Origin of the sequence: Pseudomonas sp. Irchel 3A7, from assembly GCF_900187565.1 — a bacterium.
Classification (GTDB): Bacteria; Pseudomonadota; Gammaproteobacteria; order Pseudomonadales; family Pseudomonadaceae; genus Aquipseudomonas.
Genome location: NZ_FYED01000004.1, coordinates 284,249 through 341,919, shown reverse-complemented (window position 1 = coordinate 341,919; position 57,671 = coordinate 284,249). Strand labels below are relative to the sequence as shown.

The 57,671-nt window shown below is 59.8% G+C and carries 53 protein-coding genes and 2 pseudogenes (2 of these 55 running past the window's edge); 22 read left to right on the top strand and 33 right to left on the bottom strand.

Translation table 11 applies throughout. From position 1 onward, the window contains the following. Positions 1–581, top strand: partial view of a DUF3772 domain-containing protein gene (locus CKW21_RS08810; RefSeq protein ID WP_095193581.1) — the final stretch only. Its footprint begins 1,807 nt before the window's first position; only the last 581 of its 2,388 coding nucleotides appear in the window; its start codon lies beyond the left edge, outside the window; it ends in the stop codon at positions 579–581. A gap of 886 nt (positions 582–1,467) precedes the next feature. Here CKW21_RS08810 and CKW21_RS08800 read toward each other — a convergent pair. The 7 genes from CKW21_RS08800 to CKW21_RS08770 all read right to left on the bottom strand — a co-directional run bounded on the left by CKW21_RS08800 (position 1,468) and on the right by CKW21_RS08770 (position 7,970). Further along, a complete protein-coding gene (locus CKW21_RS08800; RefSeq protein WP_095193580.1) occupies positions 1,468–2,958 on the bottom strand; it encodes an aldehyde dehydrogenase family protein in 1,491 nt (496 codons plus the stop codon). A 116-nt stretch (positions 2,959–3,074) separates the two neighbouring features. Then, entirely contained in the window at positions 3,075–3,464 is a 390-nt protein-coding gene (locus CKW21_RS08795) for a cytochrome c family protein (protein WP_095193579.1), read from the bottom strand. Positions 3,465–3,640: 176 nt separating this feature from the next. Beyond that, positions 3,641–4,369 carry an AAA family ATPase gene (locus tag CKW21_RS08790; protein WP_095193578.1) on the bottom strand — a complete coding sequence of 243 codons (729 nt, stop codon included), beginning with the start codon at positions 4,367–4,369 and terminating at the stop codon, positions 3,641–3,643. Next, positions 4,369–5,097 (bottom strand): ABC transporter permease, encoded by a 729-nt coding sequence (locus CKW21_RS08785; RefSeq protein WP_256590157.1) that lies wholly within the window; start codon positions 5,095–5,097, stop codon positions 4,369–4,371. Before CKW21_RS08785 ends, CKW21_RS08790 begins: the two co-directional genes overlap by 1 nt. A 26-nt stretch (positions 5,098–5,123) precedes the next feature. After that, positions 5,124–6,323: a YcaO-like family protein gene (locus CKW21_RS08780; protein WP_095193576.1), complete on the bottom strand. Its 1,200-nt coding sequence runs from the start codon at positions 6,321–6,323 to the stop codon at positions 5,124–5,126. Then, entirely contained in the window at positions 6,310–7,113 is an 804-nt protein-coding gene (locus CKW21_RS08775) for a SagB/ThcOx family dehydrogenase (protein ID WP_095193575.1), read from the bottom strand. Before CKW21_RS08775 ends, CKW21_RS08780 begins: the two co-directional genes overlap by 14 nt. Beyond that, on the bottom strand, positions 7,110–7,970 hold the full coding sequence (locus CKW21_RS08770) for an McbB family protein (RefSeq protein WP_095193574.1): 861 nt from the start codon (positions 7,968–7,970) through the stop codon (positions 7,110–7,112). Before CKW21_RS08770 ends, CKW21_RS08775 begins: the two co-directional genes overlap by 4 nt. Positions 7,971–8,975: 1,005 nt before the next feature. On the opposite strand from CKW21_RS08770, the gene CKW21_RS08760 reads away from it, so the two are divergent. The 6 genes and pseudogenes from CKW21_RS08760 (at position 8,976) to CKW21_RS08735 (ending at position 16,622) form a co-directional block, all read left to right on the top strand. After that, a complete protein-coding gene (locus tag CKW21_RS08760; RefSeq protein ID WP_095193573.1) occupies positions 8,976–10,298 on the top strand; it encodes a hypothetical protein in 1,323 nt (440 codons plus the stop codon). Positions 10,299–10,336: 38 nt separating this feature from the next. Next, a pseudogene (locus CKW21_RS32250) lies at positions 10,337–11,722 on the top strand (HAMP domain-containing protein); the annotation flags it as partial. 24 nt (positions 11,723–11,746) lie between these two features. Then, complete coding sequence (locus CKW21_RS32245) at positions 11,747–12,577, top strand: methyl-accepting chemotaxis protein (RefSeq protein ID WP_371917514.1); 831 nt, start codon at positions 11,747–11,749, stop codon at positions 12,575–12,577. A 438-nt stretch (positions 12,578–13,015) separates the two neighbouring features. After that, complete coding sequence (locus CKW21_RS08745; protein ID WP_095193570.1) at positions 13,016–14,329, top strand: amino acid permease; 1,314 nt, start codon at positions 13,016–13,018, stop codon at positions 14,327–14,329. Then, positions 14,322–15,599 carry an aspartate aminotransferase family protein gene (locus tag CKW21_RS08740; protein ID WP_095193569.1) on the top strand — a complete coding sequence of 426 codons (1,278 nt, stop codon included), beginning with the start codon at positions 14,322–14,324 and terminating at the stop codon, positions 15,597–15,599. The genes CKW21_RS08745 and CKW21_RS08740 overlap by 8 nt, the downstream gene beginning before the upstream one ends. Positions 15,600–15,608: 9 nt before the next feature. Then, entirely contained in the window at positions 15,609–16,622 is a 1,014-nt protein-coding gene (locus tag CKW21_RS08735) for a phosphotransferase enzyme family protein (RefSeq protein ID WP_095193568.1), read from the top strand. A 154-nt stretch (positions 16,623–16,776) separates the two neighbouring features. On the opposite strand, the gene hpaC is transcribed toward CKW21_RS08735, so the two are convergent. After that, positions 16,777–17,289, bottom strand: a complete 513-nt coding sequence (gene hpaC, locus CKW21_RS08730) for a 4-hydroxyphenylacetate 3-monooxygenase, reductase component (RefSeq protein WP_095193567.1) — start codon at positions 17,287–17,289, stop codon at positions 16,777–16,779. Positions 17,290–17,550: 261 nt separating this feature from the next. On the opposite strand from hpaC, the gene CKW21_RS08725 reads away from it, so the two are divergent. Next, on the top strand, positions 17,551–18,180 hold the full coding sequence (locus tag CKW21_RS08725; RefSeq protein ID WP_095193566.1) for a response regulator transcription factor: 630 nt from the start codon (positions 17,551–17,553) through the stop codon (positions 18,178–18,180). Positions 18,181–18,326: 146 nt separating this feature from the next. Here the strand turns inward: CKW21_RS08725 and feaR are convergent, their stop codons facing one another. The 9 genes from feaR to CKW21_RS08680 form a co-directional block, all read right to left on the bottom strand. Further along, positions 18,327–19,247 carry a transcriptional regulator FeaR gene (gene feaR / locus CKW21_RS08720; RefSeq protein ID WP_095193565.1) on the bottom strand — a complete coding sequence of 307 codons (921 nt, stop codon included), beginning with the start codon at positions 19,245–19,247 and terminating at the stop codon, positions 18,327–18,329. A gap of 153 nt (positions 19,248–19,400) precedes the next feature. Then, positions 19,401–20,351, bottom strand: a complete 951-nt coding sequence (locus CKW21_RS08715) for a PDR/VanB family oxidoreductase (protein WP_095193564.1) — start codon at positions 20,349–20,351, stop codon at positions 19,401–19,403. A gap of 160 nt (positions 20,352–20,511) precedes the next feature. Continuing rightward, positions 20,512–21,252: an SDR family NAD(P)-dependent oxidoreductase gene (locus CKW21_RS08710; protein WP_095193563.1), complete on the bottom strand. Its 741-nt coding sequence runs from the start codon at positions 21,250–21,252 to the stop codon at positions 20,512–20,514. A gap of 10 nt (positions 21,253–21,262) precedes the next feature. Then, the gene (locus CKW21_RS08705) at positions 21,263–21,763 is read right to left on the bottom strand and encodes an aromatic-ring-hydroxylating dioxygenase subunit beta (protein ID WP_095193562.1); all 501 of its coding nucleotides are present in this window, start codon (positions 21,761–21,763) and stop codon (positions 21,263–21,265) included. Then, complete coding sequence (locus tag CKW21_RS08700) at positions 21,760–23,043, bottom strand: Rieske 2Fe-2S domain-containing protein (RefSeq protein ID WP_095193561.1); 1,284 nt, start codon at positions 23,041–23,043, stop codon at positions 21,760–21,762. Before CKW21_RS08700 ends, CKW21_RS08705 begins: the two co-directional genes overlap by 4 nt. Positions 23,044–23,096: 53 nt before the next feature. Continuing rightward, a complete protein-coding gene (locus CKW21_RS08695) occupies positions 23,097–24,218 on the bottom strand; it encodes an amidase (RefSeq protein WP_095193560.1) in 1,122 nt (373 codons plus the stop codon). Next, positions 24,215–24,685, bottom strand: a complete 471-nt coding sequence (locus tag CKW21_RS08690) for a nuclear transport factor 2 family protein (RefSeq protein ID WP_095193559.1) — start codon at positions 24,683–24,685, stop codon at positions 24,215–24,217. The genes CKW21_RS08695 and CKW21_RS08690 overlap by 4 nt, the downstream gene beginning before the upstream one ends. Before the next feature lie 3 nt (positions 24,686–24,688). After that, positions 24,689–25,060: a hypothetical protein gene (locus CKW21_RS08685; RefSeq protein WP_095193558.1), complete on the bottom strand. Its 372-nt coding sequence runs from the start codon at positions 25,058–25,060 to the stop codon at positions 24,689–24,691. Between the two features lie 42 nt (positions 25,061–25,102). After that, positions 25,103–26,266: an acyl-CoA dehydrogenase family protein gene (locus tag CKW21_RS08680; protein ID WP_095193557.1), complete on the bottom strand. Its 1,164-nt coding sequence runs from the start codon at positions 26,264–26,266 to the stop codon at positions 25,103–25,105. A 355-nt stretch (positions 26,267–26,621) separates the two neighbouring features. Between CKW21_RS08680 and CKW21_RS08670 the strand changes: the two genes are divergently transcribed. From CKW21_RS08670 to CKW21_RS08645, 6 genes are all read left to right on the top strand, one after another. After that, a complete protein-coding gene (locus tag CKW21_RS08670; protein WP_095193555.1) occupies positions 26,622–28,112 on the top strand; it encodes a sensor histidine kinase in 1,491 nt (496 codons plus the stop codon). A 257-nt stretch (positions 28,113–28,369) separates the two neighbouring features. After that, positions 28,370–29,521 carry an amine dehydrogenase large subunit gene (locus CKW21_RS08665; protein ID WP_095193554.1) on the top strand — a complete coding sequence of 384 codons (1,152 nt, stop codon included), beginning with the start codon at positions 28,370–28,372 and terminating at the stop codon, positions 29,519–29,521. 13 nt (positions 29,522–29,534) lie between these two features. After that, positions 29,535–30,074, top strand: coding sequence for a MauE/DoxX family redox-associated membrane protein (locus tag CKW21_RS08660; RefSeq protein WP_095193553.1), 540 nt, complete (start codon positions 29,535–29,537; stop codon positions 30,072–30,074). Positions 30,075–30,079: 5 nt separating this feature from the next. Continuing rightward, complete coding sequence (gene mauD / locus CKW21_RS08655) at positions 30,080–30,700, top strand: methylamine dehydrogenase accessory protein MauD (protein WP_095193552.1); 621 nt, start codon at positions 30,080–30,082, stop codon at positions 30,698–30,700. 18 nt (positions 30,701–30,718) lie between these two features. Continuing rightward, a complete protein-coding gene (locus CKW21_RS08650) occupies positions 30,719–31,240 on the top strand; it encodes a methylamine dehydrogenase light chain (RefSeq protein ID WP_008062110.1) in 522 nt (173 codons plus the stop codon). A gap of 171 nt (positions 31,241–31,411) precedes the next feature. Further along, positions 31,412–31,933 carry a cytochrome C gene (locus CKW21_RS08645; RefSeq protein ID WP_095193704.1) on the top strand — a complete coding sequence of 174 codons (522 nt, stop codon included), beginning with the start codon at positions 31,412–31,414 and terminating at the stop codon, positions 31,931–31,933. Here the strand turns inward: CKW21_RS08645 and mug are convergent. Both mug and CKW21_RS08635 read right to left on the bottom strand, forming a co-directional pair. Next, positions 31,927–32,436 carry a G/U mismatch-specific DNA glycosylase gene (gene mug, locus CKW21_RS08640; protein WP_095193551.1) on the bottom strand — a complete coding sequence of 170 codons (510 nt, stop codon included), beginning with the start codon at positions 32,434–32,436 and terminating at the stop codon, positions 31,927–31,929. The two genes, CKW21_RS08645 and mug, sit on opposite strands and share 7 nt — an antisense overlap. A gap of 7 nt (positions 32,437–32,443) precedes the next feature. Further along, on the bottom strand, positions 32,444–33,070 hold the full coding sequence (locus CKW21_RS08635) for a TetR/AcrR family transcriptional regulator (RefSeq protein ID WP_095193550.1): 627 nt from the start codon (positions 33,068–33,070) through the stop codon (positions 32,444–32,446). 209 nt (positions 33,071–33,279) lie between these two features. On the opposite strand from CKW21_RS08635, the gene CKW21_RS08630 reads away from it, so the two are divergent. From CKW21_RS08630 to CKW21_RS08610, 5 genes are all read left to right on the top strand, one after another. Beyond that, the gene (locus CKW21_RS08630; RefSeq protein ID WP_095193549.1) at positions 33,280–34,398 is read left to right on the top strand and encodes an HlyD family secretion protein; all 1,119 of its coding nucleotides are present in this window, start codon (positions 33,280–33,282) and stop codon (positions 34,396–34,398) included. After that, the gene (locus CKW21_RS08625) at positions 34,398–35,882 is read left to right on the top strand and encodes a DHA2 family efflux MFS transporter permease subunit (protein WP_095193548.1); all 1,485 of its coding nucleotides are present in this window, start codon (positions 34,398–34,400) and stop codon (positions 35,880–35,882) included. The genes CKW21_RS08630 and CKW21_RS08625 overlap by 1 nt, the downstream gene beginning before the upstream one ends. Before the next feature lie 18 nt (positions 35,883–35,900). Continuing rightward, entirely contained in the window at positions 35,901–37,373 is a 1,473-nt protein-coding gene (locus CKW21_RS08620; protein WP_095193547.1) for an efflux transporter outer membrane subunit, read from the top strand. Positions 37,374–37,600: 227 nt separating this feature from the next. Next, on the top strand, positions 37,601–38,551 hold the full coding sequence (locus CKW21_RS08615; RefSeq protein WP_095193546.1) for an aldo/keto reductase: 951 nt from the start codon (positions 37,601–37,603) through the stop codon (positions 38,549–38,551). 105 nt (positions 38,552–38,656) lie between these two features. Next, on the top strand, positions 38,657–39,604 hold the full coding sequence (locus tag CKW21_RS08610; RefSeq protein ID WP_095193545.1) for a LysR family transcriptional regulator: 948 nt from the start codon (positions 38,657–38,659) through the stop codon (positions 39,602–39,604). A 40-nt stretch (positions 39,605–39,644) separates the two neighbouring features. On the opposite strand, the gene CKW21_RS08605 is transcribed toward CKW21_RS08610, so the two are convergent. From CKW21_RS08605 to CKW21_RS08550, 12 genes and pseudogenes are all read right to left on the bottom strand, one after another. Continuing rightward, positions 39,645–39,917: a DUF2790 domain-containing protein gene (locus CKW21_RS08605; protein ID WP_170948649.1), complete on the bottom strand. Its 273-nt coding sequence runs from the start codon at positions 39,915–39,917 to the stop codon at positions 39,645–39,647. A 706-nt stretch (positions 39,918–40,623) separates the two neighbouring features. Beyond that, the gene (locus tag CKW21_RS08600) at positions 40,624–42,306 is read right to left on the bottom strand and encodes a BCCT family transporter (protein WP_256590156.1); all 1,683 of its coding nucleotides are present in this window, start codon (positions 42,304–42,306) and stop codon (positions 40,624–40,626) included. Positions 42,307–42,598: 292 nt separating this feature from the next. After that, positions 42,599–43,864: an MFS transporter gene (locus CKW21_RS08595; RefSeq protein ID WP_095193702.1), complete on the bottom strand. Its 1,266-nt coding sequence runs from the start codon at positions 43,862–43,864 to the stop codon at positions 42,599–42,601. 77 nt (positions 43,865–43,941) lie between these two features. Then, positions 43,942–44,313 (bottom strand): ethanolamine utilization protein EutQ, encoded by a 372-nt coding sequence (locus CKW21_RS08590; protein ID WP_095193544.1) that lies wholly within the window; start codon positions 44,311–44,313, stop codon positions 43,942–43,944. Then, complete coding sequence (locus tag CKW21_RS08585; RefSeq protein WP_095193543.1) at positions 44,310–45,638, bottom strand: FAD-binding oxidoreductase; 1,329 nt, start codon at positions 45,636–45,638, stop codon at positions 44,310–44,312. The genes CKW21_RS08590 and CKW21_RS08585 overlap by 4 nt, the downstream gene beginning before the upstream one ends. Before the next feature lie 10 nt (positions 45,639–45,648). Then, positions 45,649–46,899, bottom strand: a complete 1,251-nt coding sequence (locus CKW21_RS08580) for an FAD-dependent oxidoreductase (protein WP_256590168.1) — start codon at positions 46,897–46,899, stop codon at positions 45,649–45,651. Beyond that, a pseudogene (locus CKW21_RS31730) lies at positions 46,888–47,052 on the bottom strand (rubredoxin); the annotation flags it as partial. The gene CKW21_RS08580 and the pseudogene CKW21_RS31730, both read right to left, overlap by 12 nt. 5 nt (positions 47,053–47,057) lie before the next feature. After that, positions 47,058–48,503, bottom strand: coding sequence for an aldehyde dehydrogenase family protein (locus tag CKW21_RS08575; protein ID WP_095193542.1), 1,446 nt, complete (start codon positions 48,501–48,503; stop codon positions 47,058–47,060). A gap of 12 nt (positions 48,504–48,515) precedes the next feature. Beyond that, positions 48,516–49,703 carry an aromatic ring-hydroxylating dioxygenase subunit alpha gene (locus CKW21_RS08570; RefSeq protein WP_170948647.1) on the bottom strand — a complete coding sequence of 396 codons (1,188 nt, stop codon included), beginning with the start codon at positions 49,701–49,703 and terminating at the stop codon, positions 48,516–48,518. A gap of 292 nt (positions 49,704–49,995) precedes the next feature. Next, positions 49,996–50,904, bottom strand: coding sequence for a LysR substrate-binding domain-containing protein (locus CKW21_RS08565; protein ID WP_095193541.1), 909 nt, complete (start codon positions 50,902–50,904; stop codon positions 49,996–49,998). A gap of 613 nt (positions 50,905–51,517) precedes the next feature. After that, on the bottom strand, positions 51,518–52,861 hold the full coding sequence (locus CKW21_RS08555; RefSeq protein ID WP_095193539.1) for a dicarboxylate/amino acid:cation symporter: 1,344 nt from the start codon (positions 52,859–52,861) through the stop codon (positions 51,518–51,520). Between the two features lie 107 nt (positions 52,862–52,968). After that, a complete protein-coding gene (locus tag CKW21_RS08550; protein WP_095193538.1) occupies positions 52,969–54,024 on the bottom strand; it encodes a tartrate dehydrogenase in 1,056 nt (351 codons plus the stop codon). A 137-nt stretch (positions 54,025–54,161) separates the two neighbouring features. Between CKW21_RS08550 and CKW21_RS08545 the strand changes: the two genes are divergently transcribed. Further along, complete coding sequence (locus CKW21_RS08545; protein WP_095193537.1) at positions 54,162–55,070, top strand: LysR family transcriptional regulator; 909 nt, start codon at positions 54,162–54,164, stop codon at positions 55,068–55,070. On the opposite strand, the gene CKW21_RS08540 is transcribed toward CKW21_RS08545, so the two are convergent. After that, positions 55,067–55,387, bottom strand: coding sequence for a multidrug efflux SMR transporter (locus CKW21_RS08540; protein ID WP_095193536.1), 321 nt, complete (start codon positions 55,385–55,387; stop codon positions 55,067–55,069). The two genes, CKW21_RS08545 and CKW21_RS08540, sit on opposite strands and share 4 nt — an antisense overlap. Before the next feature lie 165 nt (positions 55,388–55,552). Beyond that, a complete protein-coding gene (locus CKW21_RS08535) occupies positions 55,553–56,008 on the bottom strand; it encodes a carboxymuconolactone decarboxylase family protein (protein ID WP_095193699.1) in 456 nt (151 codons plus the stop codon). Between the two features lie 119 nt (positions 56,009–56,127). Between CKW21_RS08535 and CKW21_RS08530 the strand changes: the two genes are divergently transcribed. After that, positions 56,128–57,549, top strand: a complete 1,422-nt coding sequence (locus CKW21_RS08530; protein WP_095193535.1) for a PLP-dependent aminotransferase family protein — start codon at positions 56,128–56,130, stop codon at positions 57,547–57,549. Positions 57,550–57,661: 112 nt separating this feature from the next. Continuing rightward, positions 57,662–57,671 carry the 5' portion of an FMN-dependent NADH-azoreductase gene (locus tag CKW21_RS08525; protein ID WP_095193534.1) on the top strand. 623 nt of this gene lie beyond the right edge of the window, so 10 of the gene's 633 nt are visible here — the first part of the coding sequence; the start codon lies at positions 57,662–57,664; the stop codon falls past the right edge of the window.

Genomic DNA, 57,671 nt, shown 5'->3' with positions numbered 1-57,671 from the left:
TGTCATCGCTGGGGGTCAAGTGGACCAATCTGGCGTGGATCGTCAGCGCCTTGTCGGTGGGGATCGGCTTCGGTTTGCAGGAGATCGTCAAGAACTTCGTCTCAGGCCTGATCCTGCTGACCGAACGCCCGGTGAAAGTCGGCGACCTGATCAGCATCAGTGGCGTCGAGGGCGACATCCGCCGGATCAACGTACGCGCCACCGAAATCCAGCTGGCCGACCGCTCGATCGTCATCGTGCCCAACTCGCAGCTGATTTCGCAGAACCTGCGCAACGTCACCCTCGGCGGCAATGCCCAGGGGGTGGCGATACTGGAACTGATGTTCCCGCTGGACATCGACCCGGAGCAAGTGCGCAACCTGCTGTACGACACCTACACCGAGCACGAATCCATCCTCGACAAACCGGCGCCGTTCGTGCGCTTCAGCCAACTGAAGCCCGAAGGCATCACCCTCACCATCACCGGTTACGTCAGCAGCCCGCGCAATGTCGGGGCGATCAAGAGCGAGCTGCTGTTTGAAATTCTCAAGCGGTTGGGGGCGGCCGGGATAGAGCTGGCGAAACCGCCGCCGGTGGCGTGATTTGGGATGGTGTACATATCCGTTGTTGCGGTAACGGCCGCTATTGGTTTCGCCCTTACGGCGACTCCCTTTGGAAAAGCCCCAAAGGAAGCAAAGGGCTCTTGCCCCACCACTCGGTGCCTCGCCTAGGCTCGGCATGCCCTCTCTCCGACATTGCTCCGTGGGTCGCCGCTATGGGCCGTCCCTGGCCCAGAGCGGCTAAACCGGCGTCCTGCCGGTTTACCCACGGAGCAATGCCTGCGTTCGGCCAGCGTGGTTTAACGGGGCGCCTAGATCAAAAGCCAAGCGAGGCGGCCTAATAGCCGACCTGTTTGCAGGTTTGTACGCGATCCTCTGTGGGAGCGAGCCTGCTCGCGAAGGACGTCAACGATAACGCGCCCTGTCTGGAGAATCGCGTTGCCTGGGCGTCTATCTTCGGAACGCCGCCCGGAGACAAGCTTCGCTCCTACAGGAGAATGAGTACATCCGCGAAATCAGGTTGGCTGTCAGGCCGTCTTCGCGAGCAGGCTCGCTCCCACATTTGGGTCGCGGACAGACCTGCAAACAGGTCGGCTTTAAGGCCGCCTCGCTTTGGCTTTGGCTTTTGATTTTCTTGCCCCCTCGAGAGGCCGAGTGGAGGTTCTGCGCAGTGGGCAAACCGGCATGGATGCCGGTTTAGCCGCGCACGGCCAAGGATGGCCGATCGCGGCGGGCCCACGGAGCAGGACCGGAGCGAGGGAATGCCGAGCCTGGGCGAGGCACCGAACGACAGGGGCAAAAGCCCTTGGTTACTTGGGGCTTTTCCAAGTGACTCGCCGTAAGGGCGAAACCATAAGTCGCCGCTACCGAAACAACGGATATGTACACTGGAGCGCGAAACCCACTCACGCCCCAAGTAACTCATCCATCAATGAGCGATACACACCGACTTCAACTCGGTATAAGCCTCAATCACCGCACGTCCAAACTCACGGCCCATGCCCGATTGCTTGACGCCACCGAACGGCATCGCCGGGTCGAGCAACACGTGGGCGTTGACCCACACCGTGCCGGCTTCGATGCGCGGCACCAGGTTCATCGCCTTGCCCAGGTCGTTGGTCCACAGGCTGGCAGCCAGGCCGTAGCGGTTGTCATTGGCCAGTGCGATCACTGTGTCTTCATCATCGAACGGCATTACACCCAGCACCGGACCGAACACTTCTTCCCGGGCCACGGCCATGCTGTGGTCGATGTCGGCGAGGATCGTTGGCTGCACGAAGAAGCCCTCACCTTCCAGCAACTCGCCACCGGCCACCACCCGCGCGCCTTCACGACGAGCCAGTTCGATGTGCTTGAGCACACTTTGTTGCTGCTTGCGCGACACCAGCGGGTTGATCGCCGCGTCGCAGTTCATGCCGGCGCCAATCGGCATGGCTGATACCGCTGCCGCCAGGGCTTCGACGAACTGATCGTGGATCGAGCGATGCACATAGAAGCGCGACGCCGCGGCACACACCTGACCGTTGTTCAGCAGGCCGCCGAGAATTGCGCCTTGCACAGCCTTTTCGATGTCGGCATCGGCAAGCACGATCATCGGGTTCTTGCCGCCCAGTTCCAGGGAGAAGCGCGTCATGTTTTCCATGCACGCCACGCCGACGCTCTTGCCCACGGCAGTGGAACCGGTGAAGGACACTTTGCTCACCAGCGGATGCGAAGTCAGCACGCCACCGACCGAAGCACCGCCACCGGTGACCACGTTGAACACGCCCGCCGGAATGCCCGCTTCCAGTGCCAGTTCTGCCAGGCGCATGGCGGTCAGCGGGGTTTCCATCGCCGGCTTGATGATCACCGTGCAACCGGTGGCCAGCGCCGGCATCAGCTTCCAGGCAGCGATCAGCAGCGGGAAGTTCCACGGCACGATGCCGACCACAACGCCAACCGGCTCACGCTTGGTGAACGCGGTGAACTTGGCACCCGGCGGCAGCGGGATCGACACATCGAAGGTCTGGCCTTCGATCTTGGTCGCCCAGCCGGACATGTAGCGCATGAACTCCACGGTGGCGTTCAAATCCAGTGCGCGAGCCATGTTGATCGACTTGCCCTGGCTCAGGGTTTCCAATTGCGCCAGCTCTTCGGCGTGCTCCTCCACCAGACGGGTGAAGTTGAGCAGGATGCGTTCACGGTCGGCCGGACGCAGCGCCGACCACACGCCGGACTTGAAGGCCTTGTGCGACGACTGCACGGCGCGCTCGACGATCTCCAGCGGCGCATCCAGGGTTTCGCACAGGGTTTGCCCGGTGGCCGGGTTGACCACGGCAATGGTCTCGCCTTCGGCAAACACCCACTGGCCATCGATAAAGCAGCCATGACGGCGGTCGAGGAATGCAGCCACCTGCGGCAGGATTTCAACGTTGCTCATAAATCACCTTCATTCAAATGTGGGAGCGAGCCTGCTCGCGAAAGCGCCCTTAAAGGCGGTGCAAGATTCAAGGCAAGCCAGCTCCTGCGGGGTTCGATAGCCAGGTAACCGGCCGCTTAGTGTTGTTCTTTGAGGTAGCACACCACCGCCTGACGATCGTCGGCGGAGGCCAGGCCCATGTAGGGCATGTAAGTACCCGGCATATAGGCCTGGGGTTGGGTGATGAGTTGCTCTATGTTCTCGGCTTGCCAGTCGATGTTTTTGCTGCGCATCGCCTGGGAGTAGTTGAAGCCCTCCAGCGAACCGGACTTGCGCCCCACCACACCCGCCAGATTCGGTCCCATCATCCCGGCCATGCCTTTGCTCACCGAATGGCAGACCCCGCATTCATTGGCGAACACCTCGGCGCCACGCTTCTGCACCGGCGCGCAATCGGCAGCGACCGCGGCTTGAGCCAGGGTGAAGGTCAACAAACCAAAGAGGGAAAAACGCAGGGCGGTAAACATAAGAAACGACCTTGAAAATCCACGCGCTCGTCACGCAGACGAACGCCAACACAGAAAGCGCCAGGGCAACGGAGCCCCGGCAGGTTGAAAAGGATTGTCGGTGGTCGGCGACGCACAGGTTTTGCCCTGCGTGCCAGTTGTGTTGGCGGGGCTGCCAAAACGCTCATTCACGTTTCTTAAGTAGATATAGCTGTGGGGACGGGTTCAGCCGATGCGCGGATAAAGGCTTCATCCAGAGTGCTTGCGTCGTAGCGACTCATGAATTCTTCACCTGACTTGAAAGGCTTAAATTGTTGCTGGCTGATCATGTAGAAACTGTCGCAGTTGCCCGCTACTTCCTCGATGCTATGTGATGAAACCAGAATCGCCGCTCCCTCATTAGCAGCTCCACGGAGGCATTTCCAAATATAGTGCCTGAACTCAGGATCAACTCCCGCAGTTGGCTCATCAAGTATTACTAAATCCGCACCTACGGCCAGCAACGACAGAGTAAAGAACCAACGTTTTTCACCGTAACTACAAACAGACGATTTCTTAGTCCAGACTTCCTTATAACGCTCAATTATTTCCGGACTCCAGCGAGCAAGCTTCCTCAATGCCTGCTTTTGCGATACAGGTCGAGAAGAACAAAGCAGTGTAGTCATCTTAAAGATATCAAACATACGCAACACAGGCGGAGTCATGACCGTCTGCGAAAGATAAATCTGGGCATCATAACTATTGGAAAGCTGTCCCTTACCTGCTACTTTTAACCCACAAACAATATCAAAAAAACTAGTTTTACCAGAGCCATTTGGCCCCAATAGGCCAGTGATAGCACCTGGAGCGACACTCATACTTGCACCATTGAATATCAATTTTTCAGAATACCCGAAACAAAGAGACCTAGCTTTCAGAATACTCATCAATAACGGCTCCACACAGGATTAATACGTAAAAAGCGTAGCGACAGCAAAAAAACCGCAACAAACAACACAAAAATCCCGAACACTATAAGGTAATAATTTTCGACCCCGCCAACCATAATGCTATTGGCAACACACAACGGATTAAACACATTAACAAAATCAATTACAGAGGACTCGCCTCGAATACTGAGAATCCCTAAAACCAGCATGACAAACGAAGTTACTGAAAAAACGGTATTGGCATTTTGAAAGCTCAATGGCAACAAACTTAACAAAATACCAAACACACTAAACAGCATGTAACACACATAAAAACGCCAAAGAATATTCAAAAACTCAAACACCTCAAACTGACCGAAAGAAAAGCATGTCAACCCAAAAAAAACAGCACAGTAAATCAATGCAATTAGCGAGTACGCCAGGTACTGTGCCAGCATAAAAACTAATTTTGCATCCAATGTATAAACGAACGACCTGATAAACCCGCTTTCCCTTCTTCCTATGATATAAAAAGAAAACCCAAAAAAAGCGACACTCGAAGAAACATACACATAAAACCACGAAGTATTTTCTAAATAGCTGCTTGTAGAATGAGAAAAACCTCCCCTATAGTAAACAAGCAGGTAGTAAGTAGCGGCGGGGGAAATTATCATCCAAAAAAGTGAAACAGGTTCCTTTAGCTGTTCCTTTACAAACAACCACGTGAGCGCAAGAGATCTTTTCATGGTAAGTATCGGCATAGAACACCCTTCTACGGAAATGGGACCATAGTATTTTTTCGATCAGTTAATATCTGATCAATAAAACTCTCAGAATATTTATTACAGATGTTTATGTTTTTAGAATTATTCATGTGCAAAAACAGATCAGGAGACACAAATTTACAAAAATAATACAAGCCATCGTTTATGGCGACTGTATTAGCATAGAGATAGCCGTCAATCCTCTGCTCTTCGAGCTTCAACAGAAAACCGGACAAGCTAAAGTCAAGCATTGATTTCTGTGTCGCACCTTGCCAAACCTCTATCGAAGTCACCTCTTTAAATGTTTCATATGTGTTACAACTCAGAAAGTAACTCAAATAAGGATCCTCAACCTCATCCTCATCACTTTCAATCGCCTTAAACAAATCAATAAACCTATAAGTTTGCCACAACTCATAGATTGATTTTTCTAGCGAGTCACTGAGGGTTCCTGCATATGACATTCCAGCGCAGTATTGAACATGGCGTTTTTTATTCTCTTGACCATAAACCGTTAACAAGCACACCCCCGGATACCCTGGATCAGAAATATCGATAACAGCGAGCTCACCCGACTTACTAAGTGCATCGTACAACGCTTTAGCACGGTTTCCATCCAAGGCTGTTTTGACATCATTATCTGAAATTAGCCCAGAGCATTTTTTGGTCATCCAGAATTTTGTCAGAAACTGCCTCTCCAAACTTTCCTTTATCGATCCAAAAGCGGCCTTCTCAAAACTCCAGTGAAAACTGCAACCACACGTATCTCGCAGTGGGTATATTGCAATTTCACTTTCGACCCCACGATAATTAAGAGAAATACATGCAGTAGGTATGTAACAGCTAGAAAAATCCGATGCCCGATACACCTTTGTTAAATTAAACAAATGACTGGAAAGTTGTGCCGAAGTTAGATTATTGTCATTAGTTTGAGAGAAAGCATACAAAAATCGATCAGCCTCTTCTTTCCTCAAGGAAAAATTGATATCCCCGACTGTGCCTGACTTCACCTCCATATAAAAATGCCGTCTTTCGAAATATTCTCCCAAGGCCGATTTTATAGAGGAGGAACCGTTTCCTATTCCAGAACCACCATTCAACCAAGAGTCTTCAACTTCAACAGAAAACGGAAAAGATAGTAGGCAAGCCGGCTGACAAATCAGAGCACCGGGCAATGTTGGGAAGTGAGGAGGATTATAAAGAATCATGTTTCTCACCAATGAAGTGGACACACATCGGAAAAAAAAGCGCTGGGTTAAGGCCTATAGCCTTATTTAGCATTGTGTCGGTGTAAGCTGACCATAATCGACATTGCAACCCCAACTGTTTGGCTTGCAACTCGACGAGCATGTATATAGATCCAATTTCCATCAAGGCAAGCCGGTATCCACGATACCTGTACTTAAAAAGTGTTTTAGGTATATAGACCGCGTAAACCACTGCAATACTTGGCGCACCAATACCTCCTGGAGCAGACAATATCGCCTGTTTCAACTTTGCTATTTCTTGAGTGCCCTGCACCACCTCAAAACTTCTTGACTGTGGTAACAAATGTAGGATCTTCTCCGGACAAGGCCAGCTTTCATTGTTTTCCATAAGCGAGCAAATAAATATCTCAGCTGGGTACAGCGCGCCGCCGCTCGGATATCCTCTTTTGTAGCTCATCATATTTGAGGACAGAATAGGAGATATTAATTTTTCAATTATAGAAAAATCAATGTTTGCACTTGAGAAAGTCTCACAAGACTCATTACGACAGATAGTCGTATCCGGATAAATTTCGGGACAGATCGGAAACGTCAAGTCCATGTCTGGATAAAGCCTCAACTCATTCCCAGTAAGCTGTGAAAGTTGTTGATCACTGAAGCCATGCAGTTGAGTAGCATGTTTGAATGCATCATGGATCGTGTAATTCCCCTTAGCATGAAAATCCAGGGTCTCGGCATGAACAACGGGATCCATAAATTTTAGATAATAATCATGAGGAATATATTTCATCTTTCCAACCTCAGGCAGTCACACATATGCCAGTGAGAAGCCGAAACATCTCTCACAAAGGCATTCTTGAAATCGACATGAGTCTCTTGGAGTATATTATCTTGAAAGCGACGCTCAGCATCGGGACTTGTCAGAAGTTTTATTTTCCTGATTAGCGCCCCTACTACTAATGATCGCTGAAGAATACTTAATGGATCTGTTGGCACCGCAATATGTTTGCTTTTACAAAATTTCAGGAGCTTTGACCAATGACTTTTACTTGACTTATATTCCTCATAATCAATCAATCTGTCTACATTGCAAAAATGACACGGATTCCCAATCCTCGGCAAGTACGGCTGACTAATGCAGTAAGAACCACCCGTGCGATAACCAATACTAATGGCGCTTCCAGGCGCCACATCAGCCAATTTGAAGTATATTTTCCTAACACGATCATAATCATAATTCTTGCAAAGAATAACAATATAGCATCTGTTATTTAATACACTATCTGATAGCGAGTCCAGATCTTCGCGAACTTCAAGAGGGGTAGTGATCTCACTTTTCAACAATTGCTCCAGATCGGAGTGTTCACCCCAATCATGTGCAACGATAGCTTTTTCAAAATAGAGATCACCTATGGCCTCCTTGATGGAAATTGCCTGTTCAAGAAACTTATATGCTGCTTCTGGATTCAGGCCATGTTCCGACAACACATCGTTAAGCTCAGCCTTAGAAATACTTGTATAACTTTGCAATTTACTTAACGCCGCCAATAACGACAAAGAGTTTATTTTCGACACCCCCCTTTTGGACACCAGCAGGTTTCCAGAAGGAAAATTTAGTATTTCGTAACTTTGTATACTTAGCTTCATGGAGTTTCTTTCCAAGGCTTTTCTAGTCAAGACTAGAAAAGCCTTATTCATTGAAATATTAGTCGTTGTCGGACGACGTCGGGGTTATATTGTTCCCCCCACATCCGCCACTTCCGCCACTCCCACCTTTACAACCGCCTCCGCCCCCACAGCCGCCGCTACCGCCACACCCACCCGCACTACCAGAACCTCCAGCTATATGTGGGCAGGAGCCAAAATCAAATTCATCGCCAAAATAGAGAACTTCACCAAGATTTTCACTTTTCATAATTTAGTTACTCACTATTAGAGGAAGTGCCACCTGCACTAGGTGACACCTATATATTTATTATCTTTTTCAGCGGGTAGCAAGGCACCGCTCTGTTCACTTGTAGGAAACTTCACTCAACCTCACCGGAGAGTTCATACAGAAATCCGGGACTGCCTTTTCGCTCACTAATAGCTTGAACAAACACCGAAAAACACAATCCTGTTACCCCCCTCAAATCAACTACATTTTCATCAAGACACCAATTAAACAAAACGAATAACGCCATACCAAATTATCTGTAGGACGGAGTAGGAAGTTTCTTTCATTTTCAAGTTACCACTCCTTGAATCAGCCCATATTTAAATCAATAAAGCGACGAACGGCATATTGGTTAATGAGTACCATGATCGGAGCTAGAGTGGGCTTGGTCTTAAAGTGATGAATTGGGTCAATGCGTAGTTCGCGTTAGCGACCTTGGATGTGGGACGTCGTGCCTCTGCTCCAGAAGGATCGCTCTCGTAGGAGCCGCCAAAAGATCGCAGCCTTCGGCAGCTCCTACAGAGCGATGCAATTCGACGCGGCACAGGAGCCCATCAATAGAAGCAGCAAAAAACCTCCGTGCCATCACCCTGCCATGCAATCTGGCATGCACAACCAACTAATTGGCAAACAGGCAAAAGGCCAAAAAAAACGCGGCCCTTAGTATCTAAAAAGACCGCAACCCTGCGCCTAAGAACAAGAACGGATGTCATGCCATGCTCAAGTCTCCCTTGCTTCGACTTTCCACGCTCGCGCTGATGATCAGTGCCGGGCAGGCCGGAGCTTATGAACTCTACGCCGATGACGACAGTCACCTGAACGCCACCCTGGAAGCGGTTTTCGGCATTTTCCACAGCCAGGAAAACTACGCCCTGTCGGGTCGTCTCGACGAAGGTTCGTCCTCGTGGCGCGAGGGTTATATCAAGTACGGCCTGGCGTTCGACCAGGGCCTGGGCGGTGTCGGCACCGCTTACGGTGCGGCGAACATGCTCAGCTCCGGCACTTGGGGCGACGGCGATGCCGCCGGTTTCAGCGACGGTTCGGAACGCACCACCAAGTTCGAAGATGCCTACCTCGGCTGGCGTTCGGCCGATCTGTTCCCGGTGCTGGGCAGCGACGGGATCGACCTGTCCTTTGGCCGCCAGAACATCTTGATCGGCGACGGTTTCCTGATTAATGGCGACGCGCTGAACCTGGGCAAAGGCATTGCCGACGGTGAGTTCAACCGTGGCGGCGCCTACTGGCTGGCGGCACGCAAGGCGTTCGACGAGACCGCCGTGTTGCGTATCGGCGGCAAGGAAGGCTGGCGCAGCGACCTGATGTGGCTCAAATCCAACAACCGCTCCCAGGCCAAGACCGAAATGTACGTCGGCACCCTGGAGCACGTATCCGAAGCCGGCACCGTCGGCCTGACCTACATCGACACCACCGACATCGACGAGCAATACGCCTCACCGATTCAACTTGAACGCGACGGCATGAAGACCTACAGCCTGCGCGCCACCGGCAATGCCGGGGTCAAAGACCTGTTCCTGTCCGGCGAATACGCCAAGCAGGACAAACCCCACTCCTCCGACGAAGACGGCTGGTACCTGGAAGCCGGCTGGACCTTCTCCGACGTGAACTGGGCGCCCTATGTCAGCTACCGCTACAGCCGTTTCTCGGAAAACTACGACACGCTGTTCTACGGTTTCAGCCGCGGTTTCGGCACCTGGTTCCAGGGTGAAGTGGCGGGCAACTATGCCGGGCCGTTCAACAGCAACTCGCGCATCCAGCAAGTGAAGTTCAGTGTCTCGCCGCTGGAGAACCTGAGCGTGGGCGTGATGCATTTCAACTTCGACACCATCGACCGCAACCTGGGCAATACCGATGGCCGCGAAACGGACCTGTATGCCGAATGGCACGTCAACGACCACCTGAGCATCATGCCGCTGATCGGCCTGTTCCAGCCGGACAAGAGCGCTGACCAAGGCGGCACGCAGCTGGGCAACAACGACAAGAACCTCTACAGCCAGGTGATTTTCGCCACGACGTTCTAAGCCACCACGCGCCCCCTGTAGGAGCGAGCTCGCTCGCGATGAACGCCCAGGCAACGCGGGCATCCAGGCAGCCCGCGTTATCGTTGACGTCCATCGCGAGCATGCTCGCTCCTACAGGGATCGGGTTCACTTCAAGGAAAAAGGCCTTTCCAATGCAGAAAAAATTCCTGACGATCCAGAGCAAGATCGCCCTGCTCGCCGGCCTCTGCCTGTTGTTGGTGGTGGGTTTGCTGATGGGCCTGTCGCTTTACCAGACCCACAAAAGCAGCCGGCAAGTCGCCGAGGCCAGCAGCGAAATGCTCGCCGATGCGGCCAAGGAACACATGCAGGCCCTGGGCAAAGTGCAGGCCATGCAGGTGCAGCGCACCTTCATGCAGACCCATGAATTCGGCCAGGGGCTGTCGCGATACTTACTCTATCTGCGGCAACTCCAGCACCAGGGGACGCTGACCCGCCCACAACTGCGCCAGGCGCTGAGTACCCAGCTTCACCAGGCCCTCATCGACAAGCCCGACCTGCTCGGGCTTTACGTCATTTTTGAACCCGACGCCCTGGACGGTGCCGACGCCGGTTTCGTCGACAAGGCGGATCTGGGCAGCAACGAAACCGGGCGTTTCTCGCTGTACTGGGTGCAGAGCAAGCCCGGCGAGCTGCAAGCGGTGATCGGTGACGAAGAACTGCTCGCCAACACCGAGCCGGGGCCGAGCGGCGCGCCCTACAACGCCTTCTACACTTGCGCCCGCGACACCCGTCAGGCCTGCGTGCTGGAGCCCTACTTCGACGAGGCGTCCGGCAGTCGCAAACTGGTGACCAGCGTCGCCTTTCCGCTGCTGGAAAGCGGCAAAGTCATTGCCGTGGTCGGCCTCGACATCAACCTCGCCGCGCTGCAAAAGAACAGCGAAGCCAGCGCCCTGCAACTGTTCGATGGCCATGGCCAGATCAGCATCGTCAGCCCTCGCGGCGTCATCTCCGCCAACAGCCAGGACGTCAGTCGCCTGGGTCAACCGATGGACAATGCCGAGGTGATGGACGTCTTGCGCCAGGGCCAGCCAAAAGTCTTTGTCGACCCGCAGCAGATCAAGGTCCTCGAACCGCTGGCACCGATTGCCGGTGCAGCCCCTTGGGGCGTGCTGGTGGGCGTTCCGCAGGACGTGCTGCTGGCACCGGTCACCTCCCTGCAAAAGCAACTCGACGCCCAAGGCGTGCAAAGCACCGCACTGGAACTGCTGCTCGGCGGCGGCTCGGCCCTGCTCGGCCTGCTGTTGATCTGGTACACCGCGCAGCGCATCACCCGACCGCTGCAAGTGCTGACGCGGGTCATGGAGGATATTTCCCTCGGCGAAGGCGACTTGACCCGGCGTCTGCAGGTGCAATCGCGGGATGAGATCGGTCAGCTGGCGACGGCGTTCAACCGGTTTGTCGAGCGTATCCATCAGTCGATTCGCGAAGTGTCGTCGGCGGCGCTCGGCGTCAACGAAGGGGCTCGTCGCGTGCTGGAAGCGTCCAATTCATCGCTGAGCAACTTCGACGATCAATCGACCCGCACCAACAGCGTGGCGGCAGCAATCAATCAATTGGGCGCCGCTGCCCAGGAGATTGCACATAACGCCAGCGATGCCTCGCACCAGGCATCCAATGCCCGGCAACAGGCGGAAGACGGGCGTCAGGTGGTGCAGCGCACGATCGAGGTGATGAACGAGCTGTCCGGGAAAATCAGGGCATCGTGCGCCAACATCGAAGTGCTCAACGACAAGACCGTGAACATCGGACAGATCCTCGAAGTGATCAAGGGTATCTCCCAGCAGACCAACCTGCTGGCGCTCAACGCCGCCATCGAAGCGGCCCGCGCCGGTGAAGCCGGACGCGGTTTTGCCGTGGTGGCCGATGAAGTGCGCAGCCTGGCCGGACGCACCCAGACCTCGGCGCTGGAGATCCAGCAGATGATCGAGGAACTGCAAGTGGGCGCCCGGGACTCGGTCACCACCATGACCGAGAGCCAGCAACACAGCGAGGAAAGCGTCAATATCGCCAACCTCGCCGGCACCCGCCTGGGCAGCGTGACCCAGCGCATCGGCGAGATCGACAACGTCAACCAGTCCGTCGCCGCCGCCACCGAGGAACAGACCGCCGTGGTCGAGGCGCTGAACGTCGACATCACGCAAATCAACACCCTCAACCAGCAAGGCGTGGAAAACCTGCAATCGACCCTGCGCGCCTGTACCGAGCTGGAACAACAGGCGGCGCGGTTGAATCAGTTGGTGGGGAGTTTTCGGATCTGACCATGGCAGTGCCTGGTACACCGCCTTCGCGAGCAGGCTCGCTCCCACAATGGATCTGTGTCGTACACCCATTCCGTGTTCACTGGAGATCCCCTGTGGGAGCGAGCCTGCTCGCGAAGGAGCCGGCACACTCAACATCCTCGGCGCCTGACACGCCGCCTTCGCGAGCAGGCTCGCTCCCACAGTTGGTCATCGTCGTACACAAACTCTGCATCCACTGAAGATCCATTGTGGGAGCGAGCCTGCTCGCGAAGAACGATAACGCGGTGGGCCTGCTCTCCTCCATAGCCCAATCTGGCACCCACAACCAACCACCTGGCATGCACGCAAACATGCCGCACCGCACCCCGCGCGTAGTATCGAAGCGCAAAGCAACGCTCCACCCCCTCCATTTCTCACAAAAACAATAAATCGGCCTCAGGGCTGCGGGAGACTTCTGTGCTCAAGAAAAGTGCGTTGGGCTGGCCAAAGATTGCCGGCCTTGGAATTGCGTTGGTGGTGGCCGGGCAGTTTTCCGGCTGGAACTTTGGGTTGGCGGCTGGTGGCTGGCTGAACATGTTGATCGCCACGCTGTTGATGGTGCTGCTGTGCGGCGGCCTTGCCCTGTGTGTGGCGGAATTGTCCACGGCACTGCCCAGCGCTGGTGGCGTGTTCGTCTATGCGCAAAGTGCTTTCGGACCGTTCGTGGGATACCTCGTCGGCGTGGCTTGTGCGCTGGCGCTGACCATCGGTACCGGTGCGGCGGCGACCTTCATCTGCGCCTACACCGAATCGATTTTCGGTCTCGGCGGCTGGCCGGTGAAAATCGCTTTGTTCGTGGTGATTGTCGGCATTCACCTGCGCGGTGTCGGTGAGGCCATGGGCCTGACGTTCATTGCCGGAGTGATCGCCGTCGTCGCCCTGCTGACCTTCGGCGTGGCCATGGCGCCTCATGTCGAACTGAGCAACTTGCTGGCCCTGCCGGCTAACGTCGCCACCCCCGTCAGCCTCGCCGGCATTTTCGCCTGCGTGCCGTTCGCCATCTGGCTGTTCATCACCATCGAACAAACCGGCTCGGCGGCAGAAGAAGCTGACAACCCCGGCCGCACGATGCCCCGCGGCATACTCGCGGCCATCGGCACGTTGCTGGTCACCGCGCTGGTAGTGCTGGTGTGCGCACCGGGTGCCGGCGGCGTTGAACTGGTGGGCTCGGCGGGTGATCCGTTGTACGCGGCGATGTCCAGCAACAGTGCCTTCGGTGAAGGCTCGTGGCTGGCCAAGGTGATTGGTTGCGGCGGAGTGTTCGGCCTGATCGCCACCTTCTTTTCCCTGGTTTACGCCGCCTCCCGGCAACTGTTCGCCATGGCCCGCGATGGCCTGTTCCCGCAATGGCTGGGCAAGACCGGCAAGCGCGGCACACCGTACCCGGCGCTGCTGCTGATCGGCGCCATCGGCCTGCCATTGTCCGCTGTCGACCCGGCCACGGTGATGCTCGCGGTCGTGCTGCTGCTCAACGTTGGCTACCTGTTCATCTTCGGCGCGTACCTGCGCATCAAACGCAGCCAGCCGGATCTGCCCCGTCCTTTCCGGCTGATCGGCGGCAAGCTGGTTGCCTGGCTGGGCCTGGCCCTGACGCTGGTGGTGATCGCCGCCTGCTTCCAGCTCGACCTGACGATGCTGATCGCCCTCGGGGTGACCTTCGCCCTGTGCATATTCAACTTCGTGCTGCGCACTCGCCGCACCAACCCAACCGAGGTTCCTGACCATGCCTGACACCCTTCTGCAACGCCGCCATCGCGTACTCGGCAGCGCCTCGCCGCTGTTCTACGACAAGCCTCTGCACCTGGTACGCAGTGAGGGCGTCTGGCTGTTCGACGTCGACGGTCGCCGCTATCTGGACGTTTACAACAACGTCCCTTGCGTCGGCCACTGCAACCCGCAGGTGGTCGAGGCGATGCACCGCCAGGCGACCACCCTGAACATCCACACCCGCTACCTCGATGAGCAAGTGGTGCGCTATGCCGAGCGCCTGACGGCCACCTTTGCCCAGCCCCTGGACACCGCGATGTTCACCTGTACCGGCAGCGAGGCTAACGAACTGGCGCTGCGCCTGGCGCGTTTCGCCAGCGGCGGCACCGGGATTATCGTCAGCGATTACAACTACCACGGTAACTCGGCTTCGCTGGCTGAGGTGACCACTGCCCTGCCCTCGCCGGAACCCTTCGCCGCCCATGCCCGCGCCGTGCCGATTCCATGCTTGTACCGCGCACCCGCTGGTACCAGCGAAGCGCAACTGGCGGATGAGTACGCCGCCAATATCGCCGCGGCGATTGCCTCAATGCAGGCCCAGGGGATTCGCCCGGCGGCGTTGTTGATCGACACCCTGTTCGCCAACGAAGGTTTGCCTCGGGTGCCGGCCAGTTTCGTCGCCAAAGCTGCGGAGTTGATCCGCGCGGCGGGCGGCTTGTTCATCGCCGACGAGGTGCAGTCCGGCTTCGGCCGTACCGGCGATCACCTGTGGGGGCATCAGGCCCACGGCGTGACGCCGGACATCGCCACCCTCGGCAAGCCCATGGGCAACGGTTACCCGCTGGCGGGGCTGATCACCCACAAGGCGCTGGTGGAATCGTTCGGCCGCAACGCCATGTACTTCAACACCTTCGGTGGCTCGCCGGTGGCCGCTGCCGTGGGCATGGCAGTGCTGGACGAAATTGAACAGAAGCAGTTGCTGCAGAACGCGCAAAACGTCGGCGCTTATGTGCAGCGGCGTCTGCAAGCACTGGCCGACAAACATTCGATCATCGGAGATGTGCGCGGCAAGGGCCTGTTCTTCGCCATGGAACTGGTGCGCGACCGTGCCAGCAAGGAACCCGCCGGGCTGGAAGCACGCAAGGTGGTCAACGACATGCGCGAGAACGGTGTGCTGATCAGCAAGATCGGCGCCGGCGACAACATTCTCAAGCTGCGCCCGCCGCTGGTGTTCAGCCGCGAACACGCCGACCTGTTCGTCGACACCCTGGACCATGCGCTGAGTGCGATTTGAGGATCTGCCATGACTGAATTTCATACTTTGAACCACGACCAGCAAGTCGCCAGATTGCACGATCTGGCACGCCACGCCTTGCAAAATTGGGACGGTGATTTTGCCGATATCGAACTGGTGAAATACCGCGAAAACGCGGTGTTCTCGGCCCGCCGCCACGACGGCCAGCGCGTAGCCCTGCGCATTCATCGCAATGGCTATCACTGCGAAGCGGCGCTGCGTTCCGAGCTGCAATGGATGGAAGCCCTGGAAAGCGCCGGCATTACTGTGCCGCAGATCATTCGCGCTCAGGATCAACGCCATTTGATCGAGGTGAGCCATGCCGATATCGGTCAACGTCATGTCGACATGCTCGCCTGGCTGCCGGGGGCGACCGCCGGCACCTCCGAGGCCGGGGTGCAGGCCGATACCGAGATCGACTTTCTGTTTGCCGAAGCCGGCGCGCTTGCCGCGCGCATTCATGTGCATTCGGCTCATTGGCAGCAGCCGGACGAATTCGTCCGGCATGCCTGGGATGAAGAGGGTTTGATCGGCGCCACCCCGTTCTGGGGGCGTTTCTGGGAGCTGGAGCAGCTCAGCGACGAGCAACGGGACCTGCTGCAACAGGCCCGGCGCACGGCGCGTCGGGACTTGCGCCAATACGGCCGGCACCTGGGCAACTTCGGCATGATCCACGCCGACCTGGTGCCTGAAAACCTGCTGATCGAAGGCCCGCGCCTGCGCCTGATCGACTTCGACGACGCGGGTTTCGGCTGGCACATGTTCGAGCTGGCCACGGCGCTGTACTTCTGCCTGGATGACCCGCGCTATGAGCAGATCAAGGCGGCGCTGCTAGAGGGGTATCACGCGGTGAAGCCGCTGACCGAAGCGGACCGCCAGACACTGGCACTGTTTCTGATGCTGCGCGGCACCACGTACCTGGGCTGGATTCATACCCGCCAGGGTACGCAGACTGCGATCGAAATGGCGCCGATGCTGATTGAGCGGGCTTGCAGGTTGGCTCGGGGATATTTACAGCAGTAATTGTTGAACATTTGTGGCGAGGGGATTTATCCCCGTTCGACTGCGAAGCAGTCGTGAACCCGGACCACTCAATTTGTCTGGACGGGTGCTGGGGGCCGCTTCGCAGCCCAACGGGGATAAATCCCCTCGCCACAGATAAATCCCCTCGCCACAATCAGCAATGCGCCCCAGCATGTTCAAGCCGATGAAACAACCGGTTGAAGTACACCAGGCTATCGCCCTGCTCCCGCACGCCAACCTTTTCCAGTTCCACGAACATCACCGAATGCGACCCCACTTCCTTGCACTCGCTGATCCGTCCCTCCAACTGCACCAGAGCGTCACGCAACACCGGCACGTCGGCGGCGCCGTCGTCCCACAGATCCCAGGCGAAGCGCTCGGCCATCGGCACCTTGGTCATGCCGGCGAAGTGGCGGGCCAGTTCTTCCTGCTCGCCGCACAGCACGTTGACGCACAGCCGGCCGTTGGTGCGGAACACGTCGTGGGTGGCGCTGTTGCGGTTGACGCAGACCAGCACGGTGGGCGGCGAATCGGTCACCGAGCACACGGCGCTGGCGGTGATGCCGCAACGACCGCCAGGGCCGTTGGTGGTGATGATGTTCACCGCCGCAGGCAGCTGCGCCATGGCGTTGCGAAAGTCGATTTGCTGCTGGCTCAGGTCGGCCATGTCGATGCCCCTTCCTTCAGGAGGACCGCTTTGAGGCGGCCCGTAGGTGATGGAACAAGACTAAGGCCGGGCGCTGCGCCCAACCATTCTGACGATCCCCACGTAGAGGTAGGCTTTCCGCTAGTCGACTAGGTGGTTTCTTTATCGCATGGGCCGGCCACAGTGGGTATCCTGCTACTTGGCTCCAAAAAGATGAGCCAATGTCCGCCGCGCGTGCACGCGAGCGATAACAATAAATAGAAAATTTCGTGGCAGCCCCTGATGCAAACCCGCAAACCGATTGTTTACATCGTTGACGACGACAAGGACCTGCGCACCTCGCTGGCCTGGTTGCTGGAGTCGGTCAGCGTGCAGGCGCAGTGCTTTGCCGGCGCCGAAGAATTCCTCAGCCAGTACGACCCCAAGCAACCGGCCTGCCTGGTGCTGGACGTGCGCATGCCGGAAACCAGCGGTTTCCAGTTGCAGGAAATCCTCAACCAGCGCGGCAGCACCTTGCCGACCATTTTCGTCTCGGCCCATGGCGATATTCCGATGTCGGTGACGGCGATGAAGAACGGCGCGCTGGACTTCGTCGAGAAACCCTACAACCCGCAGCAGATGATCGACCGCATCCAGGCCGCGCTGAAGACCGCCGTACACGCCCAGGCCGACCAGGAGCAGCGCCAGAACCTGCAAGGCAAACTGGCACTGTTGACCAGCCGCGAGCGCGAGGTGCTGATGCTGGTGATCGATGGCAAGGCCAGCAAGGTGATTGCCCGGGAGCTGAACATCAGCGTGAAAACCGTTGATGTTCACCGCACCAAGATCAAGGAAAAGATGGGCGTGACCAGCATCGCGATGCTGGTGCGCGAGGTGCTGCACTTGCCGGCGGAGGAGCCGGCGCGGCATTGATGACCCTGAGACCGGATGCGGCCGTCAGACCGCTTTCGCGAGCAGGCTCGCTCCCACAGTGGATCTGCGGTGAACACATATTATGTGTCCGACAGTGATCACCTGTGGGAGCGAGCCTGCTCGCGAAGGGGCCGGCAGATACAACCTCAATTCTGGCTATAGCGCTTGCGATAGGCACCCGGCGACACACCAAAACGCGATTTGAACGCCGAGGAAAAGTAGCTGGAATCGGAAAAGCCCCAGGCGTAACACAGTGCCGACAGCTTCTGCTCGACATCACTGCGGCGCAGGTTTTCCGCGCAGAAGTCCAGGCGTCGGTGCTTGATGTATTGCGCCACCACCAGCCCGCGCTTGGAGAACATCCGGTACAACCCGCGCACCGACACCCCCACCTCCCGGGCAATCAGTTCGGGGCAGAGCGCTTCGTCGCTGATGTGTTCGTCAATGAAGGCGATGATCTTGCGGAACTGCCGCTCATGAATATCGCCATTGCTGTCGCGGGCGCTGACGCCCGGTAGCAGCAGGCTGACCAGGGCGTCGAGCACGGCCTCGCTTTCCTGCATGTCCAGCCCTTCCTGCTGGCGAGTCTCCAGCACCAGGCGGTTGGCCATGGCCGCCAGAGGATTATTGGCCGCGATGCGCGTGGCGCAATTGACCGCCGTGAAGTGCGAGCCGCGCTCGACCACCTGGCGCGGCAGGATCAGCGACAACTGTCGGGAATCGTCGTTGTAGGTCATGTCGCTCGGGCGGCTGGCGTCGATCAGGGCGATGTCGCCACACCCCAGTTGCGCACGGTTGTCGCCCTGCTCGAGGTACGAACTGCCGCGCATCTGGAACACCGCGTAGTAGTGCCCGTCGCTGCTGGTGCTGACATCCTTGCTGCTGCGGTACAGGTGCACGTGCGCCATGTCGACCACGCTGAGCTTGATCGCGCCGCTGCGAAATTCCGCCAGCTCGCCATAGAAATCGGTGTCCAACGCGCGGGCGTCGAAACGCCCGCAGGCCTGGTTAACCTGGCTCAGCCAACTTTCGAACGCCTCATTGCGCACCGCCGATGCTGTAATCATGTCCGCAAAGCCTCACGTTTTTGTTGTTATTTTTCGGCCGCTTCGTCGAGCGGCTCGCTAAAAATGTTTCGTACTCCGGCCATCGCCTCCCTCGATGGCCGCCGGGCGCCCATTCAACAGGCTCCGGCGTCGGCTTTCCAGCCTTGAAAGCGCTTAAATGTCCAGTACCAGACGAGCGGAAAGCGCCCGTGAAACGCAGGCGCAAATCTGCTTGTTGGACGCCTTTTCCTTGTTGGAAAGGCAGTTGTCACGGTGCTCCGGCACGCCGTCCAGCACCTCGACAATACAGGTGCCGCAGATGCCTTCGCGGCACTCGGTGTCGATGTCGCAACCGTGGGCCTGCAACACATCCACCAGACTGCTGTCAGCCGGTACATGCAGCACCACGCCGGAGCTGGCCAGTTCCACTTCGAAACCCCCGCTCGGGCCGCTGTTGGCTGCAGGATCGGCGGCGAAGTGTTCCAGGTGGATGGCATCGTCCGAACGGCTGCGCGCGGCCACTTCCACCACTTTATTCATGAACGGCGCGGGGCCGCAGGTGTAGACATGGGCATCGCTGCCGGCACGTTCCAGGCACGCGCTTAATGCGGCGTCCAGATCGCCCGGTTCGACGCCGTAGTGAAACTCGACGTGATCGGCAAAATTTGCCGCCAGCAGTTCGGTGAACGCCGCGTACTCTGCCGAGCGGGCGAAGTAATGCAGGCGATACGGCTGGCCGCTTTCCGCCAGTCGATAGGCCATGCTCAGCAGCGGCGTCACACCGATGCCGGCGGCGAACAGCACGTGTTCGCGGGCAGCCGGGTCCAGGCGGAACAGGTTGCGTGGCGCGCCCATTTCCAGCTCCATGCCCTCTTCCACCTGCTCATGCAACGCCAGCGAGCCACCGCGCGACTGCGGTTCTTTCTTCACCGCCACCAGGTAGGCGCGACGATCCTGGGGCGGGCTGCACAGGGAGTATTGGCGGGTTACACCGGTCGGGCCGGTAAGGTCGACGTGGGCACCCGGCTCATAGGTGTCGAGCGGCTGGCCGTCACTGCGCACGAGGCGAAAGGAACGGATATCCAGCGCTTCGTCGACGATCCTTTCGATCTTCACCTTCATCATTGCATCACCTGAATACACTTGTTTTAGTTACTTCACCTTGTGGGAGCGAGCCTGCTCGCGAAGGTGTGTCAGTCGACATTTATGTAGCTGATACACCTTCGCGAGCAGGCTCGCTCCCACAGGAGTCATTTTCCTGCCGATACGATGGGGTTGAGCATGCTCAGCGCATGAACAGCCCGCCGTTGATGTCCAGGCACGCCCCCGTCACGGAGGTCGCATGCTCGGCAATCAGCAGCAAAACGCTGTCGGCGATGAACCCAGGGTCACCCAGGGTGCCGGCCGGGATCATTTTCAGAATCTGTTCCAGACGCTCCGGGGCTACGGTTTCGCGTACCACCGGCAGCTCCAGCGGACCCGGCGAGATGCTGTTGACCGTCACGCCACGGGGCGCCAGTTCACGGGCAAAGACCTTGGTCAATGTCGCCACGCCGCCCTTGGCCGCCGCGTAATGCGCGCCCGTCGCAGTGCCGCCGTTCTGCCCGGCGAGCGAGGCGATATTGACGATGCGCCCGAAGCCACGCTCGGCAAAATGCGCACCGAACACCTGGCACGCTACGAAAGTGCCGCGCAGGTTGATCGCCATCGATTCGTCGAATTCTTCCGGCGTGATGTCCATCAACGCCGCGACTTTCGACACCCCGGCGTTGTTCACCAGAATGTCGGTGCCGCCCCAGTGCGCGGCGAGCAGGTCGCGGGCGCGCTGGAAATCGGCCTTGCTGCGCACATCCAGCTCGATGGCGACGGCCGTGGCGCCGCTGCCATCCAGCTCGGCGGCCAGTTGTCGCACGCCATCGAGACGCACATCCGCCAGGCCGACGCGATAACCCGCTGCGTGCAGACGGCGGGCGATGCACTCGCCCAGTCCGCGCGAAGCACCTGTTACCAGGGCTACTCGACTCATGATGTTGCCCTCACAGAAGGAAGCCGAGCGCGCTCAGGCTGTCGGTGGAATTGATCAGGCGCACCACTTTGCGCTCCAGGGTCGGTACGCCGTCGGTGAAGCGGATGCGGTGATTGAGGTCGGCCACGAACGGCGTGTGCACGCCGCGCTTGTAGGCGTACAACAACTGCGCCGAGTTGACTTCGATAATGTCGCCGGCCGCTTCCACCAGACGGAAACGCGAGACCGTGCGGATGGTTTTCGCCGCGTCCACCGCCGATGGCGAGTAGCCAGCAGTCAGGCGTTCGATGCGCAGGTCACGCATGCGCGCGTCGTCGTAGGCGTAGTTCAGCGTCGCCTCGAAATCTTCGGTGTCCGGGTCGATCGGCACGATGTACTTGCCGCTTTCGCTCCACAGGGTCGCCCACTCGGCGTAGTTCTTATGGTCCAGCAGCTCGGCTTCGCGCCAGATGAATTCGATGGCCTGGGCCAACGGGCCGGAAAAACCGTTCAGGGTGTCGTGATTGCTCATTGGCTCATCATCCTTTTCCACATGTCGTAGGCACCGCGCATGCCGCCTTCGTCGGTGGCGTGGCTGACTTTGTCGCCGTTTTCAGCGGTGATTTCGCGGTTCAGGCCGCGGTTGACCAGGATCGGCGCGTCGACGCCGGCATAGGAGCCGCGCTGCACGCGGTCCCAGGCCTCGGCGTCATCGGGGCTGCCGAAACCGAACGGGCCCTGGAAGTGTTCGTGAATGCGCATGCGCTCGCGGTTGGCGATTTCCGGGCCGCCGTCCATGCCCAGGGCAACGTGACGGATTTCCGTTTCGGTGACCGACACCGGCCGCAGCACGCGGAAGAACGACATCGACATGGCCACGTTGGGGAACAGGTTCAGGTTGAACCCGGCGCCGTGCAGCGAACGCACGATGCGGCGTACCTGTTCGGGCGGCATGGTCTTCGACAGTTCTTCGGTGACGTGGGCGAAGCGCTCTTGCAATTGCTCGGTGCCGTCGTCGTGATCGAGATCGACGTGCTCCGGTACCATCACCATCACGCTGTGGCCGTTGCCCAGCGAATGAGTGACGGCTTGCTCGTCGGTCATGAACGAGAGCATTTCCGAGGTTTCTTCATCCACCGACGACATGAACGACTTGTGCACGATCGGGAAGTGGTAACCGTCGGTGGTGTTTTCCAGCTGGATCTTCCAGTTGCCCTTGAAGCTGAACTTGTGTTCGCCCTGGGTCTTGATCGGGTAGCCGGCGCCCTGTTTCATGAACAGGTCCATCCAGTGTTTGGCGCCGCCGAGGAAGTCTTCCAGCGGCTCGATCTCGTCGTTGTAGCTGGCGAAGACCATGCCGGCGTAGCTCTCGACCCGCAGGCTGGTCAGCGGCAACTCGGACTTTTCCAGAATGCCTTCGTAACCGTCCGGGTACGGCAGCGCCCGCAACTTGCCGTCCAGGCCGTAGGACCAGCTGTGGTACGGGCAAGTGAAACCGGTGGCATTGCCCTTGTGCTTCTCGCACACGGTAGCGCCACGGTGACGGCAACGGTTCTCCAGGACGTTGATGTTGTTCTTCTTGTCGCGCACGACAATCACCGGACGACGGCCGATGGTGGCGGTCTTGAAGTCGCCGCTGTTGCGCACTTCGCTTTCGTGGGCGACCCACACCCAGGTGCGGTAGAAGATCTTTTCCAGTTCGGCTTCGAACAGCGCCGGATCGTTGTACAGCGAGACATCGACGCGGTCGTGCTGGACCAGGTCTTCGGGGCTTTTCGACGTTGCGATCAGCCGGTATTCATGAGTGCTCATGCGGTTCTCCTCATGGCTTCTTTTTATGATTTCGTTTCAGAGACGGCTGGCGATTAACCGGCCATGCTCTGTTGCAGTTGCGCACCCAAGGCGCAGACCAGTTCGTCCTGGCCTTTACGGCCGACGATTTGCAGGCCGACTTTCAGCCCGCCGCAATCGAGTTCCACCGGTACCGTCAGCGCCGGATGGCCGCTGAGGTTGAAGGGCCGTACCAGCGGGGTCATGCCGGCCACCGCCTTGCTGCCGCTGCGCGCTTCGCTCAGGGTCGGCGGCAGGCTGGGCATGGTTGGCAGCAACAGCACGGCGAAGTCTTCCAGCGCCGAATCCACCTGTTGGGTGAACCGGCTGCGCACCGCTTCGGCCTGGGCCAGTTCTTCGCGGGTGGTGCGGCTGGCGGCCAGCAGGCGCTGTTCGACATCGGCACCGATCAGGCCTTTGCCCGTGAGATGACCGAAGGCCGCCCAGTTTTCGAAATTGATCACGGTCAGGCCGGCGGTGAACGCGGCTTCGAACTCACTCAGGTGCAGGCTGCTGCGATGCCAACCGGCGCGGTCGGCAGCGGCACCCAGACTGGCTTGCAGATGCGCTTCGCACGCCACTTCAAGAAAGCCGACTTTGGCGCCATCGCCGGGCACCCCCTGAACGTCGAAGCCTGGGCAAATCACCTGCATGGCCGCGATCAGGTCGTCCATCGTCCTGGCGAACGGCCCGACGCAATCGAGGCTGGAGGCCAACGGATGCGCGCCGACCCGACTGACTCGACCGTAAGTCGGTTTGAGTCCGGCAATCCCGCAGCACGCCGCTGGCACCCGCACCGAACCACCGGTGTCGGTGCCGATGGCGATGTCCGCCAGCCCTGCGGCGACCGCCGAAGCTGAACCGCTGGAGGAACCGCCCGGCACCCGGTCCGGCGCTTGCGGATTCACAGGCGTACCGGTCCAGTCGTTGATGCCGGTGACGCCAAAGGCCAGTTCATGCAGGTTGGTCTTGCCGACGATCTGCCAGCCGGCTTTGATAATCGCGTCGACCACTTCGGCGTTTTCAGTCGCTGCCGGAGCGTTGGCGAAAGCACGGCTGCCGGAGCGGGTCGGGTAACCGGCGATGTCGATGGAATCCTTGATGGCAACGCGTTTGCCGTTGCCACCGAGGAGGAATTCGCTGATGAAGGTGCTCATGCGCTCAGCTCCTGGTTGAAGAGGCGTTGCGTGCGGAAATGCGCGATCAGCCAGGTGCCGTCGACGCAGCGAAAATCGATGTTCAGGCGGGTGCCGAACAGTTCGCTGCGCTGATCCGCATAGGTAGAAATCTGCTGCATGATCCACTGCCCCTGCGCCGTATTACCGTCGACCAGAATCGACTCGCTGGTGAGGTAATGCAGGTTCAGCTGAAAGTGGTCCGACGGTGGCAAGTAACCACCGACAAACGCAGCCACAGCCTCGCGTCCACGATGTTGACCGAAGGTCTGTGCGGTCTCGCGACCAATGCCTTCCCAGATCGCATCGATGCAGAACAGCGCTGCCAGGTCGCTGACCTGGGTCGGCGCCCTCGGCACGTCGCACAGGTCCATGTAGCGCGCCATCAAGCGACGCACTGCGCTTTCCCCTTCGAGCGTCGCCAGACGCTGCAGCAAGGCCTCGTTCATGGCCTACACCTTGGCCGCATCAGGGATGGTCAGTGGGCGACCGATGCGCGCTTCGACCTTGGCGTATCGCCACAGGCTGTATTCGTTCACCGGCGTGGTGCGGAACAGGTTGCAGGCGTCGATCACCGACTGGTGGCAGTCGACGTCGGCCATGATGTACACGGTCCACGGCGAGGTGGTGGACGGGCCGACCATCAGGCGGTCGTCATCCATCGCGCCAAGCACGGTGATGCCGGGCATCGCGCCGAGGTCCGCCATCATCCGGCTGAAGCCCTTCCACACGCTCAGGCCTTCGCCAGTGGGCAGGTCGAAAAAGTTTTGGGTGATGCCGATGCAGAAGACGACGCGCAACGGTTCCTGGGTAGCTTGGGACATGTGTTTGATCCTTGAGCTTAAGTATAAAAATCGGGATGGAATTCAGATGTAGCCAGGGAACGGCGGCACGCCGAGGAACACCGAGCCTGCGCCGTCGTACAGCCCTTCGCTGAGGAAGGCGTGCTGAGTCACCACCATCGAGTCGCGCAGGTAGCGTTGCAGCGGATGGCGCAGGTAAATGGCAGTGGTCCCGGCGAGGCTGTAGGCGCTCTGCACCACAGCGGCACCGGCCTGGGACACGTGAATCGCGGACAGGCGCAGCAGGCTGGTTTGCTCCGGCGTGACCGGGTTGCCGGCCAGGATCGAGTTCCACACCTGCTCGGTGGCGTTGTAGAAGAAACCGCGGGCGGCGCTGAGCTTGGCTTCGGCCTTGGCGATCTCGATGCGCACATAAGCGCGGTCAGCCATTTTCGGCGCGCCGGTGATGCCACCGCCGCCGGCCATGCGGCTGACTTCGTCGAGGGCGGCACGGGCCAGGCCGAGGTTGACCACCGCCAGCACTTGCGCGGCGTAGGCAATCGACGGGTAGCGGAACAGCGGTTCGTCGATGGTCGCGGCACCGCCACGGATGAAGGTCCAGCGTTCATCGATGTGTTTGTTGGTCACGCGCAGGTCATGGCTGCCGGTGCCCTTGAGGCCGACCACCTCCCAGTTTTCGACGATCTCGACCTGATTCGGGCGAAATACTGCTGTACGAGGTTTGCCGCCCGCCGCGCCGATCCCCACGCCCAACAAGTCGGCGCCCTTGCAGCCGCTGGCGAACTTCCAGGTGCCGTTGACTTGCCAGCCTCCTTCCACGGCTTCGGCGGGTTGCAGCGGAAACAGGCCGCCGGCGAATACCAGATCGGGACTGTCAGCATAGATTTCGGCCAGGGTTTCTGGCGGCAACGCGGCGAGATAGACACCGGCGCTGCCGAAACTGGCGACCCAGCCGGCGGAGCCGTCGGCTTCGGAAATACGCTCGATCATTTGCAGGAACAGTGCAGGCGCCAGGGCATCGCCGCCGTAGCATTTCGGCGTGGCGGCACGGTAGATGCCCACCTGCTTGAAGCGCTCGATCATGTCCCGTGGCACGTGGGAGACGCTGTCGAATTCGTCGCGACGTTGACGCACTTCATCGAGTACCTGCGCAAAGGCCTGGCTGTCGACGACATTCTCGTCAACGCCGATCAGTGCGTCTTGTTGCGCGACCGCTGAACGCAGCATGGGCTTTCTCCGTTTTGCTTATTGTTGTTGGGGTGACACCGCCCACCCCTTGTAGGAGCGAGCATGCTCGCGATGGTCGTCAACGATGACGCTGGAAACCTGGCACCCCGTGGCGCTCTCGGGTTCATCGCGAGCGAGCTCGCTCCTGCAGGAGGGGATCGGCGTCACCCTTGCATTGCGGTCCAGTGTAAAAACCACATCCCGGCGCAACTATTGGTGCGTGCAGCCCCCCGACTAAAGAAAACCCCTAGACCGCCCCCGGTTACCTCTGAGCGCATCCCCGGGCGCGAGCCGGTATAAAAAGCCATACTTCCGGTTCCACCGGTCACCACCCCCTGCCGCCAAGGGCTGCGCGATGTACTTGCCAAAACAGAACGACTTTTTCACGCTGATCGAAGCCATGCCGCTGTGCATCATTCTTCACGATGCCCACAGCAAGGAGATTCTCTGGGCCAATGCCGCGGCCCTGTCGGCGCTGGGGTTTACCCTCGAAGAACTGACACCGCTCAAAGCCCCGGACATGACCCGCGATGCGCCGAAGTATCGGCGTTCGGTGGGGCTGCGTTGGCTGGAAGGCGCCGCGCGCACGGGCCAGCGCGCCATCGAATGGTGCTATCGCTCCAAGCAAGGGGTGGAGATACTGTCCGAGGCGGTGGCGACGCTGGTGCACCTGGAAGGTCGCGATGTGTTGATGGTGCAGTTCCGCGACATTTCCAGGGAAGACAAGGTCAAGCGCGACCTCAAGCGTTTCGAAAGCCGGCTCAAGGCGTTCATGCAGGACCTGGCCGAAGGCGTGGCAGTGCTGGGGCCAGAGGGCGAGATTCGCTTTATCAGCGACTCCGGCGCGCATCTGCTCAACAGCAAAGAGCATCAGTTGATCGGCAAGAACTTTCTCGACTGGTGCGACGACGCCTCGCGCCAGCGCCTGTTGCAGCAGCTGTCCAACGAGACACCCGAGCACTTGCCGTTCGGCGTGCATTACAAAGTGCAACGCCGTGACGGCGAGTGGCGCTGGCACGACGCGACCTGTCGTTTTATCGAAATCGAAGACGACCTGGTCGGCCATCTACTGCTGTTCCGCGACGTCACGGAACAAGTGCACGCCGAAGAAGCCCGGCGCGTCAGCGAACAAAAACTCGAATACCTGGCGCGCTACAACGCCATGGGTGAAATGGCCGTGGCGATTGCCCACGAGCTGAGCCAACCACTGGCCGCCACCCGCAATTTCATCGAAGGCGCGGTGATTCGTCTCGGCAACGCGACCGACGCCGATCAAGGCGTCGCCTGGGGCTTGCAGAACGCCGTGCGACAGATCGAGCATGCCTCCGTGATCATCAAGAGCGTGCGCGACTACGTGGTCAAGCTGGAGCAGAGCGAAGAGCTGGTCGACCTTAACGAACTGCTGCGCGAAACCCGCTACTTCATCAGTCTGCGGGCCGATCCGAGCCTGATACGCGTCGAAATCATCACAGCTCCCGAGCCGTTGCGGGTGAGTTGCGAGAAAGTGTTGATCGGCCAGGTGATCCTCAACCTGGCGTTCAACGCGATCGAAGAAATGGCCGACCTGCCCCTCGAACGTCGTGTGCTGCGCATTCATGCCTGCGCCGAGGACGACGTAGCGCTGGTGCGCATCGAAGACCGGGGACGCGGGATTCAGGCCGAGGCGCAGGAGAAGCTGTTCGATGGCTTCTTTTCGTCCAAGGTCAGCGGCAACGGCATTGGCCTGGCGCTGTGCAAGAACATCATCGGCCGCCATCGCGGCGATATCTGGGCGCAGAACCTGGAGCCTTGTGGCGCTGTTTTCAGCTTTTCCCTTCCCCTCGCAATGACTCCCACCCCCCTGTAGGAGCGAGCTCGCTCGCGATGCTCGTAAACGATAACGCGGAAAACCAGATGCCCAGCGGCGCCCTCTGGTTTTTCGCGAGCAAGCTCGCTCCTACAGTTTCCCCCCGCCATTTCGCTCCCGCATGACACTGGCACAGATACACAAACACTTGGCAGGCAGGGCAATTCCCGGGTTGGACGGGCAAGGCACTATTCACGGGTCAGAATCTGCCCACTCACCCGCGATCCGCGTTACCAACAATTCAGGAAGTTCCCCTTATGCGAACAAACAGGATCTCCGTACAGTCAGCGCTAGGCCTGAGCCTGCTTGTACTCGGCTTGAACAGTGCCCGCGCGGACCTGCCCGCCGACACCGGCATCGGCCAGACCACCCTGGCATTCCCCGCTGAACCGCACCGCGCGTTCGTCGTCGATGTCGAGTTCGAAAGCTTCGTCGCCGGCCGTGTCACCGTGGTCGATCCCGACCAGAAACGCGTGCTGGGCATGGTACCGACCGGTTTTGCCGCGCCTTCCGCCCTGAGCCATGACAAAAAGACCCTCTACGCCGCCGACATCTGGTACTCCCGTGGCACCCGTGGCACCCGCACCGACGTGCTGACCGCCTGGGACACCTCGACCCTGTCGCCGGCCTGGGAAGTGTTGATCCCGAACAAGCGCGCCGAGTCGCTGACCCAGCGTTACGGCCTGAAGACCAGCGGCGATGACCGCTTCGTCTACATCTACAACTTCACCCCGTCGACCTCGGTGACCGTGGTCGATACCCAGAGCAAAGCCGTCGCCACCGAAATCGCAATTCCGGGCTGCGTGCTCAACTACCCGATCGGCAAGCGTAAGTTCGCTTCGCTGTGCGGCGACGGCAGCCTGCAAGTGGTAACGATCAACGACCAGGGCCAGGAAACCGCGCGCAGCCGCACGCCATTCTTCGACCCGAACGCGGAGAAGCTGGTGGAGCGTGCGGTCAACGTCGGCGACACCTACTACTTCACGACCACCACCGGCACCGTGCGTGCCGTGGACTTCAGCGGCGACGCGCCGAAGATTCTGCCGAGCTGGTCGCTGACCACCGACGAAGAGAAGAAGGCCGGGTGGGCGCCGGGCGGCTGGCAGCTGATGGCGGTCGCGCCGAAGCTCAACCGCTTGTACGTGCTGATGCACGACGCCCACGAACCGATGAAGTGGGAAGACCCGAGCACCCTGATCTGGGCTTTTGATCTCAAGACCGGCAAGAAAATCGCCACCCTGGAAGCCCCGGCTCCGATCTGGAGCATGCAAGCCACCGGCGATGACAAGCCGCTGTTGCTGGGCACCGACGTCGAGGGCGGCTTGCAGATCTTCGACCTCAAGACCAACAAGCACACCGGCAGCATGGCCAAGGTCGCAAAAACCGCGACTCAGGTCATGAGCTACTAAACGAGATCCGGCCATGCAATCAGATCCGATCTTCATCCTTGCCAGCGCCATCGCCATTGCGGTGCTGCTGGCCAGCGCCGCGACCCACAAGGTGCGGGCGCCGGCGCGCTTTCGCAAACAGCTTGCCGACTATCAACTGCTGCCCGAGGCGCTGGTGCGCTCGAGCGCGCGGTTGATCCCGCTGCTGGAACTGGCCATCGCCTTCGCGTTGCTGGTGCCGGTCAGCCGTCCCTGGGCGGCGTTGAGCGCGGCGGGCCTGTTGGCGCTGTACGCCGCCGCCATCGGCATCAACCTGTGGCGCGGTCGTCGTGACATCGACTGCGGTTGTGCAGGCCCTGACCAGGCGCAACCGCTGCGCCCGGTCCTGCTGCTGCGCAACAGCGTGCTGGTGGCGCTGGCGCTGCTGGCCAGTGTGGCGCCGATTGTCCGCGACATGACTGTGTTCGATGGCTTCGTGACCCTGGCCGCTGCCGCTGTCGCGCTGCTCATCTACGCCGCGGCCGATGGCCTGGCGGCGAACTCTCCTCTTCTGCTCAAATTGATTGGTAGGTAATCAAAATGGAAGGCTTGATCGTTTCCAACGTTCTGCTCTGGGTATTGCTGGTGGCCGTGGCGTTCGTCGTCATGGGCCTGGTTCGTCAGATCGGCGTGCTCCACGGCCGTCTGGCCCCGGCCGGTGCGCTGATGATGGACAAAGGCGTGGCTGTCAACGAAGCCGCACCGCAAGTGACCGCTGCCGATCGTCACGGTCGCCCGGTGAACTTCGGTTATGCCGGCGAGAAATCGCAACTGCTGTTCTTCCTCTCGCCGACCTGCCCGATCTGCAAGTCGCTGCTGCCGGCGATCAAATCCATCGCCAAGGAACAGGCCAGCACTCTGGACGTGGTGTTCGTCAGCGACGGCGACATGGACGCCCAGCAAGCGCTGATCCGCGAACACAAACTGGAAGACGCCACTTACGTGGTCGGTCCGGAAGTGGGCATGACCTACCAGATCGGCAAGCTGCCGTACGCCGCGCTGATCGACAAGTCCGGCACCCTGCGCGCCAAAGGCCTGGTGAACTCCCGCGAGCACCTGGACAGCCTGTTCGAAGTCGAGCACCTCAAGCACGCCACGCTGCAGCAATACCTCAATGCGCAGCCCCACGACCACGACCACAGCCACGGCCATAGCCACTGATAAGGCAGGGAGACCTTCATGAAACTGTTGGATCTGTTGTTCGAGCGCTCCTCGCGCCGTGTCGCCGACACCACTTCGCGCCGCAAACTGCTGGCCCGCATGGGCTCGCTGATCGTTGCCGGTGCCGCTCTTCCCGTGCTGCTGCCGCTGGACCGTACCAGCAAGGCGCTGGCCGCCACTGACCCGAAAGCCGGCGACCCCGGTGATCCGAACAGCTGCGACTACTGGCGCTACTGCTCCATTGACGGGTTTCTGTGCAGCTGCTGCGGTGGCTCGGTGACCTCCTGCCCACCGGGCACCGAGGCCTCGCAAGTCACCTGGATTGGTACCTGCCGCAACCCGGCCGACGGCAAGGACTACATCATTTCGTACAACGACTGCTGCGGTAAGCAAAGCTGCGCCCAGTGCGCCTGCACCCGAAACGACAGTGAAGAACCGGCCTACCGCCCGTTCAACAACAACGATGTGAACTGGTGCCTGGCCGCCAAATCGCACATCTATCACTGCACCGTTTCGATCATTCGTGGCGTGGCGGTTTAACGCGTTGTACCGCCGGTTGCTCACGCAACCGGCGTTTTTTCTTGTATGTAGGAGCGAGCTCTGCTCGCGATGGACGTGAACGATGACGCGTTCTCCCTGGAGCCCGTGTCGTCCTTGAGTTTTTCGCGAGCAAGCTCGCTCCTACACAAAATCGCCAGCAGAGGTTTTTTTATGCGCAGGTTGCTGATTGTTGGTCTTGTCTGCCTCATGACCACTCCACTCGCACAAGCCCGGGCCATTCCCAATCCCAACCAAGGTCATGCACCCGGCAACGAAGCCCCGCAAAAAGCCATCAGCGATGCCGGCTACAGCGTCGGCGTGAATTACCAGTTGCAGTGCGCCGGCTGCCATTTGGGCGACGGCACGGGTTCAGCGGCCAACGACACGCCGCGGATGAAAGGCTTTGTCGGTAACTTCCTGAAAGTCCCTGGCGGCCGCGAATTCCTGGTGCGCGTGCCGGGCATGTCGCAGTCGGCGCTGAACAATGCGCAACTGGCGGACCTGCTCAACTGGCTGATGCGCGAAGACGGCATGGCGGGCGCGAGCATGCCTGCGCATTACCAGCCCTACAGCGCCGAAGAAGTCGCGGCACTGCGCGCCGAAACCATGCTCAACCTGCCCGGCACCCGCGCCGATTTGATCAAGGCCATGCGTGCGCAAGGCATCGCCATCGACGACGGCATGAACTACTGAGCGATCGTCAACCTGAGTTGGCGGTACGCATCCACCAGTTGATCAAGGGTAAAGGCGCGATTGCGTCCGCTCGGGTTGGGCAGGACCCACACCGAGGCATGGCCGAAAGTCCTGGCCTGTAATCCCCACGCCACATCTCGCTGCCCCGACAGTGCCGCATACGCTGCCTTGCCAAGAAACGCCACAAAGCGTGGCGCATGACGGGCGATCTTGCCTTCGAACTCCGCTGCCGCTGCGATGAATTCATGCTGCGACAGTTGGTCGGCGCACGCGGTCGGCCGCTCCACCACGGTGGTCAGGCCGCACTGATATTGCAGGATCGTCCGGTCCTGTTCCGGGCGCATTTGCTCCGGGGTGAATCCGGCCAGATGCAAGGTGCGCCAGAAACGATTGCCCCGCCCCGCGAAATGATGCCCTTGGGCGGCGGCCATCACCCCTGGATTGATCCCGCAAAAAACCACCGCAAGCCGTTCAGCCAGAATGTCTTCGAGTCCCTCGCTCACATCGACCTCAGCTGCCGCAGATCACGTTGACCGCGTTGCGCGCAAGCCCGGTCAACTCGTCCCTGGATTTGCCCGCCCGCGCACGGATCGAAATGCTGTGCAGCAGGGATGAGGCGAGCACCGCCAGCGCCAGCGCGTCAACGTCGCCTTTCAACTCGCCGGCTTCGATGGCCCTTCGCAGGCGCACTTCCAGATCGGCATCGAGCCGGCTGAGCCGGTCTGACAGCACTTCGCGTATCTGCGGATCCTCAACCGCCTCGGTGGTCGCGGTGCCAATGGCAAAGCAGCCGCGCGGCTGGCCTTCGCCCGAAAAGTAAATCGCCAACTGCCCCTCATAGAAACGCATCAATGCGTCACGCAGTGATAACTCGGTATCGGTCAGCGCGGCCTGCATGTCGGCGGCGGCCGTCTCCCAGTACTGCTCGAGCGCCTTGATGTACAGCGCGTGTTTGTCGCCGAAGGCCGCATAGAGGCTGGGTCGATTCATGCCCGCCGCCGTGGCGATGCTGTCCAGGGAAGCGCCGGAGTAGCCGGTGTTCCAGAACACATCCAGCGCTTGACGCAACGCGGTCTGCGGATCGTAGGCGCGGGGCCGGCCGCGGCCTTTGCCTTCTGTCGCTTTATTTTGTGCCATGTCGTACAAAATCCTTGTGGGAAGGTGGGCGCGTGGATATTCTTACATCATCGCACAAAATTAAGGAACCAGAAGTTCCTGCCTTTCACGTTTGTTGTAGCGAAGCTCGAACCGGGTATTGCAGCGACGAAACAGGTGCGGCGGAGCCACCCTCCCCACCGCACGCGGGTTTGCTTTCTCACGGCAATTATTCGGTTTGAGGTGTGTTCATGACCCAGCAGTTCGATATCCCGGCTACCCAGACCTTCGAGCACCCAGAGCGGATCAAGAAACCGCTCAAGGAAACACTGCGCCCCTGGCTGATGGTGGGCGTACCTGCCCTGTTCGCTGTCATCAGCTATGCCAAATACGTGGCGGGCGAGCCCTTTGTCACCACTGATAACGCCTACGCCCGGGTGGCCAAGGCCTCGATCAATGCACGGATTTCCGGGCAGGTGGTGGAAATCGCCGTCAAAGACAATCAGCCGGTGCACAAGGGCGATGTGCTGTTTCGCATCGACCCCAAACCGTTGCAGATCGCCATCGACCGTGCCCAGGCGCAGTTGAGCGTCGCGCGGCTGCGCATCGATGGCCTCAAGGCCAGCTACCGCCAGCAGCAGGCTGAGTTGCAATCGGCCAAAGAGTCGGCGGACTTCGACCAGAAGGAATTCGCCCGCAAGAAAGCACTGGTGGCGACCGAGTTCGTTTCCCGGGCCATTTACGAGCGCGCGGAAACCGACCTGAAGATTTCACGTCAGCGCATCGCGTCTATCGAACAACAGATCGCCAGCACCGTAGTGGCTTTGAATGGCAACCCGAGCATCGAAGCCGACCGCCACCCGACAGTGCGTGAGGCCAAGGCGCAGCTGGACGAGGCGCAGCTTTACCTGTCGTACGCCACGGTCTATGCACCCGCCGACGGCATCGTGGCCAAGGTCGACGATCTGCAGGTGGGCAACTACCTCAACAACGGCGCGCCAGCCTTTGCGCTGATTTCCGATCACGAGGTCTGGGTCGAGGCCAACTTCCGCGAAACCCAGGTTACGCATATGCGTCCGGGCCAGGAAGCGACCATCAACATCGATACCTACCCGGATCGCGTGTTCAAGGCCCACGTCACCAGCATGAGCCCCGGCGCCGGTTCGGACTTCGCCCTGCTGCCGCCGGAAAACGCCACCGGCAACTGGGTCAAGGTGGTCCAGCGGGTACCGGTGCGTCTCGAACTGGATGAACCGGACCCTGCCCTGCCGCTGTTTTCCGGCACCAGCGCCACCGTGAAAGTCGACACCGGCCACCGCACGCCCTGGTGGAGCCCGCTCAAATCGCTGTTAACCGCAGGTAATGGCTGATGAACGCCAAGACTGATGGAGCCGCGGGCTCGCTGAGATTCGCCGTGCTGCTGGCGACCTACATGCAATCGGCGAACCTGCCGTTGCCCAATGCGGTGCTCAGGTTGATTCAAGGCAGTCTGTCGATGACCGACGACCAGGCCGGCTGGATTTTCACCGCGTACCTGGCGGCCAGCGCCATCACGATGCCGATTGCCCAGTGGCTCGCCGCGCGCTTTGGCGTGAAGCGGCTGTATCAGGTTGCGCTGGCGGTTTTCGTGCTCGGCCTGCTGCTCGGGACGGCGTCAACGACGCCGCTGGAATTCATCGGCGCACGGATCATCCAGGGCCTGGCCAGTGGTGTGTTGGCACCGCTTTCGATGGGGATTGCCCTGGAGACCCTGGCACCTGAAAAGCGCATGAAATTTGGCGCAACCTGGACGGCGATCGTGCTCCTGGGCATTGCTACCGGCCCGAGCATCGGTGGCTGGATCGCCGAGCATTTCGACTGGCGGCCGATCTTCTACATCAGCCTGCCGTTGTCAGCGTACATCTTCATGGTGATTGCGCTGCTGCTGGCCGAGAAAAAAGCCGAGAAAGCACCGCCATTCGATTTCTTTGGCTTCGGCAGCTTCACCCTGGCGATGATCAGCCTGCAAATGCTGCTCGACCGAGGCGAACGCATGGACTGGTTCGACTCGCCCGAAATCTGGATCGAGGCACTGGCCAGTGGGCTTGGGTTGTATCTGTTCATCGTGCATGTGCTGACCCGAAAGGTGCACTTCTTCAACAAGCACCTGTTCACTGATCGCAATTTCGTGCTGTCGACGCTGATCTTTTTCGCCATCGGTTTCGTGCTGCTGTCGACCATGGCGCTGACGTCGCCGATGCTCGATGAAATTCTCGGTTATCCGCCTGACACCACCGGCGCCCTGACCCTGCCGCGCGGCGCGGGACTGGTCGGAGCGTTCCTGCTGACAGGACGACTTCCCGAGCGTTTCGACCGCCGGCTGTTCGTGGCCATCGGCGTCGCCCTGGTGATCTATGCCAACTGGCTGATGCTCGGCTATTCACCGCTGATGGACTGGCCGCCGGTCGCGCTGGCCGGTGCGATCCAGGGTGTCGGCATCGGCATGTCGATGGCGGCCCTGGCCAAGGTGGCGTTCAGCACCCTCGCCCCCACGCTGCGCCCGGAAGGTACCGGTGTTTTCAACCTGTTGCGTGTGTATGGCAGCACCCTGGGCGTGGCGATTGTGCAGATCTACTTCTTCAACAACACCCAGGCGATGCACCTGGCGATGGCCAGCCATGTGACGCCCTTTCATGCCGTTGCACATTTCGGCACGGCGTCGCTGCCCTTACCGGCACTTGAAGGGCTGAACCACCTGATCACCCACCAGGCCGCGTTCATCGCTGTTGTCGACCAGTTCAAGATTTTGCTGGTGGCGATGCTGGTGGTGAGCCCGCTGGTTGTCTTTCTTCGCAAACCCGCTGCGACCCAATAGTTTTGTGGAGTGTGCCCAATGATATCCAGTCATCCGTTTCAAACGCCATTCCCGGCGAAGCTCAGCGCACTCTCGGTACTGGTGTTCCTGTCCGCCTGTACCGTCGGCCCTGACTTCAAGACCCCGGCCGATAGCCCGTCGCAGCACTATGACCAACAGGCCGAGCAGCGTCTTGGCCAGGACGGCGGGCAGCGCATCGAACCGGGCAGGAAAGTCAGCGGCCACTGGTGGTCGGCCTTGCGCTCGCCCAAGCTCGACCAGGTGGTACGCCGTGCCATCGACGGCAACCTTGAGTTAGTCGCCGCCGATGCCACCATTCGCCAGGCCTCCGCCTCCGTGGCCGCCGCAGAAGGTGCGCTGTATCCGCAGGTCGACTTCGGCGCAACGGCCGGTCGCCAACGGCTGCACAACGCCAAGGCGCCAGCGACCGACAACTTCTATGCGATCGGGCCACGGGTCGGTTTCGACCTGGATGTGTTCGGTGGCAACAAGCGGTTGGTCGAACAGCAGCAAGCGTTCGCCGATCTGCAAAAGCGTCGTTACGACGCGGCGTACCTGAAGCTGACCAGCGATGTGACCAGCCAGGCCTTGCTGGTTGCGTCGGCCAATGCGCAAATTCAGGCCGTGGAAAAACTGCTGGCCAATGACAGCAAAAACCTCGAACTGGTGCGCGCCGCGCATATCAACGGCAGCACCACGCAGGTCGATGTGTCGCTGGCCGAAACGCGGCTGGCCCAGGACCGCACCCTGTTGCCGCCCCTGGCCCAGCAGCGTGATGCCGCACGTCATGCGCTGTCGATTCTGACCGGCAAAGGCCCTGCCGACTGGATCCCTCCGCCGTTCGACCTGGCTGATTTCACCCTGCCGGCCAGTGTGCCCGTGAGTTTGCCATCCGAGATGGCCCGCGCCCGGCCGGACGTGCAGCAAGCCGAGGCCGAGTTGCATATCGCCAGCGCCGCCGTGGGCGTGGCGACCGCCAATCTCTATCCGAAGGTGACGTTGTCCGCGTCTCTGGCCCAGGCCGCTTCCGGTAATGGCGGCGCGGCACTCTGGGGCTTCGCGGCGGGGATTGCCGGGCCGATCTTCAATGGCGGCACGCTCAAGGCTGAACGCCAGGCCGCCGTGGAGGGTTACAACGCGACGCTCGCCAGCTACCAACAAACGGTTATCAGCTCGTTCGGCCAGGTCGCCGACACGCTGCAGGCGATCAACCATGACGCCGAACAATACCGGGCGCAGGACGACGCGTTGCGCGCCGCCGAAACCAGTTTTCGCTTGAACCAGCAAGCCTACGCCCAGGGCGAGAACAGCATCCTCCAGGTGCTGGAGGCGGAACGTGCCTATGAGCAGGCCTTGCTGGGGCATATCCGGGCGAAAACGGCGCAGTACCTGGACACGGTGCAGTTGTTTGTGGCGCTGGGCGGGAATTGCGCGGGTGTGTTTGAGCAGCGCGTTGCCAGCCGTGAAACAGGCAGCACGTCATACCAATAAACGCAAAAAACGTTCAGACAAACAAGAAACCTGTGGCGAGGGGATTCATCCCCGTTGGGCTGCGAAGCAGCCCCAGCATTCATTCAGGCAAATCGAGTTGTCTGGATTTACGACTGCTGCGCAGCCGAGCGGGGATGAATCCCCTCGCCACAGGTTAATCAAAAACCAATTTATGAAAGGCCACGTCCGCGCTTGCGGTCGTGGCCCCCTGAGAGTGGAGTCAATTCATGTCCTACGAAGCCTTTCACGATGACCTTCGAGATACCGCCTTTGCCCTGAACAACGGTGCAGGAAAGATGCCCGCCGTGGGTTTCGGCACCCTGTTCAAAGACCTCAGCGTCACCACCCAGGCGATCACCCACGCGCTGGAAGCCGGGTTCCGGCATTTCGATTGCGCCGAGCGTTATCGCAATGAAGAACAGGTTGGCGTGGCCCTGCAGGCCTTCATGGACGCCGGCAAGGCGCGGCGCGAGGACTTGTTCATCACCACCAAACTGTGGAACACCAACCATCGTCCGGAGCGGGTGGTGCCGGCCTTTGAAGCCAGTTGCCGCCGGCTTCAGGTGGACTACATCGACTGCTATCTGATCCACACGCCATTCGCCTTTCAAGCCGGTGACGATCAGGATCCCCGAGATGTTTTTGGCCATGTCCTCTATGACTCGGGCGTGACCCTGATCGACACCTGGCGGGCACTTGAATCTCTGGTGGATGAAGGTCGCTGCAAGTCCATCGGTTTGTCCGACATCACCCTGGAGGCGCTGAAAGAGATCGTGGCCGTGGCGCGGATCAAACCCGCCGTGGTGCAAGTCGAATCCCACCCTTACCTGCCGGAATGGGAACTGCTCGAGTTTTGCCAACAGCACGGGATCATCGTCCTGGCCTTTGCCCCCCTCGGCCATGGCATGGAGCCGAACGTGCTGGAAGAACCGGTGATCACCGGTATCGCCCAGCGCTTGCAGAAGACCCCGGCACAAGTGGCCCTGGCCTGGGCGGTGCAACGCGGCGTGGCGTTCCTGACCACCTCGGCCACCCTGAGCCACATTCAGGAAAACCGCGACATTTCGACCCTGCCCCACAGGGCCATGCATGAAATCCGCCAGGACATCACCACCCGGGTTCGCTTCAACTCGGTGGTTGAAACCGGTGTCCCGGGGTTCATTCCCCGGAAAAAGTAACCTGGCACAGGAGCGGCTCTTCACACAGCCGCTCTTTTTTGGCCTGATCCATCGTTGTGCCGGCCAGCCCCTATAATTTTTGACTTCCCCCCTGAGGTGACACCGATGGATGTTTTCCAGACCATGCGTTTTTTCATGGCGGTCGCCCAGAGCGGCAGCTTCACGGCAGCGGCCCAGCTGTTGGACACCACCACGACCAACGTGTCCAAAGCCGTGTCGAGCCTGGAGGCCAGGTTGCAGACACGCTTGATCAATCGCACGACCCGGCGCCTGGCATTGACCGAGGCCGGCATGCGATATCTGCAGCGCTGCGAGAAGATTCTGCAAGAGGTGCGCGAAGCGGAAGAGGAAGCGGGCACGGCACAGATCAACCCCGTCGGCCGCTTGAAGATTCACGCGATGTCGGCCATCGGCAATCACTACGTGATCGATGCCATCGCCAAATACCGCGAGACGCATCCGTCAGTGTTGTTTGATCTGACCTTGACCAATCGGCTGCCCGACTTGCTGGAGGAAGGCTATGACATGTCGATCGTGCTGGCGCGGGACCTGCCCGACTCGGGATTTGTCGCTCAGCGGCTGGGGATCACCTACAGCATTCTCTGCGCCTCGCCGGCGTACCTGAAAAAACGCGGAACACCCGACACGCCGGGCTCGCTGGGTGCGCACGATTGCCTGAGAATCGTCCACACGGTCATGCCGGTCCAGCACTGGGTCTTTGAAGGACCCGAAGGCGTGGAGACCGTCAACACCCCGGAGTCGCCGTTTCACGTCAACACCGCCGATGCCATGACCGTCGCCCTCACCCGTGGCATGGGCATCGGCATCCAGCCGGTGGCGTCTGCCGTTGCCGGGCTCAAGGCAGGCACTCTGGTGCGAGTACTGCCCGAGTATCATTTTGAAGAGTTGAATCTGTTTGCCATCTACCCTTCACGAAAATTCGTCGATGCAAAAATAAAAACCTGGGTGGAGTTCTTGAAGGACTACATTCCCGGGTTGTTGGCTGCCGATGAAAAAATTGCCCGCACGTCGTTCAACGCCAAAAACGTCTGAGTCCGGATGGAGTGTCGACCCTCCACCGCCCGCACAGCACTCAACCGTTAGAACACCCGCTGCCCATGACTTGATACTGCAGGACATGGCGTTGCCCTTGCGAGTCTTCATAGGTCATTTGCGCCGGCACCGGGCCGCATTCGTTCGGTACATCGCTGAGGGTGATGACCTTATTGATGTCCAGTTTCGATCCGTAGGTATAGGTCTCGACCGCCGGCTTGCCGGCTTGCGGCTTGGCATGGCTTTCTTCGGCAAAGGCCTGCGCACCTATGCAAGCGAGCGCGAGAACAATTGCGATTTTTGAGATGTTCATGGGGGTCACCGTCTCGTTCAAGTTTGTTGGCTTGGGCCTTGTGAACCCTTGGTATGGGTTCATTCGGTAGAGACGATGCTAGGGCTTTGACCCGATGCCAAACAGTGCTGGGCGGGACAAACACTGTTGTCAAAATGGAGAGGAATGGACCTGCATTTTTTGCCGATGCACTCTGTCCGAATGTGGGAGCCTGCTCGCTCCCACAAAGGATCTTCGGCGGTCGCAGATTTCGCGTTCACTGAAGATCAAACTGTGGGAGATTCTATGTTGAATGTACCGGCCTCTTCGCGAGCAGGCTCGCTCCCACAAAGGACCTTCGGCGGTCGCAGGTTTCGCGTTCACTGAAGATCAAACTGTAGGAGATTCTATGTTGAATGTACCGGCCTCTTCGCGAGCAGGCTCGCTCCCACAAAGGACCTTCGGCGGTCGCAGGTTTCGTGTTCACTGAAGATCAAACTGTGGGAGCGAGCCTGCTCGAGAAGGCGTCCGGTCAGTCGATATGGATGTTGAATGTACCGGCCTCTTCGCGAGCAGGCTCGCTCCCACAAAGGACCTTCGGCGGTCGCAGGTTTCGCGTTCACTGAAGATCAAACTGTGGGAGCGAGCCTGCTCGCGAATGCGGCGTGTCAGTCAACATTTATGCTCAATGACACACTGCATTCGCGAGCAGGCTCGCTCCCACAAGTGAAATGGCTACAGCTGTTGATCAATAAGCCTGCGCCGCAGCAAGCGAACCCGCCTTGTTCACAACCGGTTCCACGTCACGACGCTCAACCTGTTCCGGCAAATCACCCACCGCCGGTGTCCTCGCAGGAACTGCCGGCATCTCCTTGCGCAAGCTATGAATCAACGTGTAAGACATCACCAGCAGCAACATGGCAATCGGCAGACCCGCCGCGATGCTCGCCATCTGAATGGCTTTCAATCCGCCGGCCAGCAACAACCCCGCCGCAATGGCCCCTTCCAGAATGCACCAGAGCAATCTGATCCAGTTGGGTGGATTGGTGCTGCCCAGCGCACACAGGGTGCACAACACTTGGGTTCCGGCATCCGCCGTGGTGACAAAGTGCACCCCGAGCAACACGCAGACCAGGATCGACAACGCGGCGCCAATGGCCTGGCCATCGAGCGATTGCAGCAAGGTGAACATGGCCGCGGTGGTTTCTTTCTTGGTGGCGAGCAGTACCGTGCCGCCTTCGAACTTCGGTTGTTCTTGAGTGACCACTTGAGCCGCGACGGACGCCTGGTAAGCCTGTTTGTCCTGTTGCTCATTCTTCAGCGCCGCGCCACCGAACACCGACATCCACAGAATGGTCACCATCGTCGGCACCAGCAGCGCCCCGACCACCAGCTCCCGAATGGTCCGGCCTTTGGAAATTCGCGCAATGAACAACCCGACGAAAGGCCCCCAGGTCATCCACCATGGCCAGTAGAACGCCGTCCACCAGTTTTGCCATTCGGTGTCCTTCTGCGCGTCCATCCAGAAACTCAGGCCGACAATGTTCTGCACATAGTCGCCGGTGGATTCAAACATCAAGTTCAGAATGTAGCGGGTTGGACCAATGGCAAGTACCGCCAGCATCAATATGAAAGACAAGTACATATTAAGCGTGGAAATACGCTTCATGCCTTTTGACAGGCCGGCCAATAGCGATATACAGGCAACAATACTGACAAACAGGATGATGGATAACTGCAATCCGACACTGACCGGAATACCAAACACTTGGTGCAATCCGGTATTGATCTGCACAACACCCAGGCCAAGCGACTGGGAAACACCAAAGGCGGTAATGACAACGCCCATGATGTCGACGACATGACCGATCCATCCATAAATACGATCGCCAATCAGTGGGTAAAGCAGTGAACGGAGCGCCAGCGGCAAGCCTTTACGGTAGGCAAAGTAGGCCAGGCTAAGGCCGATCATCGAGAAAATGGCCCAAGGGTGCAGGCCCCAGTGGAACAGCGTGATACGCATGGCCAGGGTCGCCGATTCATCGGTCAAGCCCTTGGAAAACGGGTTGTCCGCATAGTGCAGCATCGGTTCGGCGACGGACCAGAAAATCAGGCCGATGCCCATACCCGCACTGAACAGCATCGCAATCCATGAGGCGAAGCTGAACTCGGGCCGATCATGTTCGCGACCCAGTTTGAGCGTGCCGAAACGGCTGATGGAGATATAAAGCAACAGGCCAAGTACACCACTGATCAGTGCGATGTAATACCACTTGAAGTTATGCAGAATAAACACCGAAGCCATCTCAAAGGCCTTGGCTGCCTGCTCATCTTTAAATGCACAAAATAGAACGAAAATGATCACTGCTAATATGGAAGCCACTGTCACATTCGGATTAAGGCCTTTCAACATGCCGGATTGCGCACGCATTGTTTTCCCCTTTTGTTTTTGTTTAAGGGTGTAGATAGTGTTCCGCAGGATGTTTATCGCCCGGCATCGACTGACGCCGGAACGCTTTATCCGCAGGTTAATTCCGGTCTATCTCGGTTTTGGCAGCATTGCCAAGATGATTGAAACCAAACCACCGTTCAAACCATATTTAGTCACCGACTCATGAGAAAAACGCATCAATAAACCGCCTATGACCTACAGTCCTGTAGGAGCGAGCTTGCTCGCGAAAAACGCCCGGATAACGCGTTCATTCAGACAGCACGCGTTATCGTTAACGACCATCGCGAGCAAGCTCGCTCCTACACAAGGGCGTGCCCTCGCCCACAGGCTCGACTACCGACACCAGGTTTGAGCTGGCAATCCCGTTGGGCGTCACCGGGTGATGCAGCGGCGCATCCTTTTGCAGGTGCTTGCCGGTGATTTTTCTCTGGCCCACCAGCAATGCAAGCAGCAAGGCACTGCCGGCATAGAAATAGTAAAAACTCGACGCACCGAGGTATTCCATCAGCACACCCGCGATCAACGGCCCGAAACAGGCGCCGACGCCAAACGTGATCAACAGCATGCCCGAGAGCGACACACGCAACGGCGGCTCCATGTTGTCATTGGCCAGCGCCACGCCAAGCGGGTACAGGCAGAACTGCAAGAAGCCGATGCCCGCGCCGAACCACAGCAAGGTGGCAAACGAAGGGCTTTGATTGACCGCCAGCGGCAGGCTGACAAGAATCAACAACACCGCCACGGCGCGGATCAGGCTGGCACGGGGCAATCGATCCGACAGCCAGCCCAACGGCAACTGGGCCAACAGCCCGGCGCCGATGGTCAAGGCCATGAACTGCCCGACCTGCGCCGTTCCCAACCCCTGCTTGCTGGCATAGATCGCGGCCAGTCCGTAGAAGCTTCCGTTGATCATCCCGGACACCAGAATGGTCACCAGCGACTGCGGAATCCGCCGCAGGAACAATCCCAGGTCAATGGAGGCCGCCGGCACCGCCGTCGGATGCGCGCTACGGGTCAGTGCCACGGGCACCGAACACAAGGCGAACACCATCGCCACACCCAGCAACGCACGGATGCCCAACCCTTCATCAAGACTCAAGGCCAATTGACCGAGCATCATGCCGACGTAACTGGCGACCATGTACAGCGCCAGGACACTGCCGCGCTGTTCGGTCCTGGCCTGGTCGTTGAGCCAGCTTTCGATCACCATCAATTGACACATCATCGCCAGCCCGACGAGCGCTCGCAGCACCAGCCAAAAAGGCAATGACGCGCTGAATTCGTGGGCCAATACCGCCGCCGCAATGATGCCGGCACAGGCCGCGTAAGTTCGAATGTGCCCCACCTGCGCGATCAGGCTACGCCCGACCCAACCACCCAGCACCATGCCCAGGGCATTGGCGGCCATCAACGCACCGCCCGCGGTTTCGGCCGCTCCCGATCCATTCAGGCGCAGCGCCAGGTAAGTCATCAGCAACGTCGATCCCAGCTGCATCAACAGGCTGGCCAAATAGAGCGCGCCGAACATCTTCGTCAGTCCAAACACGGTGCTGATTCCCGGAAAATGAGATCGCGAAACCCGTGGCCTGCAACCGCAGGCCACGGTCAGATGACTCAAGTCAAACCGTGGAGCTGCTTCCAGTTACCCGGATGCACCACATAGCCAAACAAGGCATGCCCGCCGTACACCAACGCGGTTCCTTCGGGAATCCACAGCAACTGCCCGGGTGTGACCTGGAAAAGCTCGTCGCCGACCTGCAGTTCAAAGCAGCCCTCGATGACGAAAATCACCTCGTCATACAGCACCGTCCAGGCCACTTGCGCGCCCTCCCAACGGGCAAAACCCACGCCGATGTTCGGCGAGATTTCATTGCTCAGGGCACGGGCGACCCAGGCGGCACCGGGCGGACCGCCACGGAAAGTGAAATCCAGGTCCTGGTGGTCGATGCGCAACACCCGGCTTTTACCTTTCTCGGGCTTACTCATAACTCGCTCCGGCTGTTCCAGGCCGCCAAGCGAATTCGCGAGCGAACACCCAGGCCGAGGAACGGCTCCGGCGGGTTGAGCGACGGCATGCCGGTCACCGCGCGGATGTCGTTCAACTGTACGGAGTCGGCCCCCACGGCAAGATCCGCCAGCAAGGTGCCGGAAATCGTGCCCCAGGCCGCACCGACACCGTTGTCGCACGCCGAGGCGTGGACGCCCGGCTCCAGCTCGCCGAAGAAGTTGGTGAAGTTGCGTGAGATCGCATACACCCCGCCCCAGGTGTGGCTGAACGGCACGTCGGCCAGTTGCGGGAAGCGCGCCTGGAAGGCCTTGCGATGCGCATCGTGCACGTTTGAGCGCATGGCATCGCTGGTGCTTCGGCCATATTTGGGCACGTGCTTGTAGGTGTTACGGATGATCAAGCGGCGGTCCTGGGTCATGCGCACCGTCGTACCGGCGTGGTCCGCCGGCGTCAGGCCCCAGTCCAATTGACCGCCGTAGGTGGCCAGTTCGGCATCGGTCAGCGGACGGGTCCAACTGGCGAAGGTCATCACCGGCAACAGGCGATTGCGCAGATAGCCAAACTCCTGGGTGAAGATACTGGTGCCCAGCAACAGTTGCGGTGTGCGGATCACGCCGTTGGTGCCATGCAAAATCCAGCCGCCCCGACCGTCGCGCTCCAGTCGCTGGATGGGCGACTCTTGCAGCAACTCGACATTGCCCGGCAGCGTGCGCGCCAGGCCGGTGACCAGCGCGGCAGGTTGCATCAGGTAGCAGCCTGGCGTGTAGATCGCGCCGCTGTAATGTTGGGTGCCCAGTACGCCGGCCAGCTCTTTTGAGTCGACCCGGCGAAAGGGTTCGCCCAGGTCGCTCATCAGCCGCTCGAAGTGATCCAGATACGCCAGGCCACGCGGGCCCACCGCGCCTTGATACTTGCCGGCATGGGACCATTGGCACTCGATACCGTGGGTTTGCACCAGGCCCTGCAACTGTGAAATGGCCGAACGGTTGAGCGACAGCAAACGTTGCTTGTGTGCCGGGTCCGGATGCTCCAGCGCGAACTTGTGGGGCAAGTCGATCACGAACCCCGAGTTGCGCCCCGAGGCACCATGGGCGACCCGCTGCGCATCCACCAAAATGATGCGCGCTTCGGGGTGATGCTGGGCCAGGCGACGGGCCGCGGCCAGGCCGGCAAAGCCCGCCCCCACTACCGCAAAGTCTGCACGCTGTTCGCCGGACAAGCGCTTGCACGCCGGCTGCTCGGGCAATGCTGCGTACCAGCCGCAGCTCGCATCGTCATAAGGCAAATTGATCGAATTTTTCATGGTTCCAGCCTCAGGCGACAGCCTGCTGAGAGTTCTGACAGGACTGCAGCAATGCGCTGCGCTGCGTTTGCGCCTGGCGACCGAGCAGGACAAAGCCGTTGAGCCGGCCCTCGGCGTCATAGAAACCGGCGCTCATACCGTCTGGCGTCGGCGTGCATCGCCATTGCCCTTCTCCGGCCATCGCCGGCGCCAACAGGCACAGCGGCACGGCCGGGGTTTTCACCGTCACCGGCATCAACGGGTAGTCGACGTCGGTGGGCTGGCCGAGCAAGGTTTTGCTGAGTGCCTGAATGCCCTGGTTGATCGGCGCCAGATAAGGCAGCAACTGGCCGTCGATCTCAATGCAATCGCCCAAGGCGTAGATACCCGGTGCCGAGGTTTGCAGCCGGGCATTGACTTGAATGCCGCGTCCGACCGCCAGGCCAGCGCTCTGCGCCAGGCTCAGATCAGGACGCAGCCCGACCGCCGACAACACCAGATCAGCCTCAAGGATTTGGCCTCCCGCCAGTTTCAGGGCATAGCCCTGCCCGCTCGCTTCGATGGCCTCGACGGTGTTTTGCAGATGCCACTTCACCCCCAAGTCACCCAGTGCGTTTTGCAGGACCTGCCCCGCTTCGGCGGGCAACAGGCGTTCCATCGGCCAGCGACCCAGGCCGATGACATCCACGCTGAAACCGTTGTGGGCCAGGTCATTGGCAAACTCGCACCCGATCAGGCCATCACCCAGAATCGCCACACGCTGCACGCCGGTCAGACGCTCACGAAAGCCGTGGTAATCCTGCAGGTTGTTGACGCTGAGCATGGCCGCCGTCTCGCCCTGGATCGGCAGGCGGATAGGCTGGGCACCGCTGGCGAGGACCAGTTGGCCGTACTCCATCTCACCGAAGCTGGTGCGCAAGCGTCGCTTCGCGCTGTCGATGCCCAGCACCTTGCAATGGGGATAAACGCGGATGTTCAGCCGCTGTTCGATCGCCAAGGGTGATTCGCCGGACAACGCCTCGGCACTTTTGCCCTGGGATAAACCGATCGACAGCGCCGGTTTCGAATACAGGTGCCCGGACTCCTGGGTCAGTACGCGGATCTCGACCTCGGGATCGGCCTTGCGCAATGCCTGGGCCAGGCCATAACCGGCATAACCACTGCCGATGATGACGACCGGCTGGCGCAGTAACGCAGGGATAACAGGCACGGCCAGTGGCGGCGCGCTGACCGGGACGCTGACAGCCGCAGCCGCCTCGGTGTACTCGCTGATATCGAGCATCTCGAAATCAGCCTTGCCGACGTGGCATTCCGGGCACACCCAGTCCTCGGGAACATCTTCCCAGCGCGTACCGGCGAGGATGCCATCCTCGGGCCAGCCCAACGCCTCGTCGTATATCAGACCGCAGACAATGCAAAGCCAAGTCTTGAACATGGTGCTCACTCCCCGGCGATCCGGATCGCCACGTTTTTGGTGCGCACGTAGCTGTACAAGGCTTCCTGACCCTTTTCCCGGCCGAAGCCCGACAAACCGACGCCACCAAACGGCGTTTCAATGCCACCGGCGTACCATTCGTTGACGAACACCTGGCCGGATTTCAAGCGACGGGTGCAGCGCATGGCGCGGCTGATGTCCTGGGTGAACACCCCGGCCACCAGGCCGAACTCGGTGCCGTTGGCGATGGCGATGGCCTCTTCTTCGGTGTCGAACGGCATGATCGCCAACACCGGTCCGAACACTTCTTCCTGAGCAATGCACATCTGTGGCGTGACATCGCGGAACACGGTCGGACGCATGAAGTGCCCGGCACGCTCGGCGAAGGCTTCGCCCCCGGTGACCGCGATGGCGCCGTCCTCCACGGCACGTCGGCACAAGGCTTCGATGCCCGCCAGTTGCCCGGCACTGACCACTGGTGTGAGGTCGGCGTTTTCAAAGCCTTCACCGACACTGAGCCCTTCGGCCAGGGCGACGACTGCCTCTACAACGTCTTCATAAATATCGCGCTGCACCAGCAGCCGCGACATCGCCGAACAGACCTGGCCGGCATTGAAGAAAATGCCCGACTTGACGCTGGCCAGCAGCTGCTCGCGATCGGCGTCGGCAAAGGCAATCGCCGCCGACTTGCCGCCCAACTCCATCACGCTGGGAATCGCATGCGCAGCGGCATCGCGCAAAATCGACTGGCCCGTCGGCACGGAACCGGTGAACACGATCTGATCGACGCCACGGTGGCTCACCAGATGCGAACCGACTTCGCGACCACGACCGCAAATCAGGTTGACCGCGCCCTGGGGCAAACCGGCATTGGCAATGGCGCGGATCAGCACGCACATGCCCAGCGGTGAAAGCTCAGGCGACTTGATCACCACCGCATTGCCGGCCGCCAGGGCCGGCGCCAGCGAACGGGCACAGATCGACACCGGAAAGTTCCACGGCACGATCTGCGCCGACACGCCCATCGGGTCGTACAGCGTGAAATCCATGTAACCGTTGCCCAGCGGGATCGAGGTGCCTTCGATCTTGTCCGCCATGCCGGCGTAGTACTCGAAGTAGCGCGCCGCCTCGATGAACTCGTCCTTGGCATCGATCAGGCGCTTGCCGTTTTCCTGGCAGAGCACCCAGGCGCCCTCATCCGCCACGGCACGAATTTCCTCGGCGATACGCAGCAGCCAGGTGACCCGCTGCGCCGGACGCACCCGGGTCAACTCACCGCTGTCAGCGCAGCGTCGGGCCGCCTGCACGGCACGCTCGGCATCGGCCACGGTGGCCTGGGCGATGGTCGCCAACGGCTCGGCGGAGCCTGGGTTGTTCACCGTCAGGCGCTGGACGCTGTCACTCCATTGCCCGTCGATGTAGTTGAGCCAGTGAGAGGCTATCGGATACATGGGACAACCTCCTCAGGCAGACGGCGTGGTGGCGAGCAATTGACGTGCGGCCCACTGGTGGAAGAAGTGCGTCGGGATGTCCATTTCCGGGGAGAACGCGCCGCCCTTGTAGCCTGGGGAATGCCGGCCCTTCTGCATGCCTTCGACCGAGCTGATGTCTTCGGCGAACACCACTTTCCAGGATTCCAGGATCGCATCGCGGCAGGCGCTGAACTCTGCGCTGCTCGCGGCTTCGTCGCCGACATAGAACAGGCGCAAGTGCTCGATGGTGCGTCCCGGCGAAACCGGTTCAAGCTGCATGGCGAAGGCGTGGTCAGCCTGGATGCCGAGCAAGACGTTCGGGAAAAACGCCACGTATTCGGCATTGCGCAGGCGGTCCAGCGGCCAGCCCGGGAATTTCGGCAGGTGCGTTCCGGCCACGTCCGACAGGTTGTAGGCGTAGCTGCCCTGGCCGGCGAAGTGTTCGTCGAAAATGATGTTGTAGTGATCTTCCAGACGCGAATACGAGTTCAGGCTCGGGTGTACCCACGGCAAGTGATAGGCCTCGCAGTAGTTCTCTACGGCCAGCTTCCAGTTGCAGTTGATGTCCAGCGTGGTGGCGTCGTGGCCGGGACGACGGCGCAGCAGGCTCATACCGTCTTCCCCGAGAAACTGGGTCCAGCGTTGGGTCAACGGGGCGAGCATGTCTTCGAGCGGCTGCGCATCACCGGACAGGTTGATGAACACCATGTCCATCCAGATGGCGCTGCGAATGGCTTTCAAACCGTGTTTCTCACAGGCGAAACGCTCATCCTTGTGCTGATCGATACCGCCGACGTGAGGCGTGCCGCGCAGGCTGCCGTTGAGGTCGTAAGTCCAGGAGTGGTAAGGGCAGCGAATGACGCCTTGCACCTCACCGGCCTCCTCCACCAGCTTCATGCCGCGGTGGCTGCACACGTTATGGAACACCTGCACCAGGCCTTCGCGATTGCGCATCAACAGCAGCGGCAGGCCCATGAAGTCGATCGGCTTGACCGAACCGGCCTTGCCCAGATCACTGGCAAAACCAACGCAGGCCCAGGTCTTGCCCATGACCTGATCGCGCTCGAGTTCGAAGTACCGTTGTTCGGTGTAGAACTCGTTGCTCAGGCCGGTGGCTTCATGAATCGGATTGAGGACAGTTTCAAGGTGATGCACAGGAATTTGCTGGATGGTGCTCATTATTGTTTTCCCCTGCTGGGCACGGTTTGGAATGTTCGGCAGGCTCGCTGGCCAGGTCCGCTGGCGGCAAGTTTCGGAAAACGGGAGGGGTGTCGACAAACGATATTTCGGGAGGGATTCATGACCTTTGATCATGAATAGACACTTTTTCGAAGTAACACATACGCTCTGTAGGAGCGAGCTTGTCTCCGGGCGGCGTTCCGACGATGGTCGTTAACGATCAAAAGTGCTGTCTGAATGACCGCGTTGTCTGGACGTTTTTCGCGAGCAGAGCTCGCTCCTACAGGTGGTGTTACGGCGTCGACGGGAGTTGATTCATCAGCCAACTACGAAAACGTTTCACGCTTTGCCGCATACCGCCGCGGGACAGCGGTTCAAGCAGGCAAAACTGCGCATCGGTGCGCAACACGGCATCCAGCGGCCGCACCAGCGCGCCGCTTTGCAGGTAGTCATCGACAAGGTTCGACCAGGCCAGCGCAATGCCCTGCCCATTCATGGCCGACTGGATCACCATCGAATAACTGTTGATATTGATCCGGCGCTTGGGCTCGACGTTTTTCAGCCCCTGGCTCTGGAACCATTCGGACCAGCCGATCCAGTCCCGCTGCGGATCGTCGAGGACCAGCCAGGTGCAGGCCGCCAGGTCGGCAGGCGTGTTCAAGGCCGGATGTTTCGCCAGGTACGCGGGGCTGCACACCGGGTAGACCTCTTCGGAAAAAAGAGGCGTGACCTGCATTTCCCGCGGCGGCGTACTGCAGTAATACAACGCCAGGTCGCAATCCAGGCGCGAGAAATCCTTGACCTGATCATGGGCGATGATGCGCAGATCGATCTCTTCGTTTTCACGTTGAAACTCGGTCACTTTGGGCAGCAACCACAGCGACGCCATCGCCGTACTGGTGGCCACCGTCACTTGCTCGGCGCCCTGCCAATGACGAATTTCACCAGTGGCCTGCGCCACTTGCAGCAAGGAGGCGCGAACCGTTTCGTAATATTGACTGGCTGCCGGACTCAGGTGAATGGTGCGGGTCGTGCGTTCGAACAAGACCTTACCCAGGTAATCTTCGAGCAGGCGTACCTGGCGGCTGATTGCGCCCTGGGTCACGTTCAATTCTTGCGCGGCCAGGGTGAAACTCAAGTGGCGCGCGGCGGCTTCAAACGCGACCAGACTATTGAGTGGCGGCAGAGGATGGATTTTCATACAGGCAAGGTCACGTCGTTGTTTTGGTTTTATCGCGGGAGTTTAGCCCTTGGTGGTGGAGGTGGACAGCGGCGGCTTCAGGCGCGCTTGGGGATTGGGCGCATATCCATTATTTGAGTGAGGGCGACCAATGGTCGTGGGTCGCCGCGATGGGCCATCGTGGTTTAACGGGGCGCCTGCAATCAAAAGCCAAAGCGAGGCGGCCTGACAGCCGACCTGGCTTTTGCAGATGTACGCCAATCCCCTGTGGGAGCGAGCCTGCTCGCGAAAGCGGTCTGACAGCGAACATTAATGGTGACTGACACGACCCCTTCGCGAGCAGGCTCGCTCCCACAGTTGGATCGCAGATAGGCCCGCAACCCAGGTCGGCTGTCAGGCCGCCTCGCTTTTGCTTTGCTCTGCTTTTGATCTGCCCCGTCGGAAGGCCGAGCGCATTTCTGTAGGAGCGAGCTTGCTCGCGATGGACGTCAACGATAACGCGCTCTGCCTGGATGATCGCGTCGTCCAGACGTTTTTCGCGAGCAAGCTCGCTCCTACAGGCTTTTCCAAATGACCCGCCGTTAGGGCGGAACCGTTTGCAGCTGTTACCGCAGGAATGGATATGTACCCAATCCTATGCCCGAGAGGCATTTTTGAGGCTCACCGACAAAGGAGCAGCCACTACCGATGTCGGCACAATCACATCATTCACCTGCCCTACCTCCACCACCTCCCCATTCAACGCCTTGTGCATTTTCACCGTATCCAGCGCCCCCACCCACTTGGCAATCGCCATGGTGCCGACACCATTGCCGATGGTATTGGTGATCGCACGCGCTTCCGACATGAACCGATCAACACCCAGCAGCAACACCATGCCCGCCACCGGAATCGTACCGAGGGACGACAGCGTGGCCGCCAGAATGATGAAGCCGGAACCGGTGACGCCCGCCGAGCCCTTGGAGGTGAACATCAGCACCGCCAGCACGATCAATTGATCGGTCAGGGTCAGTGGCGTGTTGGTCGCCTGGGCAATGAAAATCGCCGCGATGGTGTAGTAGATGGCCTGCCCGTCCGGATTGAAGGTCAAGCCGGAGGGAATGATCATCCCGGCGACGGGTTTGGAAACGCCGGCCTTTTCCATCTTGGAGATCATCTGCGGCAGCACCGATTCCGAAGAGCTGGTGCCCAGCACGGTGAACAGTTCTTCCTTGATGAACTTTAGGAATTTCCACAGGCTGAAACCGCTGTAGCGGCAGATCGGCCCCAGCACAAAAATCACAAACACCGCACAGGTCAGGTACACGCAAGCCATCAGCTTGCCCAGGGAGAATAGCGAACCAAAACCGTACTTGCCGATGGTGAATGCAATGGCACCGAATGCGCCGATCGGCGCCAGGCGCATGACCATGTTGACGATGCGAAACATGCCCTGCATCAGGCTGTCCAGGGTGTCGACGAACGCTTTGCCGCGCGGTCCGACATGGGCCAGGGCGATGCCCAGCAGAATGGAAAACAGCAGGATTTGCAGGACGTTGCCCTTGGCGAAGGCATCGACAATGGTGTCGGGGATGATGTTCATGACGAAGTCCATGAACGAGGCATGCTTGCCTGCCGTGGTGTACGTGGCGATGCTGGCGGTATCGAGCGTGGCGACGTCAATGTTCATGCCGGCACCGGGTTTGAACACATCGACCACCACCAACCCGAGCACCAGCGCCAGGGTCGATACCACTTCGAAATACAGCAGCGCGCGAAAGCCGACCCGGCCCAGTTCCTTCATGTTATCCATGCGTGCGATGCCCGTAACCACCGTCAGGAAAATCACCGGCGCGAGGAGCATCTTGATCAGTTTGATGAACGCGTCGCCCAAGGGTTTGAGCGCGGTTCCGGTTTCGGGTACGAAGACCCCGACGATGGCACCGAGGATCACGGCGAGGAGTACTTGTACGTAGAGTTTGCCGAATATTCTTTTCATGACAGGGCCCTGATTTTTTATTGTTGTCAGGAAATGCCCTGGGGTCGGAAACGCATGTCCGCCCCCGGGCGTTGTGCCGCAGTACTACTTTGAATCGCTGGAAAATATCAGCGGTTGATCAACGCAATCACCGCGTCGGTGATCTGCCGTGTGGTGGCGTTGCCGCCCAGGTCCGGGGTATGCAAACCGCTTTCGGTGACGGCCTCGATGGCCGACATCAGGTGTTTCGCCGCAGCGGCTTCGCCCAGGTGTTCGAGCATCATGGCCACGGTCCAGAAGGTCGCAATCGGGTTGGCCACGCCTTTGCCGGTGATGTCGAAGGCCGAGCCGTGGATCGGCTCGAACATCGACGGGAATTTTCGCGAAGGGTTGAGGTTGGCGGTCGGCGCTATGCCCAGGCTGCCGGACAGCGCGGCGGCCAGATCCGAGAGGATATCGGCGTGCAGGTTGGTGGCGACGATCACGTCCAGGGTCGACGGCTTGAGCACCATGCGCGTGGTCACGGCGTCGACCAGCTCCTTGTCGATCTTCACGTCCGGGAAGTCCTTGGCCACTTCGTAGAAAATCTCGTCCCACAGCACCATGCCGTGGCGCTGGGCGTTGGACTTGGTGACCATGGTCAGGTGTTTGCGCGGGCGGCTTTGCGCCAGTTCGAAGGCGAAGCGGTGAATGCGCTCGACCCCGGCCCGGGTGAACACCGAGACTTCGGTGGCGACTTCTTCCGGCAGGCCACGGTGCACGCGGCCGCCGTTGCCGGAGTACTCGCCTTCGGAGTTTTCCCGCACCACCACCCAGTCGATCTGGTCACCGTTGTGCAGCGGGCTTTTCACCCCCGGCAACACGCGGGCTGGACGCACATTGGCGTATTGGTCGAAGCCCTGGCAGATCGGCAGGCGCAGGCCCCACAGCGAAATGTGGTCCGGGACGTTGAGCGCACCGACCGCACCGAAGAAAATCGCGTCGAAGGTTTTCAGTTCTTCCAGGCCACCTTCGGGAATGTAGTAGCCGTTCTTCAGGTAGTTATCGGAGTTCCAGTCGAAGTGTTTGAAATCCAGTTCAAAGCCGGATTTTTTCGACAGGGCCTGCAGCACCTCGACGCCTGCGGCGATCACTTCCACACCGATACCGTCACCTGGCACTGCAGCGATTTTGTATGCGCTCATTGTTGACTCCACTCTTGTCGATTTCTTGTTGTTCCCGTCGAACCGGACTGTTCAGGCAGGGTGTGAGCGGAGTATATGTAGTGAACAAATAGGTGTGAGTTCCTCCAAATCACTACATAAATAACTTTGAGTTACGAATGAGCCAAACCCTGGATTTGTCTTTTTTCTACCTGTTGGCCAACAAAGGCAGCCTCGCGGCGACCGCTCGGGAGTTGGGCATCACGCCTCCGGCGGTGAGTAAGCGCCTGACGGCATTGGAAGCGCGCCTGGGCATCCGCCTGGTCAACCGCACCACGCGCTCGATGAGCCTGACCTCCGAAGGCGAGCTGTATTTCTCCCAGGCGGCGCGCATCCTCACCCAGATCAATGAACTTGAGCAGTTGGTCAGCAGCAGCCGCGCGACACCCAAGGGCCTGATTCGGGTCAATGCTTCCCTCGGCTTTGGCCGCCGCCACATCGGCCCTGCCCTCGCCGCGTTCTACGCGCAATACCCGGAAGTGGAAATTCAGCTGGAGATCAGCGACCACCCGCTGGACCTGACCACCCACGGCTTCGATTTGGGCATTCGCTTCGGCACCCTGCCCGACGCGGCTTTCCATGCACGCAAGATCGCCTCCAACCGCCGCTTGCTGTGTGCCTCGCCGTTGTACCTGGACAAATTCGGCACCCCGCAGAAGCTCAGCGACCTGCAAAACCACAACTGCATTTTCATCCGGCAGAACGAGTCGCCCTATGGCGTCTGGAGCTTCACCAACGGCGGGCACACCGACAACATCAAGGTGCATGGCGCCCTGGGTTGCAACGATGGCGAGGTGGCCCTGAACTGGGCGCTGGAGGGGTTCGGGATATTGCTGCGGGCCGAATGGGACATCGCCCGCTATGTGCGCAGTGGCCGCTTGCGCCTGGTGCTGGAAGACCAGACGCCAACCCGCGCCGACGTGTATGCGGTGTACCCGCAACAGCTGCATTTATCGGCGCGGGTGCGCAGCCTGATCGACTTTCTGATCGAACGCTTCAAGCACATCGACAACGTCGAGGACAGCTAATGGGCTGACACCAGTTTGAGCCCGATGACCCCGGCCAGAATCACGCCGATGCAGAGTATCCGCAGCGGCGCCGTGGAGTCGCCCAGCAACGCCATACCGACAATCGCGGTACCCGCCGCGCCGATGCCGGTCCATACCGCATACGCCGTGCCCACCGGCAAGGTGCGCAACGAGAGTGAAAGCAGAAAGACGCTCGACAGGCCGGTGACGACCGTCAGGACGCCGGGGACCAGCCGTGTGAAACCTTCGGAGCCCTTCATGTAGAAGGCGAAGGCGATTTCCAGAATGCCAGCGATGCCAAGCAGTGCCCAGGCCATGTGATTCAACTCCTTCGAGGGTCAATGAGAAACCTGTGGCGAGGGAGCTCGTCGGAGCGCCGCATCGTCCCGCTTGAGTGCGAAGCACTCACAAAATCCGTTTGGGGCCGCTGCGCAGCCCAGCGTCGGAACGCCGCCCGGAGCAAGCTCGCTCGCCACAACGGGTCAGGCTTTTTCAGCGGCCGCCGGTTTCGAACGGAACGCCACGCCGAACCGATTGAAGGCGTTCATCAAGCCGATGGCGTAAGTCAGGTCCGCCAGTTCCTTTTCGCTGAACACCGCCGCCACGGCGGCATAGTCGGCATCGGCCACGCCGGTATCAGCGACTTGCGTGACGCATTCCGCCCAGGCCAGGGCCACACGTTCGCGGTAGGTGAATACATCCCCGGCGTCGCGCCAGATCGGCACCAGCACCATTTTTTCAACGGCAACGCCAAGCTTGATCAAATCCCGCGAATGCATGTCGATGCAAAACGCGCAGCCGTTGATTTGCGAAACCCGCAGGTAAACCAGGTCGATCAGCTCGGTGGGCAAGCCGGTCTTGAGCAGGTAGCCGTACACGTTGCCGAAAGCCTTGTAACCTTCAGGGGCAGCGCTGGCGTAGTCGATACGTTGAGTCATGATCAATCCTCGGATTTGCTGTTTGGAGGACTGCATCGTGGGGCTGCTTGGCCCATTGGAAAAGATCCATATTCCAGCTAATGTCATGGGCCATGATTGCTTTTTCCCAGAGCCAGCCCATGACAAACCCCGCCCTCACAAACCTTTCCCCTCTCGATCCCACGTCGACTGAGCCGATTTACCGGCAAATCTACTGGCGGTTCCGCAGAGCGATTTGCGAGGGTGTGCTGGTGCCAGGCGAGCGCATTCCTGCGGCCCGGGCACTGGCCAAAGAGCTTGGGCTGGCACGCGGCACGATCGATACCGCGTACTCGCTGCTGGCGGCTGAAGGTTACATTCAATCCCGTGGCCAGGCCGGCACGGTGGTGGCCGAGGGGGTGAATGTCAGGACTGGTAGTGCCCGGACCGAACAGCCTTCGAGTTCACCCACCGCTGCGTCGATCCGGCACAAGGCGCCCGTGCTGCCCTTTCAAATGGCGCTGCCCGCGCTGGATGCGTTTCCGCGAAAAATCTGGGCGCAGATCGGCGCGCGATGCGTGCGTGCCACACAGATTCCGGACATGGCTGCCCCGTCGGCCAAGGGGCTGGAGTCATTGCGCAATGCGATTGCCACCTACCTGCAGGTGGCGCGCGGCATCACCTGCCAGCCTTCGCAAGTGTTCGTGACCACGGGCTATCGAAACACCCTGGGGTTGATCGTTCACGCGCTGCTCAATCCGGGCGACCAGATCCTCGTCGAGGATCCGGGTTACCCCCCTACTCGCCAGTTACTGGAACATTTGCACCTCCAGCTTGCCCCGGTTCCGGTGGACCAGGACGGCATGCAGGTCGCACAGGGCGTCAGCCAAACACCGAACGCACGCGCCGCCGTGGTCACACCGGCTCATCAGAGCCCGCTGTGCGTGTCGCTATCGCTGCCGCGGCGCCTGGAGCTGCTTGAATGGGCGGCCCGCCGGCAAGCGTGGATCATCGAGGACGACTACGACGGCGAATACCGCTATGTCAGCCGACCGCTGCCCGCGCTCAAGAGCCTGGATCGCGATGGTCGCGTACTCTATGCCGGCACCTTCAGCAAAGTGCTGTTTCCCGGTATCCGCCTCGCCTATCTGGTGGTGCCACCCGGGCAGGTCGAACGCTTCGAGCGAATCAGCCAGACCTTCTTCGGAGGCTGCCCGGAACTGACCCAGGCCATCGTCGCGACGTTCATGACCGACGGCCATTTCGCCCGGCATATCCAGCGCATGCGCAAACTCTACGGCGAACGCCGCGAAGCGACGGTGAGAGGGCTGAAGAAAGTCTTGGGCGACCACATCCACATCGATGCCCAACCCGGCGGTATGCACCTGAATCTGCGGCTTGCGCAGCCTCAGTCAGACCTTGAGCTGGTCGAACGCCTGCTGCAGGCGGGTATTTACGCCGAACCCCTGAGTGAATGCTGCATCGCTTCGCCAACACTGTGCGGGCTGATGCTGGGTTTCGCCAACATCGACTCGCAGGCCGCCGCCGAACAGCTGGGGAAACGCATTCTGGCGTTGATCTGACCGCGCCCGCCCAGAATCATGGCCTGGTCAAGCAGGCAATTCTTGGCTCTTTGTCGCTAGTCCAAGCGGCCACATCATGCAGACCCTGCCTCCACCAACAGCGAAGGGTCCCATGAAAATAC

Bases quoted from the DNA above. Each gene is read 5' to 3' on its own strand.
- CKW21_RS08800 (WP_095193580.1), bottom strand. From the start codon at position 2,958: ATGAGCAACGTTGAAATCCTGCCGCAGGTGGCTGCATTCCTCGACCGC.
- CKW21_RS08795 (WP_095193579.1), bottom strand. From the start codon at position 3,464: ATGTTTACCGCCCTGCGTTTTTCCCTCTTTGGTTTGTTGACCTTCACC.
- CKW21_RS08790 (WP_095193578.1), bottom strand. From the start codon at position 4,369: ATGAGTATTCTGAAAGCTAGGTCTCTTTGTTTCGGGTATTCTGAAAAA.
- CKW21_RS08785 (WP_256590157.1), bottom strand. From the start codon at position 5,097: ATGAAAAGATCTCTTGCGCTCACGTGGTTGTTTGTAAAGGAACAGCTA.
- CKW21_RS08780 (WP_095193576.1), bottom strand. From the start codon at position 6,323: ATGATTCTTTATAATCCTCCTCACTTCCCAACATTGCCCGGTGCTCTG.
- CKW21_RS08775 (WP_095193575.1), bottom strand. From the start codon at position 7,113: ATGAAATATATTCCTCATGATTATTATCTAAAATTTATGGATCCCGTT.
- CKW21_RS08770 (WP_095193574.1), bottom strand. From the start codon at position 7,970: ATGAAGCTAAGTATACAAAGTTACGAAATACTAAATTTTCCTTCTGGA.
- CKW21_RS08760 (WP_095193573.1), top strand. From the start codon at position 8,976: ATGCTCAAGTCTCCCTTGCTTCGACTTTCCACGCTCGCGCTGATGATC.
- CKW21_RS08740 (WP_095193569.1), top strand. From the start codon at position 14,322: ATGCCTGACACCCTTCTGCAACGCCGCCATCGCGTACTCGGCAGCGCC.
- CKW21_RS08735 (WP_095193568.1), top strand. From the start codon at position 15,609: ATGACTGAATTTCATACTTTGAACCACGACCAGCAAGTCGCCAGATTG.
- hpaC (WP_095193567.1), bottom strand. From the start codon at position 17,289: ATGGCCGACCTGAGCCAGCAGCAAATCGACTTTCGCAACGCCATGGCG.
- CKW21_RS08725 (WP_095193566.1), top strand. From the start codon at position 17,551: ATGCAAACCCGCAAACCGATTGTTTACATCGTTGACGACGACAAGGAC.
- feaR (WP_095193565.1), bottom strand. From the start codon at position 19,247: ATGATTACAGCATCGGCGGTGCGCAATGAGGCGTTCGAAAGTTGGCTG.
- CKW21_RS08715 (WP_095193564.1), bottom strand. From the start codon at position 20,351: ATGATGAAGGTGAAGATCGAAAGGATCGTCGACGAAGCGCTGGATATC.
- CKW21_RS08710 (WP_095193563.1), bottom strand. From the start codon at position 21,252: ATGAGTCGAGTAGCCCTGGTAACAGGTGCTTCGCGCGGACTGGGCGAG.
- CKW21_RS08705 (WP_095193562.1), bottom strand. From the start codon at position 21,763: ATGAGCAATCACGACACCCTGAACGGTTTTTCCGGCCCGTTGGCCCAG.
- CKW21_RS08700 (WP_095193561.1), bottom strand. From the start codon at position 23,043: ATGAGCACTCATGAATACCGGCTGATCGCAACGTCGAAAAGCCCCGAA.
- CKW21_RS08695 (WP_095193560.1), bottom strand. From the start codon at position 24,218: ATGAGCACCTTCATCAGCGAATTCCTCCTCGGTGGCAACGGCAAACGC.
- CKW21_RS08690 (WP_095193559.1), bottom strand. From the start codon at position 24,685: ATGAACGAGGCCTTGCTGCAGCGTCTGGCGACGCTCGAAGGGGAAAGC.
- CKW21_RS08685 (WP_095193558.1), bottom strand. From the start codon at position 25,060: ATGTCCCAAGCTACCCAGGAACCGTTGCGCGTCGTCTTCTGCATCGGC.
- CKW21_RS08680 (WP_095193557.1), bottom strand. From the start codon at position 26,266: ATGCTGCGTTCAGCGGTCGCGCAACAAGACGCACTGATCGGCGTTGAC.
- CKW21_RS08670 (WP_095193555.1), top strand. From the start codon at position 26,622: ATGTACTTGCCAAAACAGAACGACTTTTTCACGCTGATCGAAGCCATG.
- CKW21_RS08665 (WP_095193554.1), top strand. From the start codon at position 28,370: ATGCGAACAAACAGGATCTCCGTACAGTCAGCGCTAGGCCTGAGCCTG.
- CKW21_RS08660 (WP_095193553.1), top strand. From the start codon at position 29,535: ATGCAATCAGATCCGATCTTCATCCTTGCCAGCGCCATCGCCATTGCG.
- mauD (WP_095193552.1), top strand. From the start codon at position 30,080: ATGGAAGGCTTGATCGTTTCCAACGTTCTGCTCTGGGTATTGCTGGTG.
- CKW21_RS08650 (WP_008062110.1), top strand. From the start codon at position 30,719: ATGAAACTGTTGGATCTGTTGTTCGAGCGCTCCTCGCGCCGTGTCGCC.
- CKW21_RS08645 (WP_095193704.1), top strand. From the start codon at position 31,412: ATGCGCAGGTTGCTGATTGTTGGTCTTGTCTGCCTCATGACCACTCCA.
- CKW21_RS08635 (WP_095193550.1), bottom strand. From the start codon at position 33,070: ATGGCACAAAATAAAGCGACAGAAGGCAAAGGCCGCGGCCGGCCCCGC.
- CKW21_RS08630 (WP_095193549.1), top strand. From the start codon at position 33,280: ATGACCCAGCAGTTCGATATCCCGGCTACCCAGACCTTCGAGCACCCA.
- CKW21_RS08625 (WP_095193548.1), top strand. From the start codon at position 34,398: ATGAACGCCAAGACTGATGGAGCCGCGGGCTCGCTGAGATTCGCCGTG.
- CKW21_RS08620 (WP_095193547.1), top strand. From the start codon at position 35,901: ATGATATCCAGTCATCCGTTTCAAACGCCATTCCCGGCGAAGCTCAGC.
- CKW21_RS08615 (WP_095193546.1), top strand. From the start codon at position 37,601: ATGTCCTACGAAGCCTTTCACGATGACCTTCGAGATACCGCCTTTGCC.
- CKW21_RS08610 (WP_095193545.1), top strand. From the start codon at position 38,657: ATGGATGTTTTCCAGACCATGCGTTTTTTCATGGCGGTCGCCCAGAGC.
- CKW21_RS08605 (WP_170948649.1), bottom strand. From the start codon at position 39,917: ATGAACATCTCAAAAATCGCAATTGTTCTCGCGCTCGCTTGCATAGGT.
- CKW21_RS08600 (WP_256590156.1), bottom strand. From the start codon at position 42,306: ATGCGTGCGCAATCCGGCATGTTGAAAGGCCTTAATCCGAATGTGACA.
- CKW21_RS08590 (WP_095193544.1), bottom strand. From the start codon at position 44,313: ATGAGTAAGCCCGAGAAAGGTAAAAGCCGGGTGTTGCGCATCGACCAC.
- CKW21_RS08585 (WP_095193543.1), bottom strand. From the start codon at position 45,638: ATGAAAAATTCGATCAATTTGCCTTATGACGATGCGAGCTGCGGCTGG.
- CKW21_RS08580 (WP_256590168.1), bottom strand. From the start codon at position 46,899: ATGCTCGATATCAGCGAGTACACCGAGGCGGCTGCGGCTGTCAGCGTC.
- CKW21_RS08575 (WP_095193542.1), bottom strand. From the start codon at position 48,503: ATGTATCCGATAGCCTCTCACTGGCTCAACTACATCGACGGGCAATGG.
- CKW21_RS08570 (WP_170948647.1), bottom strand. From the start codon at position 49,703: ATGAGCACCATCCAGCAAATTCCTGTGCATCACCTTGAAACTGTCCTC.
- CKW21_RS08565 (WP_095193541.1), bottom strand. From the start codon at position 50,904: ATGAAAATCCATCCTCTGCCGCCACTCAATAGTCTGGTCGCGTTTGAA.
- CKW21_RS08555 (WP_095193539.1), bottom strand. From the start codon at position 52,861: ATGAAAAGAATATTCGGCAAACTCTACGTACAAGTACTCCTCGCCGTG.
- CKW21_RS08550 (WP_095193538.1), bottom strand. From the start codon at position 54,024: ATGAGCGCATACAAAATCGCTGCAGTGCCAGGTGACGGTATCGGTGTG.
- CKW21_RS08545 (WP_095193537.1), top strand. From the start codon at position 54,162: ATGAGCCAAACCCTGGATTTGTCTTTTTTCTACCTGTTGGCCAACAAA.
- CKW21_RS08540 (WP_095193536.1), bottom strand. From the start codon at position 55,387: ATGGCCTGGGCACTGCTTGGCATCGCTGGCATTCTGGAAATCGCCTTC.
- CKW21_RS08535 (WP_095193699.1), bottom strand. From the start codon at position 56,008: ATGACTCAACGTATCGACTACGCCAGCGCTGCCCCTGAAGGTTACAAG.
- CKW21_RS08530 (WP_095193535.1), top strand. From the start codon at position 56,128: ATGACAAACCCCGCCCTCACAAACCTTTCCCCTCTCGATCCCACGTCG.